The 57671-nt window shown below is 40.3% G+C and carries 46 protein-coding genes and 1 tRNA gene; 11 read left to right on the top strand and 36 right to left on the bottom strand.

Going from position 1 to position 57671, the window contains the following annotated elements; genetic code table 11:
- Positions 1 to 27 precede the first annotated feature (27 nt).
- From AC570I_RS19355 to AC570I_RS19345, 3 genes are all read left to right on the top strand, one after another.
- Positions 28 to 726 (top strand): NUDIX hydrolase, encoded by a 699-nt coding sequence (locus tag AC570I_RS19355; RefSeq protein ID WP_047801285.1) that lies wholly within the window; start codon positions 28 to 30, stop codon positions 724 to 726.
- Between the two features lie 137 nt (positions 727 to 863).
- Positions 864 to 2951 (top strand): phosphate acetyltransferase, encoded by a 2088-nt coding sequence (gene pta, locus AC570I_RS19350; protein ID WP_497406803.1) that lies wholly within the window; start codon positions 864 to 866, stop codon positions 2949 to 2951.
- A gap of 3 nt (positions 2952 to 2954) precedes the next feature.
- Entirely contained in the window at positions 2955 to 4154 is a 1200-nt protein-coding gene (locus AC570I_RS19345; RefSeq protein WP_497406802.1) for an acetate/propionate family kinase, read from the top strand.
- 87 nt (positions 4155 to 4241) lie between these two features.
- Here AC570I_RS19345 and AC570I_RS19340 read toward each other — a convergent pair whose 3' ends face one another.
- The 7 genes from AC570I_RS19340 to AC570I_RS19310 form a co-directional block, all read right to left on the bottom strand.
- Positions 4242 to 5213, bottom strand: coding sequence for a Gfo/Idh/MocA family protein (locus AC570I_RS19340; RefSeq protein ID WP_497406801.1), 972 nt, complete (start codon positions 5211 to 5213; stop codon positions 4242 to 4244).
- 151 nt (positions 5214 to 5364) lie between these two features.
- Positions 5365 to 6855, bottom strand: a complete 1491-nt coding sequence (locus AC570I_RS19335; RefSeq protein WP_497406800.1) for a redoxin domain-containing protein — start codon at positions 6853 to 6855, stop codon at positions 5365 to 5367.
- A gap of 68 nt (positions 6856 to 6923) precedes the next feature.
- A complete protein-coding gene (locus tag AC570I_RS19330) occupies positions 6924 to 8309 on the bottom strand; it encodes a RagB/SusD family nutrient uptake outer membrane protein (RefSeq protein WP_497406799.1) in 1386 nt (461 codons plus the stop codon).
- Positions 8310 to 8321: 12 nt separating this feature from the next.
- Complete coding sequence (locus tag AC570I_RS19325; RefSeq protein ID WP_497406798.1) at positions 8322 to 11615, bottom strand: SusC/RagA family TonB-linked outer membrane protein; 3294 nt, start codon at positions 11613 to 11615, stop codon at positions 8322 to 8324.
- Positions 11616 to 11908: 293 nt separating this feature from the next.
- The gene (locus AC570I_RS19320; protein WP_497406797.1) at positions 11909 to 13054 is read right to left on the bottom strand and encodes a FecR family protein; all 1146 of its coding nucleotides are present in this window, start codon (positions 13052 to 13054) and stop codon (positions 11909 to 11911) included.
- An 89-nt stretch (positions 13055 to 13143) separates the two neighbouring features.
- Complete coding sequence (locus AC570I_RS19315) at positions 13144 to 13737, bottom strand: RNA polymerase sigma factor (protein ID WP_497406796.1); 594 nt, start codon at positions 13735 to 13737, stop codon at positions 13144 to 13146.
- Positions 13738 to 14043: 306 nt separating this feature from the next.
- Positions 14044 to 15591 (bottom strand): glycosyl hydrolase family 28 protein, encoded by a 1548-nt coding sequence (locus AC570I_RS19310; protein WP_497406795.1) that lies wholly within the window; start codon positions 15589 to 15591, stop codon positions 14044 to 14046.
- Between the two features lie 232 nt (positions 15592 to 15823).
- Between AC570I_RS19310 and AC570I_RS19305 the strand changes: the two genes are divergently transcribed.
- Positions 15824 to 16576 carry an SDR family NAD(P)-dependent oxidoreductase gene (locus tag AC570I_RS19305; RefSeq protein ID WP_497406794.1) on the top strand — a complete coding sequence of 251 codons (753 nt, stop codon included), beginning with the start codon at positions 15824 to 15826 and terminating at the stop codon, positions 16574 to 16576.
- Positions 16577 to 16675: 99 nt separating this feature from the next.
- Here the strand turns inward: AC570I_RS19305 and AC570I_RS19300 are convergent, their stop codons facing one another.
- The 9 genes from AC570I_RS19300 to AC570I_RS19260 form a co-directional block, all read right to left on the bottom strand.
- Positions 16676 to 17917 carry an amidohydrolase family protein gene (locus AC570I_RS19300; protein ID WP_497406793.1) on the bottom strand — a complete coding sequence of 414 codons (1242 nt, stop codon included), beginning with the start codon at positions 17915 to 17917 and terminating at the stop codon, positions 16676 to 16678.
- A 118-nt stretch (positions 17918 to 18035) separates the two neighbouring features.
- A complete protein-coding gene (locus AC570I_RS19295; protein WP_497406792.1) occupies positions 18036 to 19076 on the bottom strand; it encodes a redoxin domain-containing protein in 1041 nt (346 codons plus the stop codon).
- A 61-nt stretch (positions 19077 to 19137) separates the two neighbouring features.
- On the bottom strand, positions 19138 to 21690 hold the full coding sequence (locus AC570I_RS19290) for a zinc-dependent metalloprotease (protein ID WP_497406791.1): 2553 nt from the start codon (positions 21688 to 21690) through the stop codon (positions 19138 to 19140).
- An 8-nt stretch (positions 21691 to 21698) separates the two neighbouring features.
- A complete protein-coding gene (locus tag AC570I_RS19285) occupies positions 21699 to 23114 on the bottom strand; it encodes a RagB/SusD family nutrient uptake outer membrane protein (protein ID WP_497406790.1) in 1416 nt (471 codons plus the stop codon).
- An 11-nt stretch (positions 23115 to 23125) separates the two neighbouring features.
- Positions 23126 to 26491, bottom strand: a complete 3366-nt coding sequence (locus tag AC570I_RS19280; RefSeq protein WP_497406789.1) for a TonB-dependent receptor — start codon at positions 26489 to 26491, stop codon at positions 23126 to 23128.
- A gap of 110 nt (positions 26492 to 26601) precedes the next feature.
- Positions 26602 to 27732 (bottom strand): FecR family protein, encoded by a 1131-nt coding sequence (locus AC570I_RS19275; protein ID WP_497406788.1) that lies wholly within the window; start codon positions 27730 to 27732, stop codon positions 26602 to 26604.
- Between the two features lie 68 nt (positions 27733 to 27800).
- Positions 27801 to 28394 carry an RNA polymerase sigma factor gene (locus AC570I_RS19270; protein ID WP_047801296.1) on the bottom strand — a complete coding sequence of 198 codons (594 nt, stop codon included), beginning with the start codon at positions 28392 to 28394 and terminating at the stop codon, positions 27801 to 27803.
- A 163-nt stretch (positions 28395 to 28557) separates the two neighbouring features.
- Complete coding sequence (locus AC570I_RS19265) at positions 28558 to 29982, bottom strand: sugar MFS transporter (protein ID WP_497406787.1); 1425 nt, start codon at positions 29980 to 29982, stop codon at positions 28558 to 28560.
- Between the two features lie 61 nt (positions 29983 to 30043).
- Entirely contained in the window at positions 30044 to 32497 is a 2454-nt protein-coding gene (locus AC570I_RS19260; protein ID WP_497406786.1) for a glycoside hydrolase family 3 N-terminal domain-containing protein, read from the bottom strand.
- 309 nt (positions 32498 to 32806) lie between these two features.
- Here AC570I_RS19260 and AC570I_RS19255 point away from each other — a divergent pair, with 309 nt between their 5' ends.
- Together AC570I_RS19255 and AC570I_RS19250 are read left to right on the top strand one after the other, a co-directional pair.
- Positions 32807 to 33541, top strand: coding sequence for an NUDIX hydrolase (locus tag AC570I_RS19255; RefSeq protein ID WP_497406785.1), 735 nt, complete (start codon positions 32807 to 32809; stop codon positions 33539 to 33541).
- 63 nt (positions 33542 to 33604) lie between these two features.
- On the top strand, positions 33605 to 34435 hold the full coding sequence (locus AC570I_RS19250; RefSeq protein WP_497406784.1) for a CE1 family esterase: 831 nt from the start codon (positions 33605 to 33607) through the stop codon (positions 34433 to 34435).
- Positions 34436 to 34452: 17 nt separating this feature from the next.
- Here the strand turns inward: AC570I_RS19250 and AC570I_RS19245 are convergent, their stop codons facing one another.
- The 5 genes from AC570I_RS19245 to pxpB are packed head-to-tail and all read right to left on the bottom strand — an operon-like array spanning position 34453 to position 40693.
- Positions 34453 to 37017 carry a M1 family metallopeptidase gene (locus AC570I_RS19245; protein ID WP_497406783.1) on the bottom strand — a complete coding sequence of 855 codons (2565 nt, stop codon included), beginning with the start codon at positions 37015 to 37017 and terminating at the stop codon, positions 34453 to 34455.
- Positions 37018 to 37019: 2 nt separating this feature from the next.
- On the bottom strand, positions 37020 to 38207 hold the full coding sequence (locus AC570I_RS19240) for an NRAMP family divalent metal transporter (RefSeq protein WP_497406782.1): 1188 nt from the start codon (positions 38205 to 38207) through the stop codon (positions 37020 to 37022).
- A complete protein-coding gene (locus tag AC570I_RS19235; RefSeq protein ID WP_047801301.1) occupies positions 38204 to 38968 on the bottom strand; it encodes a LamB/YcsF family protein in 765 nt (254 codons plus the stop codon). Before AC570I_RS19235 ends, AC570I_RS19240 begins: the two co-directional genes overlap by 4 nt.
- A complete protein-coding gene (locus AC570I_RS19230; protein ID WP_497406781.1) occupies positions 38965 to 39957 on the bottom strand; it encodes a 5-oxoprolinase subunit C family protein in 993 nt (330 codons plus the stop codon). Before AC570I_RS19230 ends, AC570I_RS19235 begins: the two co-directional genes overlap by 4 nt.
- Positions 39938 to 40693 (bottom strand): 5-oxoprolinase subunit PxpB, encoded by a 756-nt coding sequence (gene pxpB, locus AC570I_RS19225; protein WP_497406780.1) that lies wholly within the window; start codon positions 40691 to 40693, stop codon positions 39938 to 39940. The genes AC570I_RS19230 and pxpB overlap by 20 nt, the downstream gene beginning before the upstream one ends.
- Positions 40694 to 40998: 305 nt before the next feature.
- On the opposite strand from pxpB, the gene AC570I_RS19220 reads away from it, so the two are divergent.
- The 3 genes from AC570I_RS19220 (at position 40999) to AC570I_RS19210 (ending at position 42903) form a co-directional block, all read left to right on the top strand.
- Positions 40999 to 41772: an HAD-IIA family hydrolase gene (locus AC570I_RS19220; RefSeq protein WP_047801304.1), complete on the top strand. Its 774-nt coding sequence runs from the start codon at positions 40999 to 41001 to the stop codon at positions 41770 to 41772.
- 195 nt (positions 41773 to 41967) lie between these two features.
- Positions 41968 to 42387, top strand: coding sequence for an organic hydroperoxide resistance protein (locus AC570I_RS19215; RefSeq protein ID WP_047801305.1), 420 nt, complete (start codon positions 41968 to 41970; stop codon positions 42385 to 42387).
- 90 nt (positions 42388 to 42477) lie between these two features.
- Positions 42478 to 42903: a MarR family winged helix-turn-helix transcriptional regulator gene (locus tag AC570I_RS19210; RefSeq protein WP_497406779.1), complete on the top strand. Its 426-nt coding sequence runs from the start codon at positions 42478 to 42480 to the stop codon at positions 42901 to 42903.
- 27 nt (positions 42904 to 42930) lie between these two features.
- On the opposite strand, the gene AC570I_RS19205 is transcribed toward AC570I_RS19210, so the two are convergent.
- Positions 42931 to 43004: transfer RNA gene (locus AC570I_RS19205), tRNA-Pro, on the bottom strand.
- Positions 43005 to 43058: 54 nt separating this feature from the next.
- Positions 43059 to 43892 (bottom strand): N-acetylglucosamine kinase, encoded by an 834-nt coding sequence (locus AC570I_RS19200; RefSeq protein ID WP_497406778.1) that lies wholly within the window; start codon positions 43890 to 43892, stop codon positions 43059 to 43061.
- A gap of 192 nt (positions 43893 to 44084) precedes the next feature.
- Here AC570I_RS19200 and AC570I_RS19195 point away from each other — a divergent pair, with 192 nt between their 5' ends.
- Entirely contained in the window at positions 44085 to 45275 is a 1191-nt protein-coding gene (locus tag AC570I_RS19195; protein ID WP_497406777.1) for an ROK family protein, read from the top strand.
- 136 nt (positions 45276 to 45411) lie between these two features.
- A complete protein-coding gene (nagB, locus tag AC570I_RS19190; protein ID WP_497406776.1) occupies positions 45412 to 47331 on the top strand; it encodes a glucosamine-6-phosphate deaminase in 1920 nt (639 codons plus the stop codon).
- Between the two features lie 145 nt (positions 47332 to 47476).
- Here nagB and AC570I_RS19185 read toward each other — a convergent pair whose 3' ends face one another.
- The 13 genes from AC570I_RS19185 to tssD all read right to left on the bottom strand — a co-directional run.
- Positions 47477 to 48313: a metallophosphoesterase family protein gene (locus tag AC570I_RS19185; protein ID WP_497406775.1), complete on the bottom strand. Its 837-nt coding sequence runs from the start codon at positions 48311 to 48313 to the stop codon at positions 47477 to 47479.
- Positions 48314 to 48500: 187 nt separating this feature from the next.
- Complete coding sequence (locus AC570I_RS19180; RefSeq protein WP_497406774.1) at positions 48501 to 48815, bottom strand: hypothetical protein; 315 nt, start codon at positions 48813 to 48815, stop codon at positions 48501 to 48503.
- Positions 48812 to 49312 (bottom strand): hypothetical protein, encoded by a 501-nt coding sequence (locus tag AC570I_RS19175; protein ID WP_497406773.1) that lies wholly within the window; start codon positions 49310 to 49312, stop codon positions 48812 to 48814. Before AC570I_RS19175 ends, AC570I_RS19180 begins: the two co-directional genes overlap by 4 nt.
- A gap of 82 nt (positions 49313 to 49394) precedes the next feature.
- Positions 49395 to 49829, bottom strand: a complete 435-nt coding sequence (locus tag AC570I_RS19170) for an immunity protein YezG family protein (protein ID WP_497406772.1) — start codon at positions 49827 to 49829, stop codon at positions 49395 to 49397.
- Between the two features lie 52 nt (positions 49830 to 49881).
- Entirely contained in the window at positions 49882 to 50511 is a 630-nt protein-coding gene (locus AC570I_RS19165) for a hypothetical protein (RefSeq protein ID WP_497406771.1), read from the bottom strand.
- Between the two features lie 66 nt (positions 50512 to 50577).
- Positions 50578 to 51135, bottom strand: coding sequence for a T6SS immunity protein Tdi1 domain-containing protein (locus AC570I_RS19160; RefSeq protein WP_497406770.1), 558 nt, complete (start codon positions 51133 to 51135; stop codon positions 50578 to 50580).
- A 32-nt stretch (positions 51136 to 51167) separates the two neighbouring features.
- Entirely contained in the window at positions 51168 to 52793 is a 1626-nt protein-coding gene (locus AC570I_RS19155) for a polymorphic toxin type 15 domain-containing protein (RefSeq protein WP_497406769.1), read from the bottom strand.
- Positions 52794 to 52795: 2 nt separating this feature from the next.
- On the bottom strand, positions 52796 to 53065 hold the full coding sequence (locus tag AC570I_RS19150; protein WP_497406768.1) for a hypothetical protein: 270 nt from the start codon (positions 53063 to 53065) through the stop codon (positions 52796 to 52798).
- A 23-nt stretch (positions 53066 to 53088) separates the two neighbouring features.
- On the bottom strand, positions 53089 to 54018 hold the full coding sequence (locus AC570I_RS19145; RefSeq protein ID WP_497406767.1) for a hypothetical protein: 930 nt from the start codon (positions 54016 to 54018) through the stop codon (positions 53089 to 53091).
- Between the two features lie 4 nt (positions 54019 to 54022).
- Positions 54023 to 55801 carry a type VI secretion system Vgr family protein gene (locus tag AC570I_RS19140; protein WP_047801313.1) on the bottom strand — a complete coding sequence of 593 codons (1779 nt, stop codon included), beginning with the start codon at positions 55799 to 55801 and terminating at the stop codon, positions 54023 to 54025.
- A gap of 6 nt (positions 55802 to 55807) precedes the next feature.
- Positions 55808 to 56377, bottom strand: coding sequence for a hypothetical protein (locus AC570I_RS19135; RefSeq protein WP_497406766.1), 570 nt, complete (start codon positions 56375 to 56377; stop codon positions 55808 to 55810).
- 13 nt (positions 56378 to 56390) lie between these two features.
- A complete protein-coding gene (locus AC570I_RS19130; protein ID WP_497406765.1) occupies positions 56391 to 57227 on the bottom strand; it encodes a hypothetical protein in 837 nt (278 codons plus the stop codon).
- A gap of 120 nt (positions 57228 to 57347) precedes the next feature.
- The coding region (gene tssD, locus AC570I_RS19125) for a type VI secretion system tube protein TssD (RefSeq protein ID WP_497406764.1) at positions 57348 to 57671 on the bottom strand (324 nt) is incomplete at its 5' end.

Below are 57671 nucleotides of genomic sequence, written 5' to 3'. Positions count from 1 at the left end.
TTAAAGCTTCCAAAATAGTATTGTTAAATGAAAGAGTATTCTAAGCAGCCACATTACCTTGTTGCTGTAGATTGCATTGTATTTGGATTTGATGGCGAACACCTGAAAATTCTATTGGTAAAAAGGGGGCTTGAACCTGAAATAAACAAATGGAGTTTAATGGGCGGATTTCTCGGGCCAGATGAAACTCCAGACGATGCGGCCAATAGGGTACTTAAAAAAACCACAGGTTTGGAAGGTGTTTATCTGGAACAGCTCCAGGTTTATGGAGCGCCAGACCGGGATCCAATCGAACGTACACTTTCAGTGGGCTACTTCGCACTGATTGATATTCATAAATATGAAGCGCAGCTGAACAATGACCATAAAGCGGAATGGTTTCTGATCAACGATCGTCCTAAACTAATTTTCGATCACGAACAGATGGTTTCCGATGCCCGTAAAAAACTCAGATACAAAGCCGCTCAACACCCTATCCTATTCGAAATGCTACCCAAAAAGTTTACTATTCCACAGCTTCATATCCTGTTTGAAGAAGTAAACGATACCAAAATAGATACCCGAAATTTTAGTCGAAAAATTACGTCCACAGGCTTGCTCATCAAATTAGATGAAAAAGATAAGACAGGATCAAAAAAGGGGGCTTACTATTTTAAGCTTGATAAAAAGAAATATGCAGCGAATGCCCAGGCATATTTAAGCTTAATTCCAAACGCAAAGACTTAAAAAAATCTATATAAATAGCATTCATGCTATTTAGAATCGATCTAAAATAAGACCAATCCCTGACAATACTGTAATAAATTTAGTTTTATAACAACTATCTTCGTCGTTGTTGGTTAATATCACTTACTATCAAAATCATGACGAAGAACATCTTTATAGCATCAGCAGAACCCTATACCGGAAAATCGGTTATTGCGTTTGGGATGATCAATATGCTTCTGGCTAAAACCCAGAAGGTTGGTTATTTCAAACCTATTATTGCACAGGAAGATCCAAATCAAAAGGATGAGCACGTTCAGGCTATGCTCGATTACTTCTCACTTCCCGTACCTTATGAAGATGCGTTTGCCTTTACCCGTCAGGATATGTTGCACCAGTCAGAAGATAGTAGCAGCATTATTAATACCATCATCAGTAAATACAAAAAGCTGGAAGATAACTATGACTTCACTGTTATCGAGGGAAGCGACTTTTTAGGTGAAGGCAGCGCCTTTGAGTTTGAATCAAACGCATTAATGGCCAAAAACCTGGGGGCACCTGTTTTAATTGTGGTATCTGGGAAAAATAAAACTGCCAGCCAGCTGTTCAAATCTGCTATTAATATTTACCGTAATTTCTTACTTAGAGACGTGCAGGTATTGGGTGTAGTAGCCAACATGGTTAACCCTGAAGAAGCAGAAAGAATTAAACAAGCACTCACCAACCAGCTACCACCAGAATTGCTAATTGCAGTGATTCCTATAGAAAGCGGACTTCAAAGTCCGACCATGAAAGAAATTGCTACCGCGTTGGATGCTGACATTCTTTTTGGTGCCGATTTGCTTGATAACCAGGTAGATAATTTTGTTACCGGCGCCATGATGTTACCAAACTTTTTAAGGCACATTAAAGATAACCTGCTAATTGTAACCCCAGGCGATCGTGGCGACATTATCATTGGATCCCTGCAGGCCAACCTATCAGCCAATTATCCAAAAATTGCCGGGATTGTACTCACTGCAGGAAGTTTACCGGATGAACCCATGATTAAACTGATTGAAGGTCTGCAAACCATCATCCCGATTATCTCCGTGCAGAAAGGTACATTTGAAACTACTACAACCATTGGTAGTATTCATTCGAAAATCACCATTGATAATAAAAAGAAGATTGAGCTAGCCATAGATATTTTCGAAAGGCATGTCGACCTTAAAGCGCTCGATGATAAAATAATTACCTTCAGTTATCAGGGCATTACTCCACATATGTTCCAATATCAGCTGGTTAAATGGGCTAAGCGGGAGAAAAAACATATTGTTTTACCCGAAGGAAATGACGATCGCATTTTAAAAGCAACAGAAAAATTAATTGCTCAGGACATTGTAGACATTACCCTGCTGGGTGATCCGCTTGAAATTGGTAACTCCATCAAGCGACTGGGTTTAAACCTCGATATCAACGCCATTCAGATCCATCAGCCTACCCATTCGCCACACTATGATCAATATGTTGAAACGCTATACGAATTGCGCAAAGCAAAAAATGTAAACATGGAAATGGCCACAGATATGATGACCGATGTTTCATATTTCGGTACCATGATGGTTTATAAAGGGGATGCCGACGGAATGGTTTCCGGAGCGGTGCACACAACCCAACATACCATCAGGCCGGCCCTGCAATTTGTAAAAACCAAGCCAGGTGTATCTGTTGTATCATCGATCTTTTTTATGTGCCTTCCCGAACGGGTAGCCATATTCGGCGACTGCGCTGTAAATCCGAATCCAACAGCCCAGCAACTCGCAGAAATTGCCATTTCATCTGCAGAAAGTAGTGCCCGGTTCGGAATAGAGCCCCGGATTGCCATGCTCTCCTACTCTTCAGGTACTTCCGGAGAAGGTGAGGATGTAGAAAGGGTTCGCGAAGCCACAGCAATTGTGCGCGAGCGTTTCCCGGAATTAAAAATTGAAGGCCCTATACAGTATGATGCCGCTGTAGATCCCACAATTGGCCGTCAGAAACTACCCGATTCTGAAGTTGCCGGACGCGCCAGTGTTTTAATATTTCCCGATTTGAATACGGGAAATAACACTTACAAAGCCGTTCAAAGGGAAACAGGTGCATTAGCCATTGGCCCTATGCTACAAGGATTGAACAAACCCATCAACGATTTAAGCCGCGGCTGTACAGTCGACGATATATTTAACACGGTTGTCATTACAGCCATTCAATGTCAGGAAATCTAATCAATGAATATTTTAGTCATCAACTCTGGAAGTAGTTCCCTCAAATACCAGCTCTTCAATATGCCCAACCCATCACCGGTTTGTAGCGGATTGGTAGAACGGATTGGCATTGAGGGTTCCTATATCAAACATACCGTATTCAACGGAGGTAAAAAGTCAGTAAGCGAAAAGTCTGGCTTTATCAGCGATCATAACGAAGCCCTTAGCCAGGTTTTATTCATGCTCATCGAGGGGAATCAGTCGGTAATTAGTAGTTCAGATGATATTGCTGCCGTAGGTCACCGTGTAGTGCATGGTGGTGAACACTTTTCAGGGCCTACCTTAATTACAGCAGAAGTTAAGTCATTAATCAGAAAATTATTTTCCCTTGCACCTTTGCATAATCCTGTGAATTTAACCTGTATTCAAGTTGCTGAACAAACCTTTCCAAAAGCTAAACAGATAGCTGTTTTTGATACTGCTTTTCACCAGACCATTCCGGTTGAAGCCTTCAGATATGCTATCCCTGAGAAATATTATAAGGAAGATGGGATTCGCGTTTATGGCTTTCATGGTACCAGCCATAAGTATGTTAGTGAACAAGCTATCAATTGGCTGGATAAAAAAGAGGCTAAAATCATCAGTATTCATTTAGGAAACGGATGCAGTATAACAGCAATCAGAAACGGAAAATCAATTGACACCAGCATGGGCTTTGGCCCTTTAAGCGGACTGGTAATGGGTACCAGATCGGGCGACATCGATCCTTCGGTAATATTTCACCTGATTGAACATGCCGGATATACCCATGCACAGTTGAGTGCATTGTTTAACAAACAGTCGGGATTACTCGGCGTTGGTGGTTCAAGCGACATGCGCGACATCAGGAAGCTAGCTGCTGAAGGTAATGAAGGAGCTATTCTGGCTTTAGCACTTTATGCCTACCGCATTAAGAAATTTATTGGTACCTATACCGCTATCCTTAATGGTGTAGATGCATTGATTTTTACTGCCGGTGTTGGCGAAAATGATAAAGCCATGCGCGAAGCCGCTTGCGGCGAATTGGATTATCTGGGGATTGAGCTTGACGTAGCAAAGAACAATAGCTACTCAGGCGGCATTATGGATGTAAGCTCATTAGGTTCAAAAGCAAGAATCCTGGTTGTTCCTACTAATGAAGAATATGAAATTGCTCACCAAAGCTATAAATTACTGGCTGAATAAATATTTTAATTTTTGCCGCAGTCTCCCAATATCTGTGAATCTGCGGCTATTTTTTTTTGACATCTTCCAGGCTTTCGCAGGCATTCTTTACCTACCATCCAACAGAATCATGGATAGCACTCCATCTTCCGGTGGACATGGATTGGGGCCTTTGTCCAGAAAATAATTTACCACTTTTTCGATCATGGGTTGCTCAACATGAGGAATAGAATCGAATACAATATGTTCTTTCTTTTCACCAACAGATACGGTAACGGTATTCCCGAATACGGAAAAACTGATTTTTCCTTGTGAACCATAGATTTCGCAAACGTCTTTTTGATCTGCCGCAGCCACAGTAAAACACCAGGTTCCATTTAATACCACACCATTTTTAAATTTAATTTGCCGGGTTACAAAATCATCCGCAGCAGATAAACGGGCCTGATTGAGTTCCAATCCATTAAATGACTCGATTTCCCCAAAGAAATAATACATTAGGTCTAGCTGATGCGGTGCAAGATCATGAAAAAGTCCGCCACCTGAAATTGCAGGATTCGTTCGCCAGTCTTCATCGCTCTTGGCAATCAGTTCATTACTGATACTTTGGAACATTTCCAACTTAGCAAAACGGATATCGCCTATTACAGCTTCATCAATAAATTGTTTGATTTTTAAAAACATGGGTTGCGCCCGCCTGTAATGTGCGATGCTAAGCTTGACCCCGCTTTGATTCGCAGCTTCTGTCATTCGTTTTGCAGATTCTGCATCAAGCGTCATTGGCTTTTCTACATAAACCTGCTTTCCGGCCGCAAGCGCTTTTAATGTATATTCTTCATGACTTCCTGGAGGCGTTGCAATGTAAATGGCATTTACTTTAGTATCATTAATCAGATCATCTGCATTAATATACCATTTCGGCACACCATGGCGTTTAGCATAATCTTCCGCCTTTGCAGCATCTCTCCGCATCACTGCCACTAAGGAAGAATTTTTTATTTTATTGAAAGCGGGACCACTTTTAACTTCGGTCACATCGCCACAACCAATAATGCCCCACTTTATTTCTTTCAAACTCATAAAGGCAAGTTAATAAATGAAAGCCGCAGATTCATTTCTACTGCAAATAAAATAGCCACTGAAACACAGAAACTACGAAAAACTAACAAACTCCGTGTATTCTGTGCTTCCGTGGCTAACCTAATCTGTGGATCACCAGCGATCAATTTAGCTATGACCCGGTTTTACACATATCAATCATCATGGTAAGCTCATCAACGGCAGCTTCATTACTTCCATCAAAACCGGTTAATTTAAACCTTACATTTCCATTGGCATCAATAACAAATTTGGCTGGGATTCCGTTAACCTTATAACTGCTTACTACCTTATTTACTTTAGTTTGCGCATCTTTTAAATCCATCAACACTTCAAAATTATATTTCATGCTTTTGATATAATCTCCGGCATCTTTAACAGGGTCGGCGACTTTTTCCCACGTATGAATAAATAAAAACTTCACGTTATCATCCGCTTTGTATTTATCAACAGCCATCTGCATTGCCGGGAAAGAGGCTTTACATGGCCCACACCAGGTTGCCCAGAAATCCAGAATCACTGTTTTACCTTTGTAGTCGGCTAAAGAAACCTGTTTACCATTTAAATCTGTTAGCGTAAAACCTGCTGCCGTTTCGTTAACCATGTCTTTAGTCAGTTTTTTGCTTAAAGCTTCGAGATAACTTTTACGGGTTGCAGCAGCGTACTCTTCGTATCCTTTATCACTTCCTTTAACATTCACATAAAGCTTTTTAAAGTCATCGGCCATTGCCGGAGTAGCTTTTCCTGCCTTTACCACTTCTTCCAGTTTATCATAAGCTTCCTGATTTCTGTTCAATCCCATCAAAATCTGAGCATAGCGATAATTTAAAGGTGGGTTTAAACCCTGCGATTTAGCATAGGCCATTTCAGAATATTTTAATGCCTCATCATACTTTTTCCTTTCGAACAAAATATTAGCATAAGTACTCGTTAATCCCGGATAACCCGAAGCAGAGAACTTTGCCCAGTTTTCATTTCCCTTTTTGGCATCAATATAAGAAAAAGCATTATCCATTGCTTTCTTCGCATAGATCTCTGCATTCGCAAGATCACCATTTTTATAAAAAGCAGTAGTGATGCCAGAGTAGGCATTGCCTTTCCAAAAGTCTACTTCAAGCATATTTGCATATTCATTTGCCTTGACAACATTTTTTTCTGCGGCAAATTTACCGGCTACATTTGCTCTTACATAATCATATGCCAAACGATCATCAACTTTTACATTGGGATAATTAGCCGGTGGAAATTTTTTAATCCAGCCTTTGTAGGCAGATTCTGCTTCATTAGCTGTTTTTAGCAGGTAAAAATCTTTGGATGCTGCACTTCTGGCCTGTGTGCCTAAAGGAAAACGCGTCACTACATCATTATATAACTGCTCTGATCTTTTCTGATCTCCAATCCGATAGTAGTAATTTGCTGCCATCAATACGGTAGCTTCTGTTTTGCCATCAGATAATTCGGCAAGTTTACTTCTCAACTGTATTTTATCGGCTGTATCTTTTGATAAAACCAGTTTATTGAGGTACTGTGCTGTAGTATCCGTAGTTTTTTTATCCTGTGCATTCACTGAAATCAATACAGCATTTGCCAGTAGATACAAGCCGGTGGTTCTTAAGAGTTTCATATTATTTTTCATTTAGTGTTGATTTAAAAACCAGCCATTCAATCATTACAGAACGGCGGGAAGAATATTTAATATCCCGGGTTTTGGGTAAGGTTAGCGTTTAGCAATATCTGGTCTGATGGGATTGGGAATAATTGGGCGCTCGATTTATACGTGGTCTTTAACGAACCCAAAACAGCATCTGCTAATCCCATTCTTTTTAAATCAAACCATCTGTGACTATATTCACCGAATAATTCCAATTTTCTTTCCTTAGCCACTGCGGTAAGTAATCCTGCGGTAGTAGATGCGGTTGTATTACCTAAACCAGCTCTGGCTCTGATGATGTTAATATCAGCCTGTGCACCTGTGATATTCGATTGTTGCGCTCTGGCCTCTGCCCTGATTAAATATTGCTCTGCTAAACGAAATAACACAGTATATTCATTACCTAAAGTGGACGCCGTAGCCGTTTGAACCTTGTATTTATTAATTCTGTAATATTTTACCGCGTTATAAGTGGTAGAGTCAACCCAGGTTGTTTTACGATTGTCATTCATTTCAAAATCTTTTGTGAACGCACCAGACAAAACAAAGATTGGAGGCACAATGTTGTTCGCAGAACTCGTAGTACGGTATGATGTAAACCCTGATGCACCGTATAACGAAGATAATTGTAAAATGGTCTCACTACTGGTATTAATAAAAGTATTTGCAGTTGTAGCCATAGTATAAGTACCGGCGCCAATTACTTTTGTCGCTTCAGCTTCCGCATTTACATAATCTTTATTGTAAAGATATGCCCTTGCAAGAAGTGCAGTTGCTGCCCATTTATTTACCCTCACTTTAAGTGCAGCTGTTCCCACGTAAGCTGTTGGAAGCAGATTTTGTGCATCCTTCAAATCACTAATCACCTGAGCATAAACCTCAGCTACAGAAGCCCTGGGTTTAGTGGCGTTGTTTAGCTCAACCGGATCTGTGGTTAATGGAACTCCTCCGTATAAATTAACAAGGTTAAGAAACATAAATGCACGGAAGAACTTAGCTTCACCAGTAAGCTGATTTTTCACAGTAGCACTCACACCGCTTGTCTTATCCAATCCGTCAATAATGAGATTAGCATACCTGATCACCTGATAAGAATAACCCCAAATATAATTTGATGATGTTCCGTTTGTGGCTGAAACAACATTTTGTGTGAATTGAACATAATCAGAAACTGCTGTTGTATTCTGCAACTCATCAGCCGATAATCCCGAAGCCCATGTTTCGTACTGAATAGAATTAAGGAATGAGTAATTAGAGTAAAGAGACAATGTTGCACTGGTTGCAGAGTTATCACTGGCAAAAGCATCGTCTTTTGAAATTAAGTTAGTAGCCAGCTTTGCCTCAACATATTTCTTGCACGATGAAAAAGACAACAATACAAGTGAGAGTGAAGCAGCTATGATGTATAAATTAAATTTAATTTTCATGATTTCTTAAGATTAAAGTGAGCAATTTATACCGAAAACAATTGTTCTGACCTGAGGTATAGCGGTATATTGTCCTGTTCCTAAACCAGAACCTGTACCCGGAACCGTCGTATCCGGATCATAAACATACTTTTGTTTCGCCCAGGTATAAATATTTTGTCCCTGTACATAGACACTAAGGTTTGATAATTTAAGCTTGCTCACAATTTGCTTTGGAAGCGTATAGTTTAAGCTCACAGTCTTTAATTTCCAGTAAGAAGCATCACCCCAGTTTAAATCTGATGAGGTTAAGTTATTATATGACGCATCAGAAGAAGTTGATGCCGCAGGATACAATGCCACATCACCAACGGCCGACCAGCGGTTCAATATTGCAGTACTTTGATTTGCATAATTAATACCGGCAGGGCTTGAGGTTAAAGTTGGGTTAAGCACACCATAACGATGATTGTATTGAAACATAAAATCAAGCGTTAATCCTTTATAGCTAAAACTATTATTGATGCCACCAAAATAAGGATGTCCATATTTTACAATATACCGGTCACCTGCAAAAGTAATGGTACCATCACCATTTATGTCCTGATAAGTGGGCAAGCCAGTTTGAGGATTTACCCCATTGTACTGGTATCTTTTTGTTATATCTACCGGAAAACCAATTACATAACTGCTGGCATAAGATGTATTCGCCAGATTATCAAATTTCAGCAACTTGTTGCGCAACATGGTCATGTTGATATTGGTGGACCATCTGAAGTCGCCTGATGCAACATTTACGGTATTCAACTCAAACTCGAAACCTTTATTCTGAACAGTTGCATCAAGATTTGCATAATATCCTGAGGTTCCAATTTGCAGAGGAGTACTGATATAGTTCAACATATTAGAAGTCCTGTTGCGATAATAATCGGCCTTAAGTAAAATTCTGTCCTTGAGAAATCCCAATTCGATAGCAATGTCAAGCTTTTTAGTGCTTTCCCATTTCAAGTCCTGATTTTCAATATTTGAAGCAACATACGTTGAGTTGCCATCATAATTGCTGCTTGTTCCTGATGTCGTATAAAGCGAATAATACAGGTAATTTGGAATCTGATCATTACCTGTTACACCGTAACTGGCTCTTAATTTACCAAAACTTAAAAAGGTTAAATCTTTCATAAAGTTTTCTTCAGTAAATATCCATGAAGCTCCTAAAGCACCAAAATTCCCGAATTTGTTATTGTTACCAAAGCGTGAAGAACCATCTCTTCTGAAAGTGCCGTCAACGATATACTTCCCTTTCCAGTTATAGTTTAAACGACCAAAAAATGCATTATATTTGTAAATGGAATTGGAATTTAGATTTGTAGTAACAGCAGAGGCACCTAAAAGGGAATTAATCAGAGCTTCGTTACTATAACCTGTACCAGTTAATGAAATCCCCTCGGTATTGGTTTGCTGAAATGTAGTACCTATTAACGCTTCAAAACTTCCTTCCCCTATTTGTTTATTATAAAGCAACTGAGGTTCTATGATATAGTTCGTATTGCTATTATCTGTATATCTTAGCGAACTTACCTGTGAAGCCGCAGGATTCTGAGAGCTGGCAGGATTAATTTGCTGCTGCCTCAATCTCGTGGTACTGTAGCCTAAATTAGCTTTTACTGTCAATTCATTAATAATCTTATACGAAAGATTAATGTTAGAGATCAGGTTACTGGTTTGTGCATCAGTAGTTTTAGGGTAATAAGATAGCGGGCTGGTTGAAGTCCAGTTTACCGATCCGTTTGCATTGTATAATGGATAATTTGGTGCTAAGGTATAGATGGTACTTAAATCTGTATTCGGCATCAGGTTTTTCATGTAGGCATAGTTAACCGAGCCGTCAATATCGAACTTACCATCTGCACTTTTGTGTCCTGCACTCAACCTGCCTGAAAATGTCGTGGCACCAAAATCGCCTCCATATACTGTACCCTGTTTGCGATAGGTTGATGAGAACATAAAAGAGTTTTGCGCATTGCCACCAGTTACTGAACCCGTAGCATTGGTCATGTGTCCTGTATGGCCAATAAAATATTTTTGCCAATCGGTATAGGCATTTTGATCCCAAACTGTCAGATCCAGTGCATTCGTTGCTGTTGGTGTTACACCTGTTCTTGCAAAGGCAGCTTTTCTCATGGCTAAATACTGTTCTGTATTCATCATGGGAATGTAGTTCGAAACATTGGAAATACCACTGTTTACATTAAAATTATAAGCAGTTTTACCTTTCCCTCCTTTTTTTGTGGTAATCAAAATCACTCCGTTAGATCCACGTGATCCATAAATTGCTGTGGCATCTGCATCTTTCAGAATATCAATGCGTTCAATATCTTCAGGTGCAATCATACTGAATGGACTAACACCTCCGTTCGCAGCCGAAACTCCGTAAGCATTCAAATTGTCAGTGGCGGGTTGCGCAGCATTAAAAAGAGTAAACGGCACACCATCAATCACATACAACGGAATAAAACCCGCTCCTGAAAGTGCCGTTGCTGAACCGCGGATATTGACCCTCACTCCCGCTCCGGGTAGACCGTTATCCTGGGTAATCTGAACTCCGGAAATTCTTCCTTGCATAGCAAGTAAAGGATTCTCTACTGTTTGTTTACCAATATCAGCCGAAGTAATCGAACTTACCGACCCCGTATTCAAACGTTTTGTAGTACTACCATAACCAATTACCTGCACCTGATCCAAAGCTGCTGCCGAAGGGTTTAATTTAATATCAAGTAAACTTGCGGTTCCACTCTGTAATAAACCGCCGGTAATTTTTAGCTCTTTCGTTTCGTAACCGATGTATGAAATTACCAGGATATCATTTTCATTAAGCTCCAGTACAAAAGAACCTGTCGAACCTGTCAAGGCATATTTTTTGGTTCCCTTAACCAATACGGTGGCGCCAATAAGCGGATTGTTATTTTCATCTACAATACGCCCGTTGAAACGCGAAGAGCTAAAGAAGGCGCCTATTTTATCAATAAATGATGACTCTTCCTTCTTGATCAATACCGTTTTAGCTTCAATTTTATAGCTTAACGACTTGTTTTTCAAACAATAATCAATTACTTCGGCTAACGGAGTGTTGTTAAACTCAACATTGATTTTAGTCGCATCGTTAAGTGTTTGCGTAGTATATAAAATTCGGTATTCGGTTTGTTTTTCTATTTCTTTAAATACACGTTCAATGCTGACATTTTTAGCCGAAAAAGTTAGTTTTTGAGAGAAACTGGCAGCACTTACATGCACCATAAAGGCAATCATGATGGCAATGGTAAGTTTCATGGTCAGTAGTAGTTTGGAAGGAAAGCACAGGCGTAGCTTCCCTTGAAATAAAGGATTAAAATTCATACTTTCGTTTGTTTGGGTTAATGCGTAAATGGATCTCAGAAATTTGTTTTTAAGGGTTAACTCAGCTTTATGGCCATGGAAGTGCTGGTAACACTTTCGTGGCTTTTTTGCTTAAAAAACCTGCTCATGTTACGCCGCGGCTGGTAGTTTTCTTTTCATGTTGTGGTTTTTAGTTAGTTGTTTATTTTTATTATTTATAAAGGGTGGTTAATCCTTTATGCAGTGTTTTATTTTACGGTAATTATTTTATTTTTGATAAAAAAACGGATGTTGCCTGTTTCTTCGAGCATGGTAAGTACCGAAGAAATGTTATCAAAGCGGGATACAGAGCCTGTAAACGATGGAGTGTTATTTTCATCCAGCTCACTTACAAAACGTACACCATACCAGCGTGACAATTTGCTTAGAATACTTTCAAGTGGTTCATCTTTGAAACGGAATTCTCCGTTTTTCCAATCGATAGCCAATGCCGGATCGATTTCACTAACCTGTAAAGCATTGTTTCTAAATACAGATTGCTGATTAGGTGACAAAACCTCATGTTGCCCGCTTGCCGAAACCTGAACTGAACCTTCGAGCAAAGTTGTTTTAATATTATCTTCATTAGAATAAGCATTGATATTAAAATGGGTTCCCAATACTTCGACTTCCTGTTTTGCAGTCTCGACCAAAAACGGATGGGTTTTATCTTTTGTCACCTCAAAATAGGCTTCCCCAGTTAAACTAACTATACGTTTTTGTTGCCCACCAAACTCGCCCGGAAACGTTAAGGAACTGGCTGCATTCAACCATACCTTTGTTCCGTCGGCCAGTACCACCTGATACTGTCCGCCAGCTGGGGTTTCAATGGTGTTCTTCTGGTTGCTTGCGTCCGCATTACGATCGAGAATGGTGAACACAACAACACCGTTTGCAGCCTTTTCTATTTTAATTCCGTTCAGCGTATCAAGCGTACCATTTCTTTCATCAAGACTGATTTTCTGTCCATTGGCCAATTTAAGAACCGCTGTGTTTTTACCTGGAGCAATATCATTTGCATATCGGCGGGAAGCGTCTTCGTTCCTCATTCTCCAGAAAACAATGGTACCTAACAGCACAATCGCTATAGCTGCTGCAATGGCTGAGATCATTCGAAACCTCGTCACCTTAAGGGAATTCGTGCCGCTTGCTTCCTTTTCTGAACCTAGGTTAATTTGAGCATCAATTTTTAGTTTTAATGCGATACCAAAAGCTACCTTATCTTCTTCAGACTTATTCCAGCTAGTTTGTTCAAGCTCTTGTTCCACCCAATCGTTAACGGCATCGGCTTCCTTCACACTTGCCTGTCCGTCATTATAACGCTTTAAAAGTTCTTTAACTTGTTCGGTTTTCATAGGTATTTAGGCAAGCTAGAGGACGCCTTACAATACTATATTCCGAAAAGAGGACTTTGGTAGTAGATTTATTTTAGAAAAAAATAAAATTATTTTAAAAGATGCGCAAAAAGCACTAGCATTGCCCCTGATAGATTCAATTTCAACGATTTTGCAATCAGTTTAAGCGCATTATTAATCTGTTTCTTAACAGTTAATTCCGATATCCCAAGTTTTTGAGCAATTTCCTTATGAGAAAGCTGTTCATCACGGCTCAAAACATAAACTTGCCGCATCTTCCCAGGTAGTTTCGAAACCGCTGTATCAATATTTTTCTGAAGTTCTTTTACAGAAATATCACCTTCAGTTTGCGCTGTGGTGTTTTCAAAATGATATCCGAGGCGCTCCATAAAATTTTCCTTATGGATATTCTTTTCGATGTACTTTAATGAAAGATTACGAACTGATTTAATTAGATAGGCTCCAAGCGGCCCTTTAACTTCCAATGACTCCTTACGGTTCCAGATGGATACAAAAATCTCCTGTACAATATCAGCGCCCTCGTCTTCTGATTTGGTGAGTTTGACAGCATAACTCATCATCTTTTCCCAAAAGCGGTTATAGATTTCTGTAAAGGATGTGTGCTCCCCGTTTTTCAAACGCAGCAGCAACTCATTATCCGATAATTCGTTTACAGACGCCATACAATGACACGAATATAAGGATTTCAACAGAGTTTGAGCACTATTTCAATGTCAAAACAAAAAACAACTACAAAATTAATAGATATTATTTCAACAAGACATTTGTTTATAGCCTATTCGCTTTAGTTAAAAATATTACCCACGAGCTTCATTATTATGTACCCTGCAGATCTCGCAAATGCCGCAGATTAAATTTTATGAAGAACTCTTATGGCGTAATAAATCTTAAAGATCAGCGAAATCTCTGTGATCTGCAGGAAATTATTGTACAACAAGACGTCCCAGTTCTAATAGTATATGGTAAAATCAATCTTTAATTATCGTACCTACGCTCACAAATTTGTATACCGGTAACATGCCTGATATTGATTTCACCTTGTTAAACTCAATATCCTCGGCATTTGTCACATTTACTTTTGCATTTTCCGGTAGTATAATATTGCTGAATGATACCTTCCTTAACCGATGGGAAACATCTTCAAAACCATTGATATCGATTAATACGCTGTTCGGAACGGCGATTGACATATCAATATTCCTGAATACAAAGTTTTCAAACGTTGGGATTTCTGCTGCAGGCTCGCCATCATTATTGTAATTTACAGCAGAGAATATGGTAATCATCATCAGCTCACAATCCGCAACAGTTACATTTTTAACATATCCACCCCTATCTTTAGTCGCTTTAATCTGCATACCATAAAGCAGTTTCCCGGCTTTACAGTCTTGTACCAATACATCACTCACCCCACCCGACATCTCGCTACCAATAGATATTCCATGCCCGCTTTTGAAGTTACAATCTGTAATCCGTACGTTTTTTGTTGGCTTTGCTACCAAAAATCCTTCCGGATTTTTCCCTGATTTAATGGCAATACAATCATCGCCGGTATCAAAGGTACAATTGAAAATGTAGGAGTCAGTCGAAGAATCCGGATCGATCCCGTCACCATTTCTGATGTTTTTAGTAATGATATTTAAATTATAGCAACTTATGTCATCACTATAGATGTAATGGATAGTCCAGCATGGCGGTTCGGTAACTGTTAACCCCGAAATACTTACATTCTGGGCATTCATTAAACAAATTAAACGCCCTCTGCTTCTGATGCCATTCGCTTTAGTCATGGCCTCTCCAAGCTTTCGGCCACCCCCTACAATCTTACCATTTCCCGTAATCATTAAATTCTTGATATTATAGCTTCCATTTTGATTAAGGGTTCCGGCATTTAGTAAGCTGGCGTAGGTTTTCATTTCCCATCCTTCAAACCGGTTCAAAATCATGGGCAGGTAATCATTCGGAAGTTGAGAACCTTTTAACACACCTCCCTCCTCTATTTTTAAAGTCATGTTGCTTTTTAAATGCAAGGCACCCGATAAAAATGTTCCTTTTGGAATGAGCACTGTACCACCTGCTGAACAGGCATCAATAGCAGCCTGTATAGCTCTAGTGTTAAGTATGGTGCTGTCAGCCGTTGCGCCATAATTCAGAATATTAAATATTTTTCCTGATAAGGTAGTTTTAAACCGAAGGGTATTAGTTGCATAATCTGGCTTTGTTTTCCCTTTGATGATCACTTTTACAGTGTACCATGTATCAGGTTTTAACACGTTGATTGTGAAATTGGTTTTATCACTATAGCTGATTTTTTTATTGTTTACCACAATTTCGTAGCCTAATGATCTGGCATCGGTTTGTTTATCCCATAATATAGTAACAGAATTATTGGATAATGTACCCGGTGCTATCAGCAAGTTAAAGTTATTGATGGGCGATGCGCTAAGTACAAACGACGATAAAAAAACACTTAGCAGAAAAAGTATAACCGCTATTTGACGGGGATTTTTAGGCATAATATATCTGGTTATGAACATTGACCTATGATCAAGTTTCACCAAATATAGCGAACTGTTCAAATTATCCATCCTGCTATGTACTGCTCTGTAAATCCAAAAAATAAATCACCCTGTCAATGCAAAATAATGGTTTTCAGTACAGCGGGTTATTTACTGTTAAAACACACTCCCCTGACAAACATTTAGCGTACAATCCCGTTTTTTTACATAGAATTTAACACAAAACAATATGCCATCATTAGAAAATAAAGTAGCGGTTGTTTCTGGCGGAGGTTCAGGAATAGGCCGTTCAATTGCCATCACTTATGCACAGGAAGGTGCTAAAGTAGTTGTGTCCGATATCAATGAAGAACAAGCAAATGAAACCGTAAAATTAATTCAGGAAAACGGAGGTAAGGCTTTCGCAGTGAAGTCTGACGCTTCAAAAGCTGAAGAAAACAAAGAACTAGTAGAAGCGGTAGTAGAGAAATACGGGCGACTGGATATTGCCTGTAATAATGCCGGAATCGGAGGACCTGCAAAACCAACAGGCGATTATGACCCTGAAGAATGGGATCGTGTGATTGCACTTAATTTAAATGGCGTTTTCTATGCCTGTAAATATCAGTTACAACAAATGGAGAAGAACGGTGGTGGTTCAATCATCAATATCGCGTCTATCCACGGACAGGTGGCCGCTCCTAGCAGTCCTGCTTATACTGCCTCGAAACATGCCGTGGTTGGGCTAACAAAGAATATCGCCGCAGAGTATGCTACAAAAAATATCAGATGTAATGCCGTAGGACCAGGTTATATCGAAACACCTTTATTAACGGCTAACCTGACTAAGGAAATGCAAGATGCAATCGCGGCTAAAAGTCCGATCAACAGATTGGGTAAAGTACAGGAAATTGCAGATCTGGTTGCCTTTTTAAGTTCAGATAAATCAACATTCACAACAGGCAGTTACATTATTGCCGATGGTGGATATACTGCAATTTAAGATCAGAGGATTTTATCATTATGGCAAAAGCGCAATGAATAATCATAGCGCTTTTTTTATTTTCTTTTGGGGAAACCCATTCAATCATTCACTCTTCACTCAATCAATAACCTTCCCGTGTTTGATAATCATGTCTAATTTTTTCAACCGGTTAATATCTTCGAGCGGGTTCTGATCAACAACCAATAAATCAGCTTTTTTACCTGCCTCGATACTTCCTATGTTTTTTTGCTGACCAATAGTTTCTGCCGAAATCAAAGTTGCGGCCTTCAGTGCTTCGGCCGGTGTAAAATCGCAGTCGTTTACAAAATAATTCAATTCTTCAATCAAAAAGGGATACGTATTGGTAAGTATGGTAATTTTATCGGTGCCTGCCGATATTTTAACGCCAAGGTGATGAAGCTTTTTTACCAGTTCAAATATCCATTGTTCCTTAACTTCCGAAACAGTTAAGGTAGCATCGAGAATTACATTTCTACGTTTCATTTCCCCGGCCAGTTCCGTTACGTCTATGCGACTTCCAACACTGTCTTTATAGGCTTGGGGAACTTTTCTATAATTCATTTTTGGATCATTTATCAATGCCGACAACATACTGGCATGCGATATAACTTGAACACCTGCCCTCACCACTTCCAATGGCTTTGCAGGATACATCATGGCATGGCCCCAAACCAAAAGGTTATTTCTTTTGGCGGCGGCTGCAACATCTTTCAAAAATACCCCATCAAAAGAATGGTAAAGTTTTACACCTGTTGCACCACAGGCTTTCGCTTCTTTCATGGCACTGTCGAGGTTTATACCGGGTACAATAAGTTGTTCCCATGGGTGGTAAGGTTCTTTACGGATATGCTGATCGCGGTTGTAGTACCAATCGCCCGCCATAAAGGCAGCATAATAAATATCGGCACCTGTTTTGATATCGTGATTTACATCGGCCTGAACCTTCTGCATAATTGCCCCGTTCCCTGCGGCATCGCGGATGGTGGTAATTCCGTGTTTGAGGAGGTAATCAAGTACCTTATACGATCTTTCGATGGGTGATCCGCTGATATTGGTTACGTGTGCATGCGAATCAACCAGACCAGGCACCAGGTATTTGTGCTGAATATCTATTACCTCTCCTTCGGTTCTATTTCCCTTATAAACAGATGCTATGCGGTCATTTTTAATTAAAACCGTCATATCACTCATCACCCTGCCTTTTTCTATATCTATAATATTGGCATGTTTTAAAGTAAGATATACATCCTGTTTCTCCTGAGCCATGTTTACAGATGGCTTATAGATTGAGAGCAGAACAGTTAAAATCAGGTAAACAACAATATTTACTATTTTCATATTTATGGTATTAATGGGATATTAATCAAAAAAATGCAGGAGACATCCATCATCCTGCATTGTCATCACTAACTATTAACTAAAAAACCGCTTCTACCCGGTTGTTAATTTAAATATTCTACTTTCCGAAAATCGCCGACAATTGCTTTTCCAATGCATCACCGCGTAAATTTATTGCGATAATCTTTCCCGAAGGATCAACTAAAAAGTTAGCAGGAAGGCTTTTTACACCATATATTTCTGCTGTTTTGCCATTGGTTGTTTTAGGATCATTTAACTGAAGCCAAAGTAACTTATCTTGCTCAACAGCTTTTAACCATTTTTCTTTCGAACTGTCCATAGATAAACCAACAATTGTAAAGCCATTATTATTAAACTTCTGATAAGCTTTGATCAGATTTGGGTTTTCCAGCCTGCATGGGCCGCACCAGCTCGCCCAAAAATCAATTAAAACATATTTGCCCCTGAAATTGGTCAATGAATAGAATTTGCCGTTTTGATCTGCCAAAGAAAACTCAGGAGCAATAGCCCCGTGGGAGGTATTACCCAATGCGTCTACAAAGGTTTTAATACGCCTTCCATAATCATTTCTCTGAATAGCCGGACTTAACAATTGATACAGTATATCTGCCCTATTTCTATCCGGATAGGTGACGTAAGTATCATAAATGGCAATTGCTGACAGAACACTTTCAGGGTTTCTATTAACAAAGTCGGTTACAACACTATCTTTTAAAATCTTCATTGCAGCACCAAAGCTGGTACGCCTTTTTTTATCGATTACTTCGTCTCCCGTAAGTGGCGGTCGCTTGCCAATATTTAATCTCAGCGCTTGTCGATATTGGGCGTACAATTCAGATTCCTTACCACCAATAACTTCCAAATCGTAAAACTTAGTGATCTGCCCTCTGAATTTGATAAGTGTAGGCTCTAAAATAAAAATTTTGATTTGTTGATTAACGCTATTCGATAGAGTACAAAGTGTTGATTCGACGACAGCCACTTTCTTTGTGAAAATATCAGACCTGGCTTGTACAGAGTCCTTATAAAGAATATTATTGATTTCATAAGAAAAAATAACATATCCACTGCCTAGATCTTTTATGTTCCCTATAGTATGCGCAACAATTTGCGCATACACAGAAGAACATATCATCATTACTAATATTTGGAAAATGATTTTTTTAATATTTTTAAGCATGATATATGGTTATTAAGCCTTAGTAATTTAAACCCGGAATCGGCGATTCGTTTACTATTTTATCCAGCATCTGCTTTAAGTACTGATAGTGGATTTTAGTATCATAATCACTGGTTTTCGAAATTCCGTTAGTAATATCCTTACGCAGATCTTTAAGGTGTGCGAAAGCAAGCGACTTCACATTAGAGTACAATAAAACATCTGTAGGGGTAACAGAGGCCAGAATATTATCAGTAGATCCCTGCAATGCGAAGCGTTTGTTATACATGGTAATAATACTTCCTACATACATTTTCTGTAAAGCACGGCGATATTCGTCTGTAGCTTTACCGCTGGTTATTTCACTGAAAATACCCGACTTAAGATCTTTTAACCACTCTCGCGGAGAATAGGCACCCTTACCGTAATCGCGTTGGTTAATCATCATTCTATATAAGCGGGTTTGCGAAGTTACTGATGCCACTACTCCCTGCTGTACGATCTGAACATCGTTAAAAGAAAAACCAGGATCTATTTTGTTCAGAATATCTTTATTGAGCAACCATTTTGGTGTAGTAAATACCTGCTCGTTATAGAACTTAATGGTTTCTTTCTGACGGGCAAGACTTACCGGCTGATAAACAGCACCGGGCTGGTCGTATGTTTTCTCGGTAACCATTATACCGCCAAGATTTTTAAGCACATGGAAAACATAGCGGCTATACTGACCAACTGCTTCTTTGTACATCTCCTTAAGGTCCGAATAATCTTCGCCATCTTCCCTGGTCCAGTTAATCAGTTGTGGAACTATTCTTTTCAGGTTCTTAATTCCATACAGACCGGCTTTGATGTTATCATCGCTTAAATCTTCGGATTGAGAACGCGGATCCTGATCTCTACCTTCGCCACCAAACCAAAGCCTTTTATTCGAAGCAAGACTATCGATGGTAATTTTGTTTAATATTTTCTTGTCTTCTGCAGCATTTGCAGTTCCAAAAATCGGCTTGTAACCCCACTGAATTGCCCATTTGTCGTAATCGTTAATACGAGGAAAAATCCCGGATTCGCTGATATGGTCTTCAGGCTGCGCTACGTAATTGAAACGTGCATAATCCATGATAGACGGCGTATGCCCATGAGCTTCTACCCATTTTTTATCTCTCAGTTTTTCAACCGGCACAGTACTGCTTGCGCCCATGTTATGACGTAGGCCTAATGTATGACCAATTTCGTGAGAGGAAACAAAACGGATCAACTGACCCATTAATTCATCATCGAATTTGTTTTTGCGTGCCCTTGGATCGATGGCTCCTGCCTGGATCATATACCATCTGTGCACCAGGTTCATTACGTTATGGTACCATCCGATGTGGCTTTCAATGATTTCGCCGGTACGTGGATCGGCAATGTTTGGGCCATAGGCATTTTGCTGAGGTGAAGCAAAGTAACGGATCACCGAGAAGCGCGCATCGTCCAGGCTCATGGTGGTGTCTGCTTCCGGCCATTCTTTAGCCACAATGGCATTTTTAAAACCGGCCTGTTCAAATGCTTTTTGCCAGTCGTTTATACCTGCAATCAGATATGGTCTCCATTTCTTTGGAGTAGCAGGATCAATGTAGTAAACGATCTGTTTTTTAGGTTCTACCAGTTCGCCTTTTTTAAACTTTTCCATGTCTTCTTCTTTGGGTTCTAACCTCCAACGGTGAATAAAAGCTTCCTGCTCTACCTTCTGCTGGTCATCTTTATACCTGATATTTGCACTGGCAAAGAAACCTACCCGGGCATCGTACATCCTCTTGCGCATGGGTTTTTCGGGAAGCATTACAAATGAGGTATTCATTCCCAAAGTAATGGCACCGGCCTCGCTTGTAGCTGGTAAGCGCCCCGCAAATGAAGTGTAGGTTCTGATGGTTTTAACCTCTGTGTTAATAGGAAAACTTTTTACACTTTCAATGTAAGAGCGGTCTGCCACCTGTGCCGCCAGATTGTAAGCTTTTTTATTTTCAGCGTCAAAAGACAATAACGGAGTTTCACTTAACAGGAAGTCTGTTACGTCAATCACAACAGATGAAGAATCTTTTCCCTTCGCCTTAATTGGGAAAGCTGCCATAATCGGGTTCATATTCGAACTGGCCACAGCTTTTGAAATCATATCTGTCGAATCGGCTACACTCACCGTTGCCGATACTTTAAGAAACAGCTTATTTGACGGGCCTAATTCCCAGTAAATTACCCTCGAACTTACCTCTTCGCCGCCATAATTTCCTGCTCCGGGAGTTGATTTACTTAACCTGTTTACAGCTAAAATTTCTTTATTAAGCAACTTATTGGGAATTTCAAAGAAATATTTATCCGCAATTTTGTGAACGGTAAATAATCCCTTTTGCGTTAGCGCTTTCGAAGTAATCACTTCTGCGTATGGCTTTATCGGATTTTTAAGCGAATCGGTTTTAGGCTTTGGTGCAAGTGCTGTTGCCACGTTAGCTTTATTTTTCTTCTTTAAAATACTGCATGATTGGGCGGTTGCGCCAAGCATGCCGATGGCTAAGGCCAGGTAAAAATACCTGACCTTAAATTGGTTTCTTGTGTTCATTTGTGTGTTTAGTAACCTGGGTTTTGTGTTAAATTATAGTTGGCATCTATCGCTGCCTGAGGAATCGGAAATAATTTAGATTTTGGAGTGTAGCTGGTTTTAACCGCCGACAATACAGCATCAGCCTGTCCGGTACGCCTCAAATTGTTCCAGCGAAATGCCTGTTCACAGAAAAATTCCTTACGGTTTTCCAATGCAATATCGTTAATCAGTGTAGCTGCATCTGTTGCTGCTGTTAAGGTTGCTCCTGCCCTGTTTTGAATAGCATTCAAATCGTTTAAAGATCCGCTTAAGTTCATGCCCATTCTGGCGCGTGCCTCTGCCCTGATCAAATATTGCTCAGCTAAACGCATTACGATTTGGTACTCCGTAATACCTGCGGCTATTGCCAACGCCTGAGTACGATGCTTGTATTTAAACGGATAGCTATAGGTTTCGCCGGAAAATGTTGTGCTAGCCATCCAGCTTATCCGACGCTGATCTGTAGTTAAAAACAACTGGATCAATCGTGGATCTATTCTGTAATTATAAGTACTCAAGGTAGTTAATGTTGATGGAATAAAAGTTGTAGCTTCGTTGGTATATTGGTTTGTTGCCGCTACCGGTGGCGGAGTTTGCCAGATACTTTCAGTACTGTTTTTTATAAACAAACCTGCTGCAATACTGGCTTTTGGGATTAAACTATACTGTGATGAAGCGATTACCTCTGATGCATTTGATTCTGCAGCTGCGTAATTATTTGTGAACATATAAACACGGGCCAGAAGTGCTGCCGCAGTAAATTTATTAACCCCTATCCTGTCGCCCGATGTTGCCGAATAATCGCTAAGTAAATTTGCCTTCGCATCAGTTAAATCTGCTATGATCTGATTATAAACATTTGCAGTAGTTTCTCTTGTCTGAAATGCGGTGATGTTTGGGTCGGTTACTAAAACCAGGGGCACATCTCCAAATTCATTTATAAGGTTAAAATAACAGTAAGCCCTTACAAACTTAGCTTCTGCAGTATATTGTTTTTTGATGGCATCAGATGTTCCTGACGTATTTTGCAGGCCTAAAATAATAGCATTTGCACGGTAAATAACAGTGTACCACTCAGCAAACACCGTAGGATGACTGGTGCTTACATTAGAATAGGTATTATTATTTAACTCCTGAAAACCTGCAGCCGTTCCAAGATAAAGCAAATCATCAGCTTGCAAAGAACTGTACAGGGTTATGTTGTTATTCTGGGTAGCAGTTTGTGATAATGTGCTGAACAATGCCGAACGGGCACTGGTTGCAAGTTTATCGGATGCAAAAACCAAATCAGTAGTCACCTGGTTTACAGGAGGATCGATTTCAATAAGTTTTTCACATCCTGTATTAACTAATGCGGTTAAAGCCATCATTATGGCCATTATTTTATATATCGATTTTGACATGATGTTTGAGATTAAAAAGTGAATTGTAAACCTCCGGTTATCGTACGCAATGGTGGTGTTACTACACCCTGCGATTCAGGATCGAAACCTTCATAATTGGTAATGGTGAACAGGTTTTGTGCCTGTAGGTAAACACGGAGCTGTGTGCCTGTATCTTTCGATAGCCATTTGGTAGGCAGTGAGTAAGATATGTTTACGTTTTTCAACCTGATAAAAGAGGCATCAACAACCGAAGCGTCAGAACCAGTGTAGTAAGAATAAGCGAGGTAAGCTGCAGATCCTGCTGCACCACGTGTTCCTGCCGATACAAGATAGTCCTGAGAGCCAAGTGCCAGGTAATCATTTACTACACTTAATGCAGCATTGCTAAAGTATCCAGGAGGATAGAATGATGAAGTAAGCAAGCTTCTACCCTGCTGCTTAACAAACTGGAAGGTAAAATCTAAAGTAAGCTTTTTGTAAGAAAGACTGTTGGTAATACCGCCGAAAAATTTAGGATAAGATGTTCCTGCAAAATAACGGTCGCCACGGCCTGTTGCAGCAAAACCTGTTGTTGGGCTGTTTACCCCGCCAACGCCATTAAAATCGGTAAACATGGGTAAGTTAGTTGCCGGATTTATACCTGCATACTGATAAACATAATAGGAACTGATCGGATTTCCTACGATATAAGTTGTATAATAAGAAGATTTTTCAATGTCGGGAAACGAGAGTAATTTGTTGCGGTTCGCACTGATATTGAAAGATGTAATCCAGTTAAAATCCTTGTTTTTGATGTTCGTACTTGTTAAGGTAATTTCCCATCCTGAGTTTTGTACCGTTGCAGGCAGATTACTCTGATAACCAGAAAATCCGGTTTGTGTACTTACAGTCTGATTAATTAACTGATTACTGGTTCTGTTACGGTAATATGATCCACTGATCGACAAACGGTCTTTAAAGAAAGCTAACTCTAAACCAACATCCAGTTTTTTAGTTTCTTCCCATTTATAATCAGGATTAGCCAGACGTGATGGATTTAAGCCTGTAGATCCGGCATAATTATAAGTTGATGCAGTATAAGAGTCAAAATATCCGTAGTCGCCAATATCATCACTACCCACAATACCGTAACTGCCACGGACTTTACCAAAGCTAAACCAGCTGAATTTATTTTTTAAGAAGTCTTCCTCAGAGAAAATCCAGGCGCCACCGACCGATCCAAAGTTTCCGAATTTGTTATTAGGACCAAATCTCGATGATCCGTCTCTTCTGTAATTTACATTCAGAATGTACTTATCCATTAAATTATAATTCACACGTCCAAACAGCGAAGTGTATTTATAATCGATAGAACTACTTGTTGTACTTACAGTAGTTGCTGCTGTAGAGGTTCTTAAGAAATCATCTGACGAGAATCCTGATGCAGAAGTACTATATGGCATTTTTGATTGCTTGAACTGATAAGAACCACCTGCAAGTGCATTTAATGTACCTTTCCAGATTTTAAGGGTGTACGTTAACTGCGGTTCCAGTATATAGTTATTAGTATAATTATATACATAGCTGGCAGTACCCGATGTTGGTGTAAAATTTGGATTAAGTGACGTTAGTGGCCTGATGGCTATCTGAGTCATATCAGTTTTACTATATCCCAAACTGGTTTTAAAATCCAGTCCTTTTGCAATATTGTATTTCAACAACAAATTAGTCAACAGGTTAGAGGTACGGTTATCATTGGTTTGGTTTAAATATGCCAATGGATTACTAATCCCCCCATCCCAGTTAAAACTTCCATCTGCCTTGTATAAAGGGAAGTTTGGAGGTAGTGCGTAAGCCCAGCTAGCTAAATCTGTTGTTGAAATATTGTTCTTATCTGTAGAATACATTGCAGATAAGGATAAACTGAAACGCTGATCAAGTGAACTGTGGTTCAGGTTGAATTTACCACCTCCTCTCTGATATCCCTGATCGCCAGGATACACATTACCTTCCTTATGGTATGTTCCGCTCAGGTAAAAATTAGTACGGTTATCTCCACCAGATAAACTTGTATTAACATCATGTGTTTTAGCAGTATTTCCAAGCATATACCTCTGAAAATCGGTATACCCATTCTGGTCCCAAACCAATAGATCGGGAGCTGTGGTTACACTTGGAGTTGCCGGATTGGTGGTATTGTTTGCAAAGGCTTTTCTTCTCAAGGCAAGATATTGCTCAGTTCCCACAGTTTCTACAAAATGTGTAACTTCTGAAACTCCTGATGAAGCATTTACGTTAAATTTTGTTGCTCCGGCCTTTCCTTTTTTGGTTGTAATTAAAATTACACCATTGGCTCCTCTTGATCCGTAAATAGCAGTAGCATCGGCATCCTTTAACACTTCGATACTTTCGATATCAGAGGGATTAATTGTGTTCATCGGACTGGTATTTCCTTCTGCAGATGGCAAGGCAGATGTTGAAGTTGCAGTTGATATAAAAGAAGCTGTATTAATAGGTTCGGAAAGAAAAGGTACACCATCAATAATATACAGAGGACGATTTGCTTTTACACCATTTAATCCGATTGCATTTGCACCTCTAACCTGAATATTAATACCTGCACCTGGTAAACCATTGGTTTGTGTTATGGTAACACCTGCAAGACGTCCTTGCAGCGCCTGTAAAACATTGGTAACCGGCTGATCAGCTATTTCGTCTGCACTGATTCCAACCTGCGAACCTGTATTAAGGCGACGTGTGGTTGTACCATAACCAATCACCATAATTTCATCCAGTTTTGCAGGATCTAAAACCATTTTTACAGTTAAGGTTTGTGTAGCAGTTACTTCTATAGTTTTATAACCAATATATGATAGAACAAGAGTCGGATTTTCATCAGTAGCAGCAATATAAAACTTACCGTTGTTTCCAGATATCGTTGATCTACTGGTGCCTTTTACTTTGATCACCACACCGGGTAAGGGCGTACCGGTTTCATCCAGCACCGTACCAGAAACAGTAATGTTATCAAAATAACCGGTAACCTTATCCAGAAAGGTTTTTTCCTGAATAATTACAGTTTTATCTTTAATAGTATAAGTGAGTGATTGATTAACTAAGCAGCGTTTTAGTACTTCGTTGATTTCTGTGTTGCTAACATTAATATTTACTGGTGTAGATTTAGAAACTAAATCCTGATCGTAAATAAAATCGTAACCTGTTTGTATTCTAATCACTTTGAATACATCAGTTAAATTGGCATTTTTTTGATTAATAGTAACCCTTTGCGCAAGTGTAGTTGCACTTACCTGCATCATTACGGCCAATAACAGGAACGTAGTTACACGCATAATCAGTAGAAATTTTTGGATACGGACAGATGCCCCACCCAGTTTGTTTGGGTAAAATTTGTACATTTGTTTGGTTTTAAAGTTTATTAGTCAGTCGATTGATTTTGAGCTCTAAAAATCCTAAGCCGGAGGTGTTCCACCACTTCTGGCTTTCTTTTTAGAACCACGTTTTATTTTTATCTGGTTACCGTGATCCTCCTTCCTTCAATATTAAAATGAACTTTTCCAGTTTGCTCCATTACTCCTAAAATGGACGAAATATTTTTGGAGCGTGAAATCCATCCCCCCAGGTTGAGTTTCTGAGGCGCATCATCACTGTATACAATTTCCACATCATACCAGCGAGCTATCTTACGCATAATGGTCCTGAAATCATTATTCTCTAAAATGAAATCACCATTTTTCCAGTCGATAAAATTCTGTGCATTTACACTCAATACTTTTATGTCCGATCCATTTCCCCGTGCCTGTTGATTAGGTTGAAGTAAAACATCATCATTAACCTTCACGCTACCTTCAAGTAGAGTGGTTTTGGTTGTGCGCTCATCGCTGTAAGCATTTACATTGAAATGAGTACCCAGCACCTCAACTTTCTGATTTTGAGTCTCAACAACAAATGGAATTCTTTTTCCATCAACGGAAATCTTACTCACTTCGAAATAAGCCTCACCCTTAAGCTTTACCCTCCGTTCAACCTCAAATGAAGTCGTAAAGGTTACGGACGAAGAAGCATTAAGCCAAACTTTGGTTCCATCTGGTAAATTAACCTGATATTGCCCCCCGGCAGGCGTTTGAATGGTATTATATTCAGGCTTCTCAACTTGTTCAATCTGTTGAGGCATATTATATACAACTTGGCCGTCGGCAGTTTTCGATATTTTAACTCCTGTTTGATCGGCAAGATATCCGGTTCCGGTTTTATCCAGATCAATGCGTTTACCGTTTGCAAGTATCAAAACGGCTTTATCCCTGCCTGCTTTGATATCTTTGGCTGCAGGCAGATTCGTTAGATAAGATTTTGGATGACTTTGGTTATAAACCAAAACAGCTACCAGCGAAACAATAAGCAACGCGGCGGCGGCATATATAAATGGCATCAAGCCTGTCAACTTTTTCGGTCGCTGTGTAGCGTTGGCAACCACATGCCAAATCTGATCGGTTTGGGCATCGAGAAAACCGTCATCGTAAACAGAAAAGGATTTTTTGTTCAGGTTGATATAGGCAGACTCCAGCCAGGCCTGCTCCTCAGCATTGGCTGTACCTGCAATATACCGGTCTAAAATTTCAATGAATTGCTGTTCGTCCATTTAGTTGATTACGGAATGTTATATGTAATACAACTGTGAAACACAGATTGGGGATAGAGAATTAAAATTTATTTTACGTTAAGGTAATGTACAACCACTAAGATTAAGCCAATCCTCGTTTTTAATATCCTAAGTGCCTTTTTCATTTGATCAGCTGCCGTAGATTCTGTAATTCCTAAACGGGCTGCTACCTCTTTATTAGAAAGGTTCTCCATCCTTCTCAGCTCAAAAACTGCTCTCATACGTGGAGGCAAGCTGGCAATTTCAGCTTCTATCATGGCGGCAAACTGCTTCTCACGAATCAAAGTATCAGTGTAAACACCACTGTCAGCGTTAGCCTGTGAAAATTGATCTGCATAAGCAGTAACCAGATTGTTATGTTTAATCAGATTAAAAATACCATTTCTCAAAGCCACAAATAAATATCCGGAAAGATTGTTGTCCATTTGGATGGACTCACGCTTCGTCCAGATTTTGATAAACATTTCTTGAACAACATCCCTGGCATCGCTTTCATTTCGCAGTTTATTAAAGGCATTTGAATATAACAGGGCGCTGTATCGTTTAAAAATCTCAGTAAATGCCAGATGATCATCATTCTTTAGATGATACAACAACTCATTGTCAGTTAAACTAGAATATGAGATGCCATTATTGGTCATTTCAGCTTTAAATGTTTTTTTTAGTTAGGGACAGGGAGATGCGCAACCAAAAATAGTATTATTTCTCACAAACATGCAACCAATTGTAACAGAAAATATACTTAAACCTGTAAATAACTAAAAATCCGACATCAATCGCCCCAGCTCAAACTTCAAATCACAACTAGTGTCCCCCCTTCACCTCCGTCTGCTCAATTCGCTTGAGATGTTTACTACAGTAAACACCAAAGTAAAGAATAAATAAATAGCACAATAGTGGCAGCACAAAAGAATGATGAACCCCGATTTGATCTGCTACCGCACCCTGAACAAGTGGCATCACTGCCCCGCCTAAAATGGCCATAACCAATAAAGAAGAACCCTGGCTGGTATAAGCCCCCAATTGTGCAATCGATAGCGTGTAAATATTAGAAAACATAATGGAGTTAAATATCCCGATGCCAAGGATGCTGTACATCGCAAACTCACCTTTATTGACCATTGCCGAGATCAGTAAAAGTACGTTGATGGTTGAAAAAATAGCAAGCGTTCTGGCCGGAGCCGATTTACCGATAAGAAAACCAATAAAGTTTAAGGCGATAAATACCAGAAAGAAACTCATCTGAAAAAATGTTAGATCTACAATTCCATAAATCACAGCAAAAACCAAAACAGCAGTTCCAAGCATATACACCATCTTTTTCGATTGACTTAAAGCATGATTCAACGAAATTGACCCTACAAAGCGACCAATCATGGCCCCTCCCCAATAAAGCGATAAATAATTCTTACTCACGGCCTCTTCTAAACCGGTAATTTCTGGTAAGTGTAAAAAGCTGATGATAAAACTACCAACAGCAACTTCTGCTCCCACATAGCAAAAAAGGGCAATGATCCCCCTCGCAAGATGCGGGAACTTCAATACGCCAAGGCCTTTGGTTTGCTCCGCTTCATCCGGTTTAAAAGAAGGTAACTTGACATAAAAAATCAATAATCCCACCAGCAACAGAATACCTGCAAAAATTAAATAGGGAATACGCGTAGCAGAAGCACTAAAACTTCCGTCAGCTTCCGAGAAAAACTCAAAGATTAAATGACCACCTAAAATCGGCGCTATGGTGGTTCCGAAAGCATTAAATGCTTGCGTAAGGTTCAACCTGCTCGAAGCACTGTCTTCTGGCCCCAGTAAAGATACGTATGCGTTCGCAGTAATCTGAAGTACAGTAAATCCAAGACCTAATACAAACAATGCACCCAAAAATAATGGATATACCGAATAAGTTGCTGCCGGGAAAAATAATACGCAGCCTATCGCAGCCAGCACGATTCCAAAAAGGATACCCTTTTTGTAGCCCACTTTGTTAATAGGATCACCTTTAAAATAAGAAATTAAAAAGTAAATCAACGACCCGATGAAATATGCACCAAAAAAGCAAAACTGCACCAGCATAGATTCAAAAAAGCTCAATTTAAAAAGCTGCTTCAAATATGGAATAAGGATGTCGTTCATGCAGGTGATGAAACCCCACATAAAAAACAAAAGGGTAATGGTAATTAAGGGAACGGCGTAATTTGATCTGGTCTGGCTTTCTGCAGTTTTGTTATTCATCGTATGTTAGAAGAATGATGTTAAAAAATTAAACCGTCATCAATAATGGCGGCTTATTGGTCTATTTATTTTTAAGTTCTTTAACAGGACTTGTTGATGCAAATGCTTTATGAACTCTCTCAACAGATAATTCCTTTGGCAATGAGAACTCAGCCGTTTGTTTCACATTTAGTGATGACGACCCTACCGATATTTTATAGATACCCGCTTCAGCAACCCATGCACTTTGGCTTTCCATAAACGAAGCTAAGTCTTTAGGCGACAACGCCAGCTGTAAAGTTTCCGATTGTCCTGGCTTTAATAACTTAGTTTTTGCAAAGGCTTTTAGTTCCGCAACTGGCTTATCAATATTTTGGTGTGGCGCTGAGAGGTAAAGTTGAACAATCTCCTTACCCGCTGCTTTCCCTGTGTTTTTTATGGTAACCGTAGCAATTAAATTTCCGTTGAAAGTTTTATCGCTTAGTTTTAAATCACTATATTCAAAACTGGTGTAAGATAAACCGTAGCCAAATTCGAACGAAGGTTTAACTTTGAAAGTGTTAAAATAACGATAGCCAACATATATCCCCTCTTCGTAAGTTACATTCTCCGGGTTGTCTAACGGTGTACCTAACCAGTTTTTAGCTGATGGTGTATCTTCGTATTTAACAGGGAAAGTCATGGTTAACTTACCAGACGGGGTCACCTTGCCCGAGAGAATATCACTAACTGAATTTCCGCCCTCCTGGCCCGGCTGCCATGACAAAAGAATGGCGTCAACTTTGTCTTTCCAGCTGGCAGTTTCAATTACACCGCCAATATTTAATATCACCACAACTTTTTTGCCTTTGGCATGAAAAGCTTCAGTTACGTTATCAATTAGCGTAATTTCGTCACTGGCAAGGTTAAAATCATTATTAACAGATCTGTCCCCTCCTTCACCTGAGTTTCTACCTAAGGTAATAATGGCTAATGAGTTGGTTTCAGCTTTTTTATTGATCAAATCTTTACTCAAATCCAGTTCAGGTAACCTTTCGGGTAAAGCCAGGATACCACGTTTTTTACGGCTTTCCAATTCAGCAGCTTTTTCCTTTGCAGCGAATGGGGTATACATGTCCTTTAAATCACTATCCAGTTTATAACGAGATTTTTCGAGCCCTTCAATTAAAGAAACAGTATAAGCTTCATTTACATCTCCACTACCTGTTCCACCGGCTATAAACTCGTAAGAAGTTACGCCAAAAGCAGCAATCGGTTGCGCTTTCAAGGTGTAAGGCAAAACTGAATCATTATTTTTCAACAGCACCATGCCTTCTGCCGCAGCATTTCTCGTTACTTCAGCATTCTTTTTAAGGTCAGGCTTATTGCTGTACTTGTATTTTTGCATGGTGGGCGAGTTGAATACCAATGCTAAAATACGCTTCAAATTTACATCTACGGATGTTTTCGATAGTTTGCCATTCTTAAGGTTTTCAAGAATGGCCGTTTTCTGAGCGGGCAGTCCGGGCATAAGGAGGTCGTTTCCGGCTTCCAGTTGCGCAACAACATTACTCGTTCCGCCCTTCAGTGAATTGAAGCCTGCATAGCCTCCAAACCAATCTGTCATCACAATCCCCTTAAATCCCCACTCATCCCGAAGAATATCAGTCAGTAAATCATGTCTTGCTGAAGTATAGGTTCCATTAATTAAGTTGTAGGATGACATCACCGTCCATGGATTTGACTCCTTCACAGTGATCTCAAAACCCTTCAGGTAAAGCTCACGCATGGTCCTTTCAGTGATGTTTTCGTTTATGGAAAGACGATTGGTTTCCTGGTTATTCGCAGCAAAATGCTTGATCGAAGTCCCTACCCCATTCGCCTGAATTCCGTTAACCATCGCAGCAGCGATCTTTCCCGCCACAAGTGGATCTTCAGAATAGTACTCGAAATTATGGCCATTCAATGGGTTACGGTGAATGTTTAGCGCAGGTGCTAACAATACATCCACACCATATTCTTTTACCTCATTCCCCATTGCTTTTCCCACACTTTGGATTAGCTCAGGATTCCACGTAGAGGCCAAAGCCGTTCCCACTGGAAATGCGGTACAATAGTAAGTATTTTTATTATTATCACGAATAGGTTTAATGCGCAACCCTGCTGGGCCATCAGCTACAATAATTTCCGGAATACCCAAACGTTTAATTTCGTAGGTACCACCAGCAGCGCCAGGAACACGGCCTTCTATTGCGCCAACTACCGGTGTTAAGCCGTCAAAACCAGGCATTCCTGTACCCATCAGCATTGATGCTTTTTCATCATCGGTCATTTTGCTGATCAAATCATCTATCCGCTCGCCCAATGGTAATCTGTAATCCTCGTATTTATCCAACTTCCCGTTCTTATTTAAATCTGCAAATGTGAAACCATTAATGGTAAGCGTAGCAATAGGATTTTTGTTTTTATCGCCGGCATTTTTCCACGAGATATTTGACAATACCATTGCCCCCAGCAGCGAAAGCTTGAGCACCCTGTTTACGTCGTTCTTTTTCATGATTTATATATTATTATTATTCAATGTGATTGAAGTTTCAAGCTTCATAACGAAGTCATCAAAATGGGTTAAATAATTCATCTACCTAAATTTAAAAATACGTTCTGGAGTGCTCATCATTAAACAAACGGTTAAGTATCTGATAATCTTAAGTGCTAACAATGCAATACAAACCTGATGAGAAATAAAGATTGGTTAGAAAAAATCTAAAAATTTTATTATTGCTTCATTATGAAGCAATATTAGCTTGTTTAATCTGGAAAAACAAATTATTAATTTAGATCCCCTAAAAAATGTTACCTTGAGCTGATGATTAATAGAGAAATTCAGGATGCAAGCGCCGATCTATGGGCAAAATCTTTACCCCACTTATCGATTGATAGCGTGGTATTTGGATTCATAAATAACACCTTGAATGTGTTAATTCTAAGAATGAGTGGCGACGATCAATGGATTCTCCCAGGTGGGTATATCAACAAAAACGAATCAATAGACGACGCAGCACAAAGGATATTATTCGAGCGAAGTGGCGCCGAAAAAATCTTTCTGAATAATTTTGGTGTCTTTGGCAACCTTAACCGTTCCGAAGATTATTTCGCAGATTATCCTGATGATTTATGGCATAAGCAAAGGTTTATCACCATTGGCTACTATGCCTTGGTAGATCATACCAAAGTTACGCCAGTTACCGATAGCTATTCCGACCGTTGTGAATGGATGCCCGTTTACAAATTGCCTAAAATGGTGATGGATCACGAACATATCATCGGAAAAGCATTGGAGTCGCTCAGAGAGCATATTAGCTACAAGCCTATTGGCTATAACCTGCTGCCAGAAACGTTTACCATGCCGGAGTTGCAGGCACTTTACGAAACGATATTGGGTCAGAAACTCAACCGCGGCAACTTCTACAGAAAAATACTTCGTTACAACATCCTTATTAAACTGGATGAACTACGGAAAGGCGGCGCACATAAAGCACCCAACCTGTATAAGTTCGATGAGGAAAACTATCAAAAGGCTTTAAATACCAATATATGGTAAGGTAAACTTTTCAAATGGAATGGTTTTTCTTAAACTTTCCAACAATGTGAAAGTCTTATGGATATGTTAAGCAAAAAACGGTTCTACACATATTTCAAAATGCTCATGCTGCTAAGCATAGGCATTGTCTCTTCCCTACAGGTAAAAGCATCAAAAGCTCCCTCTCCACCTTCGTATACAATCATGCATTGGAAGGTAAACGATACCATCAGAGAGGCTTTGGTATACATCCCGGCGACAGCGAAAACGAAACCTACACCAGTCATCTTCGCGTTTCATGGCCATGGCGGAACAATGGAAAACATGGCAAATACAAGGCAATTTGAGAAATTATGGCCCGAGGCCATTATTGTTTGCCCGCAAGGCCTTAACACCCCCGGCCAAATCACCGATCCAAAGGGCGCAAGAGCCGGATGGCAAAAAGCACCGGGCGATATGAACGACAGAGACCTGAAGTTTTTCGACAGCATGCTTACCAAATTCGAAACCGACTACAAAGTCGATAAAAAACGCATCTATGCAACCGGGCACTCAAACGGGGGTAGTTTCACTTACATTCTTTGGGCGGTAAGGGGCAATGTCTTTGCAGCATTTGCACCATCGTCTGCAGCCGCCCTGAAACTTATCGGCCAACTCAAACCGAAACCCGCCCTGCACATTATCGGCGATACTGACCCACTGGTAAAACCAGCCTGGCAGAAACTAATGTACAACAATGTAATGAGGATCAACAATTGCAGCAAAACCGGAGAGGCTTATGCAAAATATGCTACGCTTTATCCATCAACATCAGGAACACCATTCGTGCTATACGAGCATCCCGGAGGGCATGTTTACCCTCAGGAAGCAAATGAGGTTGTGATCCGGTTTTTCAAGAGCTGTACGCAAAAGTAGTATATTAATCAGGGCACTTATTTATCCGGCACAATCTTTTGCGACCGGTAAAGATGATCAGTAGCCTGCAAAATTTTACCTTTCAACTTAGGATTATAATCAGGATACTTTTTCAGAAAATCAGTTACAATCTGATAGGCCTCTTTTGATTGATAGCTACTGAAAATTGCGCCAAGCCAAGATTGAGGAAAAAATATATCCCCTGTATTTTTGATTTCCTCGAGAAGCTCCAGACTCTTTGGCAAATATTTTATAGAAGTCGACTGTCTTAATGGATGGTTTAGATAAGTTAATGCACTGCCTACCCATGCCTCTTTCTGCCTGTTTTTCCGTTCAGATAAACTCGCAAACAAAGAATCCCGCTCTTTTACGTCAGTTGATAGCGCCGGCATTAAAAAACTTATCCTGTTTTTTCGCTCCTGATTGGTAATCCTGTCACGCTGTATCTTCAAATAACTCGAAACGGTATCACTCTTAAGCGCAAGAGTGAAGGCTATGCCGGTAAAATCATCTTCTGTCAACTTAATTCCTGTCGGCCCCTTTTGGGTTTTCCATATCTCAACAAGCTTCATCCCTCCATCTTTACTCATATAAACGCTCTGATAAGTTCCAAACAAAGCTTTCTTATTGTTCGAAAGCGGTGTAGATTGCATGGTCTCCCACAAAACGCTTTCCAGTTCTGGCGATTTCTCCAACCGCTGAGCAGGCTTGAGGAACGACCAGTAAATACCCGAAATATAACCACCCAAAAGCCTGAGATTCATTTCGTCTTTTTCCTGTTTTATATTTTCGGCAAAAAGTTGAAGCAATTCAGCAGGCTTCACGTTACGTCCAGCCAGCATGTTTTCATAAGCATTGATATAAGCAGATGCACGCTCCAATGGGGTTTTTAAATCCGAAAACCGCTTAGCACTGTTTGGATCCAGTGGAAATAAACCATAGCCCATCGCATCACTGTTAAATAAGATGTACAAAGGCTTGCCCAGTCCCTTCGCTTCTTTTACCTCAACCTCAGGCTGGTTCATGTTAATCGCAATTTGTTTTTTGCCATCAGGGTAAAATAACGTTATGCTAAAAACCTGTGGCCATACTGCATTTGCTCCAACCTCCGCGTGCTGCATAACTTTTAACTGATCAATCTGATTGTTCTTAAAACTAATATCGTAATCAAATACAGGTCTTCCTGCTGTGTTTACCCATACCCTATTCCATGCTTCAAGGTTTTCACTCGTATACATTCCCAGAATTTTAATCAGGTCATTCCATGTTGCATTGCGGTAAGCATATTTTTTAAGGTAAGTCCTGATACCCTGCTGAAACTTGTCTTTTCCCATTAAAAGCTCTAGCTGACGCATCATAATCGGCGCTTTGTGATAGATAATGTTGCCATACATCGATCCTGCGTCCTGAAGGTTATCCAGCTGCTGCCTGATTGGATTTGCACCCAATGTACGGTCTACACCATAAGCTGCCGGATAATGATCCTGTAAAAACTTCAGATCAAAAGTTTCTTTCCCCATCAATTTTTCCGTCACCTTGTCTGCCATGAAATTTGCAAAAACCTCTTTCATCCAAACATCATTAAACCAGTTCATGGTCACCAGATCCCCAAACCACATGTGGGCAGTTTCGTGAGAAATCAGATTAGAGCGGCTAATGAACTGATCCTTGGTCGCGCCCTCATCCAAAAATAAACTGGAAGATTTATACTGTACTTCTCCAGGATGTTCCATCCCTCCAAACTGAAAATCAGGAACGGCAACAAAACCTATTTTTTGAAAAGGAAATGGAATCGCAGTCCAGTTTTCCAGAAAACTAATCGCATCCGAATGGGCTTTGAAAATAGAATCAACGCTTAATTTGATCTTTAAACTATCAGTTTCCCTGTGTAGGAAGGCATAGTTATATTTTTGGATATTCTTCTCTAATGCGGTATATTTCCCTGCAGTGAATGAAAATAAATATGTTGGCAAAATGTCTGTTTGCACAAAATCATACCGTATATTCCCCCCTTCACTGCTGCTGCTTTTCAGCTTTCCGTTTGCTAAGGCTTTCCATCCTTCAGGAACGGTTAAGCTCAAAACAAAACTGGCTTTAAGGTTAGGCTGATCAAAACATGGGAAAGTATTCCTGGCATGATCTGGAACAAATAAGGCATACAAATATTCATTATTTCGGTTCAGCGATTCGTTCCCCGCAATGAAACTAATCTCAATTTCATTTTTTCCTTTTACAAGATATTTCGCAGCAATAATCAAATGCTCATTAACAAGTTGAACAGTCACCTGTTCATCATTCACCTTCAACATCTTAACATGTGTAGATGGCTGTTTGAAATCAATTTGCAAATCCTCCACATGATCTTTTAAAATGAAACTAAGCTGCTCTTCTCCGGATATGGCTGCATTCAGCTGTGGAGGGATAGTGAAATGAAGTTCATATCGGACATTGCTGATCAGCTCGCTCCTCCTCAACGCCAATTGTTCCGACACCCCCGGTTTTATTTCGAGGCTTTTTTGAGCTGTGCTGTCGAATGGAATGGAAAATAGTAATACTAGAGAAAAGGCAAAAAACTTAAACATGGTTACGAATTTACAGTTAACAGTTGGGCAATGGCTCCATAGCCCATCCAAATCATCGTGATAACAACAGCTGCACCGGTTATAGTCAGCCATAAAGGCTGCTTATAGTTAGAAATAATTTTAGTACGGTAGGCACTAATGAGCATCACTCCTAATGCAATAGGTAAAATTAGCCCGTTAATGGCGCCGACAGCAAGTAAGGTTTTAACCGGTTTACCTACAATCAGAAATATGATACAAGAGCTGATGATAAAAACAATAATGATGACTTTGTGATATTTTAATATAAAAGGGTGGAAACTCTTAATGAAAGAAATTGAAGTATAAGCCGAACCAACCACTGAAGATATTCCTGCAGCCCATATAACCACACCAAAAACTTTATAACCAAACTGTCCGCTTGCCAGCTGGAATACCGATGCTGCCGGATTCGCCGGATCTAATTTAGCGCCGGTAGAAATTACCCCTAAGGCAGCGATAAACAACAACAAACGCATTAATGAGGCTAGCCCAATAGCACTTAATGCCCCCTTGTTTACAGCTGAGAGGTTTTCTATCCCCGTTTGCCGGGCGTCTAATAAGCGATGAGCCCCTGAAAACGTAATGTAGCCTCCTACAGTACCACCAACAATGGTGAGCACCGCCCCAAAGCTGAACTGCGTAGGGTTTACTGAACGTATTGCTGCTTCAGCCAGCGGCGGATCACTGATATAAGCAATGAAAAGTGCCAGACAAATTTTAATCAAACCCATGGTTTTAGCAAACACATCCATAGCTTTACCCGCTTCTTTGTACACAAAGATTCCAATCGCCAGTATCGCACTGATCACAGCACCTTGTTGTACACTTATCCCAAACAGCACGTTTAACCCTAATCCTGCACCGGCGATATTACCAATATTAAAAGCTAGGCCTCCCAGGAAAACCAGAAAAGATAGAAAATAACCCAGTCCCGGAAATACCCGGTTCGCAATTTCCTGTGCCGGCTGATCTGCGACAGCAATAATCCGCCAGATGTTCAATTGTGCAATAGCATCTAAAACGATCGACAGTAGGATTACAAATGCGAAGCTGGCACCTAGCTGTTCGGTAAATACAGCTGTCTGGGTTAAAAACCCTGGTCCAATAGCCGAAGAAGCCATTAAAAAGGCGGCACCCAAAAGCACGCTCCAGTTATATTTCTTTTTCATGAATGCGGAGCTTTTATAATGATATTTTCAGCCTGTAAACTTGCCGTTATCTCCCTGGCAAAATCAACTGCATGAAGCCCATCGCCGTGCAAACAGATCGTTTCCGCCAGCAATGAAATCGTTTTCCCATTTGCCGTGGTTACCTTCCGCTCATTAACCATCTGCAAAACCTGAGCCATAGCTAACCGATCATCTTTTATCACAGAGTTGTGTTGCGACCTCGGTGTAAGTGAACCATCATCCTGATACGTGCGGTCGGCAAAAACTTCAGATGCTGTTCTCAATCCAAGTTCCCTTGCAGCATTGATCAGCTGACTACCTGCAAGCCCATATACAATTAAATTCTCATCAAAATCTTTAACTGCATTGGCAATCGCCTGAGCCAAAGGATATTCCCTGGCAGCCATGTTATACAAGGCCCCGTGCGGTTTTACATGGTTAAGTTTGGCTCCTGCTGCTTTTACGAAAGCATATAACGCGCCAATTTGATACAAGGTAATCTGGTAAACTTCCCGCGGAGAACACTTAATTTCCCTGCGACCAAAACCCTGTAAATCCGGAAAACCCGGATGTGCACCAATAGCCACCTTTCTGGTTATTGCCAGTTTGATGGTTTCCTCCATTACCTGGGCATCGCCCGCATGAAAACCACAGGCAATATTAGCAGAGGATATGTAATCCATCAGCAAGCTATCATTAGGCATCGAATAATTGCCAAAAGCCTCCCCCAGATCGCAGTTTAGATCAACAGTTTTTATCATTCAATCATAAATTTATAGGCAATTGTAGCATCGAGCTGCTTAAGATGCATTTCACGTTCAAGATACAGCTCTTCTGCTTCATCGCTACTAATTTCTTTAAAAAAAATCTCTTTATTCGGCCTCATTTGTGCGCAAGCTACCAAATCAACCGAGGCTACTTGAGCAATTCGTGGATAACCACCGGTTGTTTGCGCATCAGCCATTAGTAAAACAAGATTTCCGTTTCCGGTAACCTGAATTGTACCGATAGTAACTGCAGTCGATAACAGCTCATCAGTTTTTCTTCTACTCATCAATGGACCATCAATAGGTATCCCCATACGGTTCCCCTGAGCATTTACCACAAAAGATTTAGTAAGCAGGCTTATAATCGAAATCGCATCAAACCATAAAAACTCCTGCGCGGGCACTACTCTTACCTCATTTTTGAGAACAAAACGGGAATCAGAAATGCTCCATTTAGGAAAATTAATTTCACTGCTTTTTAAGTGCTCTAAAATAGATTTAGACAATGGACTCATACAGGCCTCATTGATAAGCAAATCATTGGCTTCTAATGCTCGCCCCTCAAAACCGCCGAAGCCGCCAGAGAGATAGGTGCTTCTACTCCCCATGATCTCCGTTACCTTCCATCCCCCGGCTACGGCCAGGTAAGATCTCGAACCCTGCAGATTTTCCTTCAGTGTAATACTTGTACCTGCAGGTATGAAAAGAGGACGATTACAGGGTAAATCAACACCATTAACAGTGTATATGGCACCATATCCACTATAGGCAATAAGCAAGTCACACTCAACAAAAAATGAAGCTCCACCGTAATTAAATTCAATTAAGGCTGAACCATCCGGATTGCCAACTGCCTTATTGGCCAGCCGGGCAGAAAGTTGATCCATAGCACCTGAAGTAGGTACCGCCTGACCTCGAAACATGGGCCGGCCCAAATCCTGTACCGTTGTTAAAACGCCCGCCCTAATGATCCTGATGGCCATCTTTAAGATTACTCAATTCATAGTATCGCTGCTCATCAATAGCCTTAAACCGCACCTCATCACCAGCCTCTAAAAATGAAGGCCGCATTCGGTTGATATCGAATAAATGGATTGGTGTTCGCCCTAAAATTTGCCATCCACCCGGAATACTTAGCGGGTAAATGCCGGTTTGCTTTCCGGCAATTCCAACCGAACCTGCATGTACTGCCTGTCTGGGTTGCGCCTTTCTTGGAGTAGCCAGCCGCTCGTCCATCCCCCCCATATAAGCAAATCCTGGAACAAAGCCAATCATATAAACTTTATAAACTGCACTGCTGTGCAAATGAATAACTTCCTCCGCAGATAATCGGTTAAAAGTAGCTATCTCCTGTAAATCGGGACCGAAAATTCCCCCATAGCAGATAGGGATTTCTATCCGTCTTTGCTTCAGAGAATAGTACTTCGTAGCTTCTGCATTCAGCAGATGCAAATAAGCAGAAATCTTTTCAAAACCAGTGCTTCCAGGTAATACCGATTGCATCACTTCTATCGGTGAATAAAAAACGCTAAGCGTGGTATAGGCAAGAACTGTCGTCCTAAAACCTATAAAAGGATTACAGGTAAGCAGTGCATTAAATTCACTAATCCGTTTAAAGGTTGCTTCGTTAATGTCTTGACCAAAAACCACGCTTACTGCCTCCTCGCTCAAAAAATAGATCAGAATATCAGAATTTGTAGCCGACTGTAATGAAATCATCAGGCTAAATATAATTATTATTAAAATATCGAAGCAATTATCTTTAAAAGAATCAATTTCCTGCAATAATTAACCAATATTGGCAATATTTATTAACAGTCCCTCAACAATCCCATCGCATTTAGCATGCGCTAACGGGATTGTTTTGCCTATTCACCACCGCTAAACAAATTAAATATTGCCATCCCTATTTCAAAATCCAGAATTCTTCTTACCGAATTAACATAACACTATCTTCTCATAACAATAAAGTAATTAAATTTGGCCTGATCGAATACATTTTATCCTCACTTTAAATCAAATACATGAAACAAGGATTGTTAATAGATATGGACGGCGTGATCTACAGTGGCGAAGCGCTGATAACGGGTGCCGATAAATTCATTAAAAAACTAGTCGACGAAGACATACCATTCGCATTCATGACCAATAACAGCCAACGCACAAGTCTGGAAGTGGTTCGCAAACTTAAAGGAATGGGCATAAAGGTAGAAGAAAGCCATGTGTATACCAGTGCAATGGCTACAGCTAAATTTTTATCTGATCAAAGCCCCAACGGAACCGCATATGTACTGGGAGAAGGCGGCCTGCTAAGCAGTTTACATGCCCACGGAATTACGTTAGTAAATACAGACCCCGAATTTGTTGTACTTGGCGAAGGCAGAAACTTTACCCTCGAAATGGTTCAGCGCGCAGTAGACATGATTCTGGCCGGCGCAAAGTTCATTACCACAAACAGAGACCCGTCACCAAAGAAACCAGGATGGAATAATCTGGGCATAGCAGCAACTACCGCAATGATCGAAGAAGCCACAGGTCGTAAAGCATTCGTAACCGGGAAACCAAGCCCCGTGATGATGCGCTCGGCCAGGAAGTTCCTCGGGTTGGAAACCAGTGAAACAACAGTAATCGGCGACACCATGGAGACTGATATACAAGGAGGTGTACAAATGGGTTATAAGACCATCTTGGTATTGTCAGGAATAGCGACGAAAGATACACTCGGTCATTATGCCTTCAAACCGGATATGATAGCAAGTTCAGTCGACGAAATTAAATTCCCGCTAGCCTGGTGGTAAAACACCGTTGGCAAAATAAATCAGGACAGGCGATAATTGCATAAGGCTCGGTTTTCCCCTGCTTCACCTACCCTCTAAAAGTCAGCCTAAAGAAATAAATTTAAATAAAACGCCGTTATTTTTGGCTTATCAAAATAAATTTTAATATTTGTATCGTAAACGATATAATCGTTAACGATACATAATCAATACAATATGAAAACCTTATATCAAACCAGCGCAACCGTAACCGGTGGACGCAACGGACAAATAAGCAGCGAAGACGGTGCTTTATCATTAGAAGTTAGAATGCCAAAAGAACTTGGTGGAAACGGAACGGGCTATACCAATCCTGAGCAGCTTTTTGCAGCAGGCTATGCAGCATGTTTCGACAGCGCCCTGAACCTGGTTATGCATCAGGCTGGCGTGAAATCTACTGAACCAACAACAGTTAAAGCAAACATAGCATTACATCCTGATGGTAAAGGCGGTTTTATACTGGGCGCAGCTTTACAGGTTACTGTACCTGGCATTGATCAAAGTGAGGCACAGCAATTGGTCGGAAAAGCCCACGCAATCTGCCCGTATTCAAATGCTACCCGTGGAAATATAGAGGTAACGCTTGAAATACTTTAGTTTCCAAAAGCTACAAGGCATTTTAAAAATGCTTTGCAGCTTTCATTTTCTATCTTTGGAGATCATCAGAATTAGATCATACTCACACCCATGGAAGAATTTTATAAACTTGAAGATCAGCTTTGCTTCCCGCTTTATGCTGCTTCTCGCCTGGTAACAAGGTGTTATCAGCCAGTACTCGATGAAATGGGCATAACCTATCCGCAGTACTTAGCACTGATGGTGTTATGGGAAAATAATCATATTAATCTGGGTGTTTTGAGCGATAAGCTCAAACTTCAGTCGAACACCCTCACCCCCTTAATCAAACGCATGGAGGAAACAGGACTCCTCAACAGGGCCCGTTCTGATAAAGATGAACGAAGTATTATTATATCCCTTACAGATAAAGGCAGTAAACTTCAGTCACAGGCTCCAAAACTCCATCAGCGCATCAGAGAAAACCTGGGAATCAATGAACAGGAGGCAAAAGAACTTAAGCGGGTATTGGATAAAATGATCCTGAACCTCTCTTAGGGCAAACCGAAAATATTTGTAAATATGTCGGGACGAGAAGATTCGAACTTCCGACCTCCAGCACCCCATGCTGGCGCGATACCTGGCTACGCTACGTCCCGATGAATCATTATAAATTCAACGCGAAGATAAAAACCCATCCGAAAAAATCAAATTTAAAGATGAAATTTATATAAATCATCCATTGGCGATTTAGAGATTTTTCCGCATGTCATACCGAATTCCCGGGCCACCTCTTCCAATACTTCATGAAATACGAAAGCAATCGAGCCAACACAATTGATATTAAACTGTTGATAATCTGGATAGCGTGAAATGATGTTAACGAAAAAATCCGAAAAACCACTTTTTACAATACCAAAAACACAAGGGTGGTCAATATATTTACTTAAAAACACCGTAAAACTTGCCGAAAATCTGTTAGGTAATTTCTGCCCATAAAATAGATCAAGCACTTCTTCAGGCTTAATCTGGTATTCCTGAAAAAACAAGTCCATAATCTCCGGCGACAATGCATAGCGGGCATACAACACCAGTAAGCGCTTTCCAAGGTATGCGCCACTGCCCTCATCACCCATTAAAAAGCCCAAAGAATTTACCTGATGCGAAATTTGACCGTTCTGGATTAAACAACTGTTCATTCCGGTACCCAATATACAAACCAGACCTGATCCATTCCCCACAAGCGACCTTGCCGCAGCCATCATATCCGAATCAACCTCAACCGACGAATTTAGAAACAACGATGAAAGGGCATTCGCCAATACCTGTTTCTTATCCCCGTCACATCCTGCACCATAAAAGAAAATCTGCTTTACCTCATCAAAAACAATACCTGTACCCATCCCACGTTTTATCGCGTTTACAATGTAGGTTTCATCCATATAATAAGGGTTTAAACCCTCGGTTGCAAATACCTCGTTGTTTCCGCCTGGATACGTAATACTCCATGTTGTTTTTGTAGAACCGCTATCAGCAATGATTAACATATTATTTTTTGGGCTAAAGATCTAACCTGAATGATTTAAAAATTACACAATCATACCAAATAATTTTAATATCATTGTAATACTTTTTAATTTATTTTAATAAGTAATCAAATATCACTCATTCTGGTTACAATTCCTTCATCATTTTTATAAAAAGATATATCTTTGAGTAACCACCCGCCCTCAGCATAAATGAAAAACAAAAAGCCTAAATACTCGGCAATACACCTGGATGTTATAAAAGAACTATTTTATATCAAATCAGCTACATCTGCAGAACTTTCATTGCGACTGGATAAAAGTATCCCCTCGATAAACAAAGTGATAGCTGATTTAATTGAAGATGGATATGTCGCCGAGAAGGGTCTTGCACCATCTAGCGGGGGAAGAAGGCCACTGATGTATGCATTGGTAGAAAACAAGAGCTATATTATTGTAATTGCAATGGATCAGCTTTCCACCAGAATCGGACTGGTTGACCTGCAAAATAATGAGGCATACACAGCTGTTTCGCTTGAAATTGATCTGATACATGATGATGAAGCATTAGCAAAACTCATCTCGGCCATTGAAAATTACATTAGCGATTCCAAAATCCCTAAATCCAAAATAATGGGCATCGGTATTGGTATGCCGGGCTTTGTCGACGCAAAGAAAGGCATAAATTTCACATACCTGAAACCTCAGGAAAAAAGCCTGGCAAACTACCTCTCCGAAGAAATCGGTATTCCAACTTTTATTGACAACGACTCCAGTCTGGTGGCCTTAGCGGAACATAAATTAGGTGACGCTGCACAACAAAAAGAAGTGATGGTAATCAATCTTGGTTGGGGAATCGGACTGGGGATGATCGTGAAAGGAGAATTATACAGAGGATATAATGGTTTCGCTGGTGAATTCAGCCACATCCCAATCACCGAAAAGGAAATCCTTTGCAGCTGTGGCAAGCAGGGTTGCCTCGAAGCAGTGGCAAGTCTTTTGGCCGTTACGAACAAAGCAATCAGCGGACTGGAAGCTGGCAAAGTGAGTAGCCTCCGCAACGCTAAGCACTACCACTCGAAGATCGACATGAGCAATTCCATCCTTGCTGAAGCTAACCACGGCGATCAGTTTTCCATTGAACTCATATCTGAATCGGCTTATGATATCGGCAGAGCGCTCTCTATCCTCATCCATATCATGAACCCCCAAACTATTATTTTAAGCGGGAGAATGGTACGGGCAGGAAGAATCATGTTGGCCCCCATTCAGCAGGCACTCAACAAATATTGCATCCCACGCCTGTTTGCCGGCACAGAAATTAAATTAAGCAACCTTGGCTTCGATGCTGAGCTTATCGGAGCCTCAATTCTGGTAATTGAAAATCTGGAACACCTTATTTAGTATCATCATATAGAATTAGCATAATAAGGATCCACCTTCAAAAGGTCGAGCAAAGGCAATAACATTTAATTTATTTTAATAAAGTAGCTAAACTTATTAAAATGTTTTATTAAGTTTGACATAAATTAATTCATATATGTCAAGGTTAAACTTTTTAGAAGAAACTCGTTTCGAAAAAATACCGGTTAATGTCTTCGCTACTCAGGCTGACGCTTCGGTATATATTGCAAAAAGAATAGCAACCCTCATTCGGAAAAAAGAGAAAGACGGACTTAAAACAGTTTTGGGATTGGCTACTGGTGCTTCTCCGATTTTAATTTACAAAGAGTTGGTTCGCCTGCATAAAGAAGAGGGATTGAGTTTTAAAAATGTAATCACCTTTAACCTTGATGAATATTATCCAATGAATCCGGATAGCCTGCAAAGCTATGTAAAGTTCATGGACATGAATCTGTTTAACCACATTGATATTCTTCGCGAAAACATTAACGTTCCCGACGGAACATTAAGTGAAGATGAAATACAGGCCTACTGCATAGCATATGAAAAAAAGATTGCCGAAAATGGTGGATTGGATTTCCAGCTTTTGGGAATAGGCAGAACAGGTCATATCGGCTTCAACGAACCAGGCTCTGCTCCTAACTCCGGCACAAGACTGGTAACCTTAAACGACCTGACCAAAAGGGATGCTTCCAAAGATTTCGGTTCTAAACAAAATGTACCTACAAAAGCCATTACCATGGGCGTAGGAACAATTTTCAATGCCAAAGAAATTGTATTGGTAGCATGGAACGAGAAAAAAGCCGATATCTTAAAAGCAGCAGTTGAAGGTGAGATCTCATCCGATGTACCTGCAACTTACCTTCAGCTTTCCAATAACGTAGAATTTATTATCGATCAGGACGCTGCTTCGCAACTCACCAGATTTGATAAACCCTGGTTGGTTAAAGATTGCGACTGGAACCCGCAACTAATTAAAAAAGCAGTAATCTGGCTGGCAGAGCACCTGCAAAAACCGGTATTAAAATTAACCGAAGACGATTACAACAACAATGGCATGGCACAGCTGGCTACAGAAAAAGGCCCTGTTTACAACATCAATATCTCGATATTTAACCAGTTACAGCATGCCATTACCGGCTGGCCGGGTGGCAAACCAAATGCCGATGATAGTCAGCGACCTGAAAGAGCAAAACCTGAAATCAAAAACAGCATTGTTTTCTCCCCGCACCCTGATGATGATGTAATTTCCATGGGTGGAACTTTCATTCGCCTTGCCGATCAGGGACATAACGTCCACGTGGCGTACCAGACATCCGGAAATACAGCCATTTGGGATGACGACGTTTTGCGTTATCTGGAATTCTATATCGACCTCACTAAAAGCCAGGGTACAGATGCAACCGCTTTAGAAAAAGCTTACACTGAAACCCGTGAGTTTTTTGCCAATAAAGCACCAAACCAGGCTGATACTAAAGAAATTCAAAATATTAAAGGCCTCATCAGAAAGGGCGAAGCAGTTGCCGGAGCCAGATTTTCTGGTGTAAAAGACGAAAACATCCATTTCCAGAACCTTCCTTTTTACGATCGTGCGAAATACGATAAAAATGTTTCATACGAGGACGATATCATCGAAACCATGGAACTCCTTAAAAAAGTAAAACCACATCAGGTATTTGCTGCAGGAGATTTTGCGGATCCTCATGGAACACATAAGATCTGTTTCAATATCATTCACGAAGCCTTAAAACGACTTAAAGCTACCGAAGATTGGGTTGCCGATTGTTGGCTATGGCTATACAGAGGCGCTTGGCACGAATTCGAAATACACGAAATTGAAATGGCTGTTCCACTTTCACCTCAGGAAGTAATACGGAAAAGACACGCCATCTTTAAACACCAGTCGCAAAAAGATATTCCGGTATTCCCCGGAGATGATGCCCGTGAATTCTGGGTTCGCGCAGAAGAACGCACCAGTGAAACAGCATTCAGATACAATAAGCTGGGCTTAGCTGAATATGAAGCAATTGAAGCCTTCGTCCGGTTTAAATATTGATTCCCGAGTCTGGGGAAATACAACGAAACTGTCTTGCTATTATCGTTGGCGATGTAGCAGGCAGCCCAATGTTTGAGCGCATTAGGGTTATAGGCCGTCCGGAGGGACGGCCTTTTTTGTTAGCCAGATCCAAAAAATGAATGCACTAAAATGAAGTCTCATTCAATGCAGGCGTTCCACTGGCATTGATCTGTCGGGTTGATATTTTATCATCCTCTCCCACTTCTACAATCCGGAATCCCTTGTAAGCCGTTCCCCAGTTACCCCCAATGTGCGAATCAAAAAAGTGCGGTAATTTATCGGTATAAAAAACCGCATCTAAGCTATGGTCATGACCATGAAATACAGCCTTAACATTCGGGTAACTGTGCAATAGCGAAACCGTATCCGGCGCATCAACAAAAGGATGCTGTGGCACCCAGATGTGGGGCGGAATATGCAATACAACAAATACAGTCTTTAAATCCCTGAACTTGTCGAGCTCTGTCTTAATGAAATGGTTATCGGGGCTCAAATAAGCGCCCTTAATATTTGAAGTATTCGCCATAACGAAACCAATACCATTCTTTTCAAAGGCATAATTATCCTCATAACCAAATACCGACATCCAGTGTGCAGTATCTGCATGATCATGATTACCAGGAAGTGCATAAAATGGGACCTTCAATTTATCGTAATAATTGTGCTTTACCTCCTTCAAAAGTTCAGGTCGATCGTGTACCAGATCGCCATTGATAATCACCAGATCGAAAGGAGTTTTCTCGTGTGCCTGATTAAGCCACCCAATCATATTTTCATGATCCTTCTTATATTCCGTCCCGGGCTGTCCGTAATGCCCGTCAGAGGCAATAGCAAACCTTAACTTTACAGGCGCATTTACAGCTGCCTGATCCAGAATCAACGCATCAGCAGAGGTGCTGATCCCAGCTACTAACAAACTGGATACCGTTCCTTTTATGAAATTTCTTCTTGAAGATGACATGAGCAATAAATTATTGACAGAAATGAATAACCAGAACTTGTTCCGGTAAAATACAAATTTAAATCACAAATCTGTTCTAAATGCCCTTCGGTCAAAAACTTAACACAGAATTAATATTATTGAACGTTTTAAGCGGCCAAAACTAAATACGAATTGAATTGAAAAATATGGGATACACTAAAATTGACTAATAATTCCCATCTAAAAATATTGAGTTTTTCCAACCTGCGACCCAATGATCAGCAACTGCTGTAAATAATTCATCTTTTGTCTTAAGTTTCAGTTGTTCCAGTGCATTAGCTACATCACTAAGCAGCCAGCCTCCACCGTTTAAGGTCAGCCATGCTTCTTTGAGTTGATTATTATTAAGGTAGTTTTGAAACAACTCCTTGCCAGATTGCTTACCTGTCAACCATGGCGCTCTTTCTTCAAGCTGATCTAATAATTCTATTGGGGCTATCTCTTTAAACGCTGCATTTTCCAGGTGCTTTTTTGTGTTCAAAATAAAAAGTGATGAAGGAAAGTCTCCCCGGTAACCATCAATGTTTTCAAATATTTGAATGGTCTGTTACCCTTGAAATAAACAAGATGATCGAACTCTTGAGGATCATCACCATAATCAACCACAAATTCATCAATAGCCTTGTATTCTTCGAGATTATTAAGCTTACAAAATTCAATAATTTCATCTGTTAACTCGTCTTTGGTAATGATCATTCTCAATGCAATTAGCGTAAGAAACTGATCGGCATTTCGGGCTATTTCTGAAAGAAAACCTGATTCCAGAAAATATTCAACATAAGTATTTTCCCTATCACAGAAAAAATGGTTAACGATCCCTTTATATGAAGCCCCATGTCCTAAAAAAAGTGGAATTAAACATGGCGGATGCGGATACCAATAGTCTGAAACAGAATTGAGATCATCGATATAATTGGGCAAGGAAACTTCCTTTTTTATTAATTTAATGATCCGGTTATCGACATTCAATTTTCCCAAGAAATGCTTCAGATTTAAATCCTCCACCATATAATTTTAATTTCAATTGTCTGATCAGAAAATTGAGAATATTTATTATTCCTTATTTGTTCAATATTTCTGTTAACCAGGCTGGCGTGGCTTCAGCGTCACGCGGAAATTCTTCATTGTCGATCACAAATTCATCATCTTCGGGTTCCATTTCAAAATTTGGTCGGTTATCATAATCATATTTAATTTCGAAATCTCCGCTCTCAGTTACAATCATCTCAACATTATACCAAGCACCTTTGCCAGGACTAAGCTTATACATTTCGTTCCTTAACTGAATCAGCAGGTTATCCACTTCTTTTTCTTCCGGAGCATTTTCGTAGTTGGGATCAAAAGATTTCCCTATTTTTTCTTCCACATAGTAGGTAACAGTTAACTCTACATAAGTCGATAAAATAGAAGCCTCTAATAAAATCTTGCTCCAGTCGTCAACCGGAACATTGTCAAACAAAGTTTGTCCAATTTCTTCGATTAAATGATTAGCCATTTCCATTATAATATGCGTATTGTAAACAATTCAAAATAACTCTTATGTTCATCTACCTTTCCATGCCAATCTTAGTCCATTCATCTATAACAGGCCAGATTTCGATATTCAGTTTAGGTGCTTTGGTATGCCACCAAATAAATCCTGTTTTTTTATTCTCAGAGGATAAATCCACCGAGGCATAATCCCCCATTCCATTATCAAATAATCCAATACAATCTTCCAGTTTGAAAGGAAGACCTCTCAAGTCTATTTCCTCAAGAATCCCACAGTCTTCGTCACCCAGAATAATAGTATCTTCTATTCTTAACAGCCCGTTGGCTTTTGAAGCATAGTATACCCATCCATTATGCAATTGATCATATATTTCTCTAAAGCTTCGGGCTAATCGTTCGAAGTAGACAGGTACAGATTTTGTATTGCTATTATAGCCGATGTAGTAGACTTCCTCTCCTTTTAGGTTTTTCAAAGAATAAATCAATGCCAGCTCATTCCCTTCCCATATCAGTTCAACATCAATCAAATTACCTTGCAAATAGCTAACGGTCGATTGAAACTGGTATAGAAACTTATTCCAATGATTCAAGATAACTTCTACCTTTTGTGAAGGACTGCGCTTGCTAAGCGCTTCAACCCAAAATTCTGGTAAAACACGTAGTTCTTGATGATCGAGGGTATCCATAGATATCTGTTTAATCTTGTTATCATATTTTAATAGAAAAGCTGTATTAAGCATCTTTTATTTTGATTATTGTATTTGCCCCAATGCTTGCGCTACTATCGATAAATATTCCTTCAATTTAACTTTGTTTAAATTCTCAGGTTTGTCAAAACCGCCCAATCCTAATAAGGTGATATAACCATAACATTCATCATTTGAAAGCGAGCCTAATTCCGGCTTAACATCTAAGTATTTTTTATAAGATGTTTTTTTTTCAAGGAATGAATTATCTGTTAATTTCAGATCAAAAAATACATTTAATTTCCTGCCCACCACTTCTTGCTTACTATAATTTATGTCAATATAAACCACACTGTCATCTTCCCATAAATACAAGCAGCCAAATGCATCACGGGCAAAACAGACAGACGGCTGAGAAACTGGCAGATATATTTCGTTAACCAGCTGGCGATACTCAGCCGGATTAACAATCCATAAAAATCCATTCATGTAGCTTCCTTCTCCCAGTTCAACTAGATCTAACAAGTCAGGAGGCAATATATCTCTAAATTGATCCAAATCATTTGAAGGTATATTTTTTTTATCAGCAAGTTGTCCGTAAGTTTCTATAAATTTTGTAAACATATTCGACTAATTTTTTATTTAAAATTAATTAATTATTCCCAAGGGAGGATTACATTTAAATATGTACTAGCTCTCTCTTCAGGTGTCATGTGCGCAGCTTGTTCTCTGATCTGCGCATCGATCTGACTAATTCTATTATTTTTTGCCCATTGACTTCCTAATGATGAATTAATATTGCTATCCCCCAAACCAGTAATGTTAGTGCCATGACCGCCGGCCACCTGATCCGGATCGTGGAGTGCAGCTTTATCAGACATATAGTCATCAGTTCTCATAGCAGCATCGTCATAAGAGAGGCCTTCATTTTCCATTAAATTATCGATCATATCCTCACGAAACTGCTCCCTATACCTTTGCTGGGCCCTACTTCCTTCAGATGACCGTCCGTTTTCCAGGTAAGCATCTCTATTAACCAAAAATTCCTCTACGGTAAGATTATTCATACCAGCTTCTTGTCCCTCAATCTGCCTTCTAAATTCTGCTAAATCGTGGCCCGGATTTCTTCTAAATGGCGGGTCACCTGTTACAAGCTTAATTCTTAAAATCGTCGCCTCATAAGCCTCGCCTTCACCCTCTTTCTTAGCACTTTCTTCCCGCGCCGTATTGGCATCTTTCACCGTTTCCTCATCGGCCTTTTGCTGCTCACCATCTTTTGGCTGCTCACCATCCCTTGCTGTTTCCCCATCCCGTACAGGCTCGCCTTTATTTCCTTTCAGTTCTTCGGGGGCCTTATGCACCGGCGACAATAACAACGCCATCCCCGCAACATCCTGCCAGCTTGCATTGCCACTTAAAATGTTCGAACCCGAGTGGTACATCCCCTCTTCCATTGCAAAAACACCACGTCCTGCTGCACCCCAACCCGATTCGCCTGTATTTCCGTAATGTGCCAAACCAGCCTGTGTAGCAGTTACCCCACGCAATCCAACTGCTGTTGCCGCTGTAGTAACTACAGTAGAAGTACTGGCTCCTGCACCCGCATAACCAAAGGTAGCACCAATATTGCGAATTACATTCATTGGCGCGCTCCGGGCAAATTGCCAGGCCGCCTGACCAACACCACGCATACCACCACTGGCAAATGCGCCCGCTCCTCCACTCAATGCGGCACCGCCCATTCCAATAGCAGCTCCGGCCATCATTCCCTCCATTAAACCACTGATGTAGTTCGATGCACCAAGTGCAATAGCCTGACTCCAGTTCTTTATTTCAGGCGCAAACGTAACTACTCCCCCAACAGGACAGGTCATCGTTTGGTTACCCGTGATGGTTTCAACACCCTGAATAATATAATTGTTTTTGCTACCTACCCACTTCCGGGCCTTGGCTGCCAGCTGACCGCAAAGCATGGTACCAATTACGGCTCCCCAGGCAGCTCCTGCCAATCCTGCCAAAGCACCCAATGCAATCAATGCCGCCCCACCTGTAGCCACCGTCATTGCAGCTATAACTACAACAGCCGCAGCAATAATAGCCATAATCAGCATCATTCGTGTGCAGCCGAAATCTATCCAGCTACTGGTTGCCGTATCTTTAACGGTGATGAATTTTTCACCCGACTGTTTCTTTGTCGATTTCTGTATCGATTGAAATTGTGCAGGAACGGCACCACAACTACATTTCCAGAAATCTTTCTCTGTGATGATCTTGTTGCCCATTATTAACTTTTTTCTAAAACCTGTTTACGTTTGATAAAACCCAACCTTACCCTGTTTCCCACCTCAATGCTTTTTATACCCAACGTTGTAATACTGAACCGATCTCCGGTATATAGTGCTTCTTTGTTTTGAAAAGAGAAAAAATACGATCTGGAACGGTGTTTTCCTTCAAGATCCTCAGCCAAAATGCCAAACCTCAAAACCGACTTACCAATGCGCCAGGTCTTTACCCACGTTTTTTTAGCCTTGCAATTTGATTTTTCAATTTCCATACGCTTCAATTTTATCGCTCCACTTAAAAAAAGCTGAACTTGCTTTTTGAACTTTCTGTCTCTGTAGATACCGGTTGCGGCACATCATTAGCATTTACCCTGCGATCGCTGTTTAAAGTGTATGTTAACTTATTATATAACCGTGTTTCATCAGCAACCTCAGTTTTCGAAACTTTTGCCTCTTGTAAACGCCCTGTAACCGGATCGATCACCCTTTGTTCGTGTTGACTGAGTTCCGGTTTCAGGTTCGATAGCTCAATTTTTCCTTCGAATTGTCCATAAGCCGATTTGATAAAATCCTTATTTATAGCATTTGCAGGAAGTAAAATAGTATCTACTTGTACCAAACCGTCGCCACTTCCGGTAGCAACAGGAGTTATTCTGGTTTCTACTGTCCAGTCTAGTGATGTGGTATTGAAAATATTTGTCCCCTTTACCATTGCTTTCAACAGCATGTCACGGTTAAAAACCTGGCCAAAATAAAGTCTTAAAAATTCGTTGGCCTGAACAGCAATTTTGATCTTCTCCGGGTTATTAAAAATCTCGTCATTGAGGATAATGGCATCCTTTAGGGCATCATTGCCGAAAATATACTTCTCCATCTCTGCCTTCGTTTGCTTCCACTTGGAAAGCAGTAGGCCGATATTCAAAACTTCTAAAACTTCACCGCCTGCACTAAGCAACAGGTGCAGCTCGCTATACATCCTTCCAAAAATCTGGCTCACCTGAGCGACTTCGGTCACCAAAGGGCTGTTGGCTTCAAGTACCACATTATCCAACTGGATGAGCCGCACCTCCAGCTGATCGGAACTGGCCTGCAATACGCTAAAATCATAACGTAGCTGCACCTTCGAATGGATATGAACGTCAACACCATTTACCTCCGATTCGATTATAATCGTGTACTGATCGTTAAAAGGGCTTTTAACCCTTATTTTTGCGTCATCTAGCATATCATTAGTTTATAAATACATCGCCTCCGTCTATTTTCGTATTTCCACCTGTAACATGATTGGTACCGGTAATGGTGTTATTTGAACCGGTTATCACATTAGTTGTGGAGGTTATCTTCATATCCTGGGTGTTTACATTAGTTGCCGTTCCGTTGATATCGATCTTACTGGATTTGGCACCACCCTTTTGCGCAATCTCTATCTTATCCGCGTGGATCGTAATCTGATCTTTCTCTAGCGTGATGGATGAGGAGCCATTCGTAAGCACCACAGTCTGACTTGAGGTAACAGTAACCTTGTTCTGTCCGTCAACAATAATGTGGTTTCCGCCGGTCTTATCTTTAATCGTTATACCACCACCATCATTCAATTGAACAGTATGCCCACTTTTAGAAGTTAAGCTCTTACTGTTGTTACTTGCACTACCACCACTTCCGCTTTTACCATGAAATACCGATCCCATAACAATGGGTCGTGCCACGTTTCCCTCTTCAAAGGTAACAGCCACCTGATCCCCAATTTCAGGGATAAAAACAAAACCACGGTTTTTACTCACTTTGTCCGAGCTTCCTGCATCAGGTGTAATTACCCTCAACCATTCCGTCACATCATTCGTTTGACATTCCCATTTAAATTTAACCTTTATACGTCCCTGTCCCTGTGGATCATTATTATCCACCACATCGGCTAATTGCATATCAGGGTACGGAGTATCGTAATTCTTCACCAGCAAACGCTCAGTTGTAGAAACCAGCCCTTCAAAAGTATTGTGGTATTTTCCAGTGCCATCTATGTGATGGTAAATACTGGTAATCAAAAACTTCCCTAAACTCTCTGTACTAAATGAAAGTTCCTTACGCAAACTCATTGATACCTCGGCAATAGCGCCAATCGCCAGCTGTGCATTATCACCACTCGCATTAACTTTCAATAACTCACTGATATTAGCCTTCTCCTCATTTTCTACATAAGTTTTAATATCCGAACTACTGTCTACCCTGATTAGCGAGGGTTGGTTAAAGGTTTTACTGTAAATAGAGTTCGAAGCCTGAATAGCATGTGCCAGATCCGGATGCCCGTCTGCCTTGCCTGTGCTTTCGCTCGATAACATCTCATCCTGTTTGGGATTATACGAGAACCGTTTGTTTTTAATCGGAGCAACTTCCATCGCATATTGAAGGTTGTGTACATCCCGTCCATAAAAAAGAGAAATAGATTGCTGCTCATCTGGCTTACCAAAATTAAGCTGCTCCCCATCGTAGTAAAACCATTCATGATATTCACCCGATAAGCGGTTCAAAAAATCGAAGTCACTCTCCCTGTATTGAATAAGATAATCAATCGGAGCCGTCCGGCTGGCGTTTGCAACAATTTTAAGGTCGTTTGCCGGCGTATCGCTTGTAGCCAGTTTTACAATATCATTTAAACTTTTTGCCAGATAAGAACCCAGATCCGGACCCCGGTCTATTAATATTGTCGGACTATAACCACTCACAATAATCACTCCATGGTAGCCATGGCTCTGTGCCAGTTCCACTTTCGTAACCAAACCAGCAAAATTCTGGAGTTGTTCACCGGCATGCCCAAAAGAAGCCGTCAGCGTTTTGCCAACAAAACCACGGCTGTCATCCAATGATATCAAACCAGGAGCGCCCATCTGGTCATGGTTAAACCGCAACTCAAAATAATGATGGGCATTAAACTGTTGCTGTAAAGAAAAAGAAGCAAAGTGTGTAATCGCTTTACCCTCTATATTGATTTCTGTTATTAGCTTTTTTTCCATGATAATTTATTTTACCGGCCATTTCGCATAATATGCTACCGCTTTATACTTTCCATTCACCCTGCCAAACACAAAAGCAAAATAATTCTCGGCCTGAGTATTGCTTTCCGCATATTGCACATACAGTTCATAAAGTTTACTGCCACTATCGGTAAGTTTCTTAACCGATAAATAATACGGATCATCAGTTTTATTATCTATCTCAGATAAGTTGTCATCCTTTGTGCCCGGCAATAGCCGCAACACATCACGGTGATAAATGGAACTTTTGTAAGTATTAAAATCCTGTAAACTAATTGGATCAGAAATATTACCGGTGCGTCCGTCAGGCAATTGCTGCTGGCCGGTGTAAAAGGGAAAGTGCATGCATTGCGCCACCGCACCAATGTTTTTAACTGCTAACTCTTTCTTAAATAACCTGAGGGCAGCATAAAAGTCCTTTTCATCATTAACTTTCGACTGCGTAACATTAGAGACAGCATGTATTTGCGTACTGCTTTTTTTACCCGGCTGTTCACATCCCGATGCGAAAATCGGCAGCATGTATAAAAAATATATGATCGCTTTTTTTTTCATGAAGGAATATTAATTAATGCCTGGCAATTCCAATCAATGCCCGCTCTTCCATTCTTTTCAGGATAACTGCCGAGCCCAGTTGTTTTGAAACGGCTTCGGCATCAAACTTTCCGTCCGCTACATATTTTCCTTTGGTATAATGGTTAGAATAGCTCCATAAATAAGGCGAATTGATACTATGGAACTTGAAATACCCGAAACCATTGTAGGCTTCCAGCTTTCTTAAAATTGTAGGCAGGTTCCAGTTCTGTATCTGATCAAACCGCATAAACTTCAACGCATCAACCGCGCTCTCTTCAAAAGTAAAAGGCGGCTCATGCCCTACCTTCGGTCGGTTCGCAGGAACCCTTACCGTATAATTTGTTAAAGGATCACCATTGTGAAGGTGTTTTTTGAACGAGAAACTACACTCCAGATAGTGTGCACAGGCTATAAAGTACCAGGGGATGTTTGAAGACCCTGAAGCAAAGTTTACCAGTGCAGTATCAAACGGATTTTTAAATTGAAATGGATTCTTAGGAATTCCCATCGAGAGCAAATCACTCTCCTCAGGCGATTTCAGACTAAAAAAATCACGTTGTGCACCTTCCAATTGAGGTGTAAATGAAAAGAAATTTACAGGTGGATTCAGATTCACCTTACCAGCAACAGCATCCGAAATTTTAGTGTAGATACTCTTATTGGCTACAACGTTATCATCAATTACCTTGTCTATATCGCCAATTTTGGTTGCATCAATAACGCAATCTTCAAAAAGCTTAATATATTCCAGGTCAGTAGGCTGTGATGGTTTTACCACAGGTCCTCCTTTCGATTTTACCGCTGGTTTGACATTTTTTTTCTTTCTCATAGGCTTGAGCGTAAATGAAAATCAAATCAACCGAAACAATTTACCAGAATGAAACGGAATCAAAAATGCATTTGAAGGGGCCCTTAGATAACAGGCCCCTTCAAATGTTTTTACTAATGATTATGCTTTTGGCCAGTCATTCTCATGCTCGGCGTTACCCAGCTTTAGCTTTCTGGCCGAAACCACAAAACTTAAGGTCATTGGCGTATTGTCATTAACCGCAATGCCTTCATTATATTGGATGATGTAGCCGTCTTCAAACGACAACTCTTTCATCTTCGCATCCTCTTCTCCTTTTTTAAAGATGATATTGCCTGATAGTGGCTTGTATTGGTTGTTCACCATCGATTCGATCACCGAAGTATCCTCAGTCGACTCGATTTCGATATTAATGGTTCCACCATAAACACCAGACGACGGACGGCCTTTGGCGTCAACATCTCT

The sequence above is a fragment of the Pedobacter sp. A2324 genome, from assembly GCF_059693705.1.
The sequence above is the reverse complement of the archived record's forward strand: the minus strand, read 5'-3'. Positions and strand labels throughout refer to the sequence as shown.

What these genes read in the sequence shown, in the direction of transcription:
- AC570I_RS19355 (WP_047801285.1), top strand. Translation starts at nt 28, where the DNA reads ATGAAAGAGTATTCTAAGCAGCCACATTACCTTGTTGCTGTAGATTGC.
- pta (WP_497406803.1), top strand. Translation starts at nt 864, where the DNA reads ATGACGAAGAACATCTTTATAGCATCAGCAGAACCCTATACCGGAAAA.
- AC570I_RS19345 (WP_497406802.1), top strand. Translation starts at nt 2,955, where the DNA reads ATGAATATTTTAGTCATCAACTCTGGAAGTAGTTCCCTCAAATACCAG.
- AC570I_RS19340 (WP_497406801.1), bottom strand. Translation starts at nt 5,213, where the DNA reads ATGAGTTTGAAAGAAATAAAGTGGGGCATTATTGGTTGTGGCGATGTG.
- AC570I_RS19335 (WP_497406800.1), bottom strand. Translation starts at nt 6,855, where the DNA reads ATGAAACTCTTAAGAACCACCGGCTTGTATCTACTGGCAAATGCTGTA.
- AC570I_RS19330 (WP_497406799.1), bottom strand. Translation starts at nt 8,309, where the DNA reads ATGAAAATTAAATTTAATTTATACATCATAGCTGCTTCACTCTCACTT.
- AC570I_RS19325 (WP_497406798.1), bottom strand. Translation starts at nt 11,615, where the DNA reads ATGAAACTTACCATTGCCATCATGATTGCCTTTATGGTGCATGTAAGT.
- AC570I_RS19320 (WP_497406797.1), bottom strand. Translation starts at nt 13,054, where the DNA reads ATGAAAACCGAACAAGTTAAAGAACTTTTAAAGCGTTATAATGACGGA.
- AC570I_RS19315 (WP_497406796.1), bottom strand. Translation starts at nt 13,737, where the DNA reads ATGGCGTCTGTAAACGAATTATCGGATAATGAGTTGCTGCTGCGTTTG.
- AC570I_RS19310 (WP_497406795.1), bottom strand. Translation starts at nt 15,591, where the DNA reads ATGCCTAAAAATCCCCGTCAAATAGCGGTTATACTTTTTCTGCTAAGT.
- AC570I_RS19305 (WP_497406794.1), top strand. Translation starts at nt 15,824, where the DNA reads ATGCCATCATTAGAAAATAAAGTAGCGGTTGTTTCTGGCGGAGGTTCA.
- AC570I_RS19300 (WP_497406793.1), bottom strand. Translation starts at nt 17,917, where the DNA reads ATGAAAATAGTAAATATTGTTGTTTACCTGATTTTAACTGTTCTGCTC.
- AC570I_RS19295 (WP_497406792.1), bottom strand. Translation starts at nt 19,076, where the DNA reads ATGATGATATGTTCTTCTGTGTATGCGCAAATTGTTGCGCATACTATA.
- AC570I_RS19290 (WP_497406791.1), bottom strand. Translation starts at nt 21,690, where the DNA reads ATGAACACAAGAAACCAATTTAAGGTCAGGTATTTTTACCTGGCCTTA.
- AC570I_RS19285 (WP_497406790.1), bottom strand. Translation starts at nt 23,114, where the DNA reads ATGTCAAAATCGATATATAAAATAATGGCCATAATGATGGCTTTAACC.
- AC570I_RS19280 (WP_497406789.1), bottom strand. Translation starts at nt 26,491, where the DNA reads ATGTACAAATTTTACCCAAACAAACTGGGTGGGGCATCTGTCCGTATC.
- AC570I_RS19275 (WP_497406788.1), bottom strand. Translation starts at nt 27,732, where the DNA reads ATGGACGAACAGCAATTCATTGAAATTTTAGACCGGTATATTGCAGGT.
- AC570I_RS19270 (WP_047801296.1), bottom strand. Translation starts at nt 28,394, where the DNA reads ATGACCAATAATGGCATCTCATATTCTAGTTTAACTGACAATGAGTTG.
- AC570I_RS19265 (WP_497406787.1), bottom strand. Translation starts at nt 29,982, where the DNA reads ATGAATAACAAAACTGCAGAAAGCCAGACCAGATCAAATTACGCCGTT.
- AC570I_RS19260 (WP_497406786.1), bottom strand. Translation starts at nt 32,497, where the DNA reads ATGAAAAAGAACGACGTAAACAGGGTGCTCAAGCTTTCGCTGCTGGGG.
- AC570I_RS19255 (WP_497406785.1), top strand. Translation starts at nt 32,807, where the DNA reads ATGATTAATAGAGAAATTCAGGATGCAAGCGCCGATCTATGGGCAAAA.
- AC570I_RS19250 (WP_497406784.1), top strand. Translation starts at nt 33,605, where the DNA reads ATGTTAAGCAAAAAACGGTTCTACACATATTTCAAAATGCTCATGCTG.
- AC570I_RS19245 (WP_497406783.1), bottom strand. Translation starts at nt 37,017, where the DNA reads ATGTTTAAGTTTTTTGCCTTTTCTCTAGTATTACTATTTTCCATTCCA.
- AC570I_RS19240 (WP_497406782.1), bottom strand. Translation starts at nt 38,207, where the DNA reads ATGAAAAAGAAATATAACTGGAGCGTGCTTTTGGGTGCCGCCTTTTTA.
- AC570I_RS19235 (WP_047801301.1), bottom strand. Translation starts at nt 38,968, where the DNA reads ATGATAAAAACTGTTGATCTAAACTGCGATCTGGGGGAGGCTTTTGGC.
- AC570I_RS19230 (WP_497406781.1), bottom strand. Translation starts at nt 39,957, where the DNA reads ATGGCCATCAGGATCATTAGGGCGGGCGTTTTAACAACGGTACAGGAT.
- pxpB (WP_497406780.1), bottom strand. Translation starts at nt 40,693, where the DNA reads ATGATTTCATTACAGTCGGCTACAAATTCTGATATTCTGATCTATTTT.
- AC570I_RS19220 (WP_047801304.1), top strand. Translation starts at nt 40,999, where the DNA reads ATGAAACAAGGATTGTTAATAGATATGGACGGCGTGATCTACAGTGGC.
- AC570I_RS19215 (WP_047801305.1), top strand. Translation starts at nt 41,968, where the DNA reads ATGAAAACCTTATATCAAACCAGCGCAACCGTAACCGGTGGACGCAAC.
- AC570I_RS19210 (WP_497406779.1), top strand. Translation starts at nt 42,478, where the DNA reads ATGGAAGAATTTTATAAACTTGAAGATCAGCTTTGCTTCCCGCTTTAT.
- AC570I_RS19200 (WP_497406778.1), bottom strand. Translation starts at nt 43,892, where the DNA reads ATGTTAATCATTGCTGATAGCGGTTCTACAAAAACAACATGGAGTATT.
- AC570I_RS19195 (WP_497406777.1), top strand. Translation starts at nt 44,085, where the DNA reads ATGAAAAACAAAAAGCCTAAATACTCGGCAATACACCTGGATGTTATA.
- nagB (WP_497406776.1), top strand. Translation starts at nt 45,412, where the DNA reads ATGTCAAGGTTAAACTTTTTAGAAGAAACTCGTTTCGAAAAAATACCG.
- AC570I_RS19185 (WP_497406775.1), bottom strand. Translation starts at nt 48,313, where the DNA reads ATGTCATCTTCAAGAAGAAATTTCATAAAAGGAACGGTATCCAGTTTG.
- AC570I_RS19170 (WP_497406772.1), bottom strand. Translation starts at nt 49,829, where the DNA reads ATGGCTAATCATTTAATCGAAGAAATTGGACAAACTTTGTTTGACAAT.
- AC570I_RS19165 (WP_497406771.1), bottom strand. Translation starts at nt 50,511, where the DNA reads ATGGATACCCTCGATCATCAAGAACTACGTGTTTTACCAGAATTTTGG.
- AC570I_RS19160 (WP_497406770.1), bottom strand. Translation starts at nt 51,135, where the DNA reads ATGTTTACAAAATTTATAGAAACTTACGGACAACTTGCTGATAAAAAA.
- AC570I_RS19155 (WP_497406769.1), bottom strand. Translation starts at nt 52,793, where the DNA reads ATGGGCAACAAGATCATCACAGAGAAAGATTTCTGGAAATGTAGTTGT.
- AC570I_RS19150 (WP_497406768.1), bottom strand. Translation starts at nt 53,065, where the DNA reads ATGGAAATTGAAAAATCAAATTGCAAGGCTAAAAAAACGTGGGTAAAG.
- AC570I_RS19145 (WP_497406767.1), bottom strand. Translation starts at nt 54,018, where the DNA reads ATGCTAGATGACGCAAAAATAAGGGTTAAAAGCCCTTTTAACGATCAG.
- AC570I_RS19140 (WP_047801313.1), bottom strand. Translation starts at nt 55,801, where the DNA reads ATGGAAAAAAAGCTAATAACAGAAATCAATATAGAGGGTAAAGCGATT.
- AC570I_RS19135 (WP_497406766.1), bottom strand. Translation starts at nt 56,377, where the DNA reads ATGAAAAAAAAAGCGATCATATATTTTTTATACATGCTGCCGATTTTC.
- AC570I_RS19130 (WP_497406765.1), bottom strand. Translation starts at nt 57,227, where the DNA reads ATGAGAAAGAAAAAAAATGTCAAACCAGCGGTAAAATCGAAAGGAGGA.